56 protein-coding genes, 1 tRNA gene and 4 pseudogenes are annotated in these 55,287 nt (G+C 62.8%); 27 read left to right on the forward strand and 34 right to left on the reverse strand.

From position 1 onward, the window contains the following. Window positions 1-790: 790 nt before the first annotated feature. The 6 genes from AC3A4T_RS18695 to ubiA all read right to left on the reverse strand — a co-directional run bounded on the left by AC3A4T_RS18695 (window position 791) and on the right by ubiA (window position 9,281). Complete coding sequence (locus AC3A4T_RS18695) at window positions 791-2,524, reverse strand: M64 family metallopeptidase (RefSeq protein ID WP_487676737.1); 1,734 nt, start codon at window positions 2,522-2,524, stop codon at window positions 791-793. Between the two features lie 101 nt (window positions 2,525-2,625). Further along, on the reverse strand, window positions 2,626-2,946 hold the full coding sequence (locus AC3A4T_RS18700) for a hypothetical protein (protein WP_487676738.1): 321 nt from the start codon (window positions 2,944-2,946) through the stop codon (window positions 2,626-2,628). A gap of 604 nt (window positions 2,947-3,550) precedes the next feature. Next, complete coding sequence (locus AC3A4T_RS18705) at window positions 3,551-4,993, reverse strand: short-chain fatty acid transporter (protein ID WP_487676739.1); 1,443 nt, start codon at window positions 4,991-4,993, stop codon at window positions 3,551-3,553. A gap of 410 nt (window positions 4,994-5,403) precedes the next feature. After that, window positions 5,404-5,919, reverse strand: a complete 516-nt coding sequence (locus AC3A4T_RS18710; RefSeq protein WP_487676740.1) for a Rid family hydrolase — start codon at window positions 5,917-5,919, stop codon at window positions 5,404-5,406. A gap of 239 nt (window positions 5,920-6,158) precedes the next feature. Continuing rightward, window positions 6,159-8,210 (reverse strand): CshA/CshB family fibrillar adhesin-related protein, encoded by a 2,052-nt coding sequence (locus tag AC3A4T_RS18715; protein ID WP_487676741.1) that lies wholly within the window; start codon window positions 8,208-8,210, stop codon window positions 6,159-6,161. Window positions 8,211-8,369: 159 nt separating this feature from the next. Further along, the gene (ubiA, locus tag AC3A4T_RS18720; RefSeq protein WP_487676742.1) at window positions 8,370-9,281 is read right to left on the reverse strand and encodes a 4-hydroxybenzoate octaprenyltransferase; all 912 of its coding nucleotides are present in this window, start codon (window positions 9,279-9,281) and stop codon (window positions 8,370-8,372) included. 230 nt (window positions 9,282-9,511) lie between these two features. On the opposite strand from ubiA, the gene AC3A4T_RS18725 reads away from it, so the two are divergent. The 4 genes from AC3A4T_RS18725 (at window position 9,512) to AC3A4T_RS18740 (ending at window position 12,165) form a co-directional block, all read left to right on the forward strand. Then, a tRNA-Arg gene (locus AC3A4T_RS18725) sits at window positions 9,512-9,588 on the forward strand. Window positions 9,589-10,557: 969 nt separating this feature from the next. Next, the gene (locus AC3A4T_RS18730) at window positions 10,558-11,193 is read left to right on the forward strand and encodes a DUF2306 domain-containing protein (protein ID WP_487676743.1); all 636 of its coding nucleotides are present in this window, start codon (window positions 10,558-10,560) and stop codon (window positions 11,191-11,193) included. Window positions 11,194-11,214: 21 nt separating this feature from the next. Further along, complete coding sequence (locus AC3A4T_RS18735; RefSeq protein ID WP_487676744.1) at window positions 11,215-11,541, forward strand: nucleoside triphosphate pyrophosphohydrolase family protein; 327 nt, start codon at window positions 11,215-11,217, stop codon at window positions 11,539-11,541. Window positions 11,542-11,640: 99 nt separating this feature from the next. Further along, window positions 11,641-12,165 (forward strand): YybH family protein, encoded by a 525-nt coding sequence (locus AC3A4T_RS18740; RefSeq protein ID WP_487676745.1) that lies wholly within the window; start codon window positions 11,641-11,643, stop codon window positions 12,163-12,165. A 134-nt stretch (window positions 12,166-12,299) separates the two neighbouring features. Here AC3A4T_RS18740 and AC3A4T_RS18745 read toward each other — a convergent pair whose 3' ends face one another. Together AC3A4T_RS18745 and AC3A4T_RS18750 are read right to left on the reverse strand one after the other, a co-directional pair. Continuing rightward, window positions 12,300-12,986, reverse strand: coding sequence for a hypothetical protein (locus AC3A4T_RS18745; RefSeq protein WP_487676746.1), 687 nt, complete (start codon window positions 12,984-12,986; stop codon window positions 12,300-12,302). Window positions 12,987-13,299: 313 nt separating this feature from the next. After that, window positions 13,300-13,563 (reverse strand): annotated as a pseudogene (locus AC3A4T_RS18750) (NAD(P)H-dependent oxidoreductase); the annotation flags it as partial. Between the two features lie 158 nt (window positions 13,564-13,721). Between AC3A4T_RS18750 and AC3A4T_RS18755 the strand changes: the two are divergent. From AC3A4T_RS18755 to AC3A4T_RS18770, 4 genes are all read left to right on the forward strand, one after another. Next, window positions 13,722-14,489, forward strand: a complete 768-nt coding sequence (locus AC3A4T_RS18755; protein ID WP_487676747.1) for a hypothetical protein — start codon at window positions 13,722-13,724, stop codon at window positions 14,487-14,489. A gap of 129 nt (window positions 14,490-14,618) precedes the next feature. Then, window positions 14,619-14,924 (forward strand): hypothetical protein, encoded by a 306-nt coding sequence (locus AC3A4T_RS18760; protein ID WP_487676748.1) that lies wholly within the window; start codon window positions 14,619-14,621, stop codon window positions 14,922-14,924. Between the two features lie 98 nt (window positions 14,925-15,022). Then, window positions 15,023-15,520, forward strand: a complete 498-nt coding sequence (locus AC3A4T_RS18765; RefSeq protein ID WP_487676749.1) for a hypothetical protein — start codon at window positions 15,023-15,025, stop codon at window positions 15,518-15,520. A 56-nt stretch (window positions 15,521-15,576) separates the two neighbouring features. Beyond that, window positions 15,577-16,050, forward strand: coding sequence for a hypothetical protein (locus AC3A4T_RS18770; protein ID WP_487676750.1), 474 nt, complete (start codon window positions 15,577-15,579; stop codon window positions 16,048-16,050). Here AC3A4T_RS18770 and AC3A4T_RS18775 read toward each other — a convergent pair. Then, a complete protein-coding gene (locus AC3A4T_RS18775) occupies window positions 16,044-16,268 on the reverse strand; it encodes an H-NS family nucleoid-associated regulatory protein (RefSeq protein ID WP_487676751.1) in 225 nt (74 codons plus the stop codon). The two genes, AC3A4T_RS18770 and AC3A4T_RS18775, sit on opposite strands and share 7 nt — an antisense overlap. 135 nt (window positions 16,269-16,403) lie before the next feature. Here AC3A4T_RS18775 and AC3A4T_RS18780 point away from each other — a divergent pair, with 135 nt between their 5' ends. Both AC3A4T_RS18780 and AC3A4T_RS18785 read left to right on the forward strand, forming a co-directional pair. Beyond that, window positions 16,404-16,622, forward strand: a complete 219-nt coding sequence (locus tag AC3A4T_RS18780; RefSeq protein ID WP_487676752.1) for a hypothetical protein — start codon at window positions 16,404-16,406, stop codon at window positions 16,620-16,622. Between the two features lie 171 nt (window positions 16,623-16,793). Further along, a complete protein-coding gene (locus AC3A4T_RS18785; RefSeq protein ID WP_487676753.1) occupies window positions 16,794-17,003 on the forward strand; it encodes a hypothetical protein in 210 nt (69 codons plus the stop codon). A gap of 24 nt (window positions 17,004-17,027) precedes the next feature. Here the strand turns inward: AC3A4T_RS18785 and AC3A4T_RS18790 are convergent, their stop codons facing one another. The 4 genes from AC3A4T_RS18790 to AC3A4T_RS18805 form a co-directional block, all read right to left on the reverse strand. Beyond that, window positions 17,028-17,423 carry a hypothetical protein gene (locus AC3A4T_RS18790; protein ID WP_487676754.1) on the reverse strand — a complete coding sequence of 132 codons (396 nt, stop codon included), beginning with the start codon at window positions 17,421-17,423 and terminating at the stop codon, window positions 17,028-17,030. Window positions 17,424-17,902: 479 nt separating this feature from the next. After that, window positions 17,903-18,322 carry an arsenate reductase (glutaredoxin) gene (arsC, locus tag AC3A4T_RS18795; protein WP_487676755.1) on the reverse strand — a complete coding sequence of 140 codons (420 nt, stop codon included), beginning with the start codon at window positions 18,320-18,322 and terminating at the stop codon, window positions 17,903-17,905. A 28-nt stretch (window positions 18,323-18,350) separates the two neighbouring features. Beyond that, on the reverse strand, window positions 18,351-19,130 hold the full coding sequence (gene arsH / locus AC3A4T_RS18800) for an arsenical resistance protein ArsH (RefSeq protein ID WP_487676756.1): 780 nt from the start codon (window positions 19,128-19,130) through the stop codon (window positions 18,351-18,353). A gap of 28 nt (window positions 19,131-19,158) precedes the next feature. Beyond that, window positions 19,159-20,247, reverse strand: coding sequence for a methyltransferase domain-containing protein (locus AC3A4T_RS18805; RefSeq protein WP_487676757.1), 1,089 nt, complete (start codon window positions 20,245-20,247; stop codon window positions 19,159-19,161). Window positions 20,248-20,413: 166 nt separating this feature from the next. Here AC3A4T_RS18805 and AC3A4T_RS18810 point away from each other — a divergent pair, with 166 nt between their 5' ends. The 5 genes from AC3A4T_RS18810 to arsJ are packed head-to-tail and all read left to right on the forward strand — an operon-like array spanning window position 20,414 to window position 24,660. After that, the gene (locus AC3A4T_RS18810; protein WP_487676758.1) at window positions 20,414-20,782 is read left to right on the forward strand and encodes an ArsR/SmtB family transcription factor; all 369 of its coding nucleotides are present in this window, start codon (window positions 20,414-20,416) and stop codon (window positions 20,780-20,782) included. A 44-nt stretch (window positions 20,783-20,826) separates the two neighbouring features. Beyond that, complete coding sequence (gene arsB, locus AC3A4T_RS18815) at window positions 20,827-21,852, forward strand: ACR3 family arsenite efflux transporter (RefSeq protein ID WP_487676875.1); 1,026 nt, start codon at window positions 20,827-20,829, stop codon at window positions 21,850-21,852. A gap of 29 nt (window positions 21,853-21,881) precedes the next feature. Next, on the forward strand, window positions 21,882-22,376 hold the full coding sequence (locus tag AC3A4T_RS18820) for an arsenate reductase ArsC (protein WP_487676759.1): 495 nt from the start codon (window positions 21,882-21,884) through the stop codon (window positions 22,374-22,376). Between the two features lie 60 nt (window positions 22,377-22,436). After that, window positions 22,437-23,444, forward strand: coding sequence for an ArsJ-associated glyceraldehyde-3-phosphate dehydrogenase (locus AC3A4T_RS18825; RefSeq protein WP_487676760.1), 1,008 nt, complete (start codon window positions 22,437-22,439; stop codon window positions 23,442-23,444). Between the two features lie 4 nt (window positions 23,445-23,448). Continuing rightward, window positions 23,449-24,660: an organoarsenical effux MFS transporter ArsJ gene (gene arsJ / locus AC3A4T_RS18830; RefSeq protein ID WP_487676761.1), complete on the forward strand. Its 1,212-nt coding sequence runs from the start codon at window positions 23,449-23,451 to the stop codon at window positions 24,658-24,660. 74 nt (window positions 24,661-24,734) lie between these two features. On the opposite strand, the gene AC3A4T_RS18835 is transcribed toward arsJ, so the two are convergent. The 4 genes from AC3A4T_RS18835 to paoA all read right to left on the reverse strand — a co-directional run bounded on the left by AC3A4T_RS18835 (window position 24,735) and on the right by paoA (window position 28,935). Beyond that, the gene (locus AC3A4T_RS18835; RefSeq protein ID WP_487676876.1) at window positions 24,735-25,019 is read right to left on the reverse strand and encodes a helix-turn-helix domain-containing protein; all 285 of its coding nucleotides are present in this window, start codon (window positions 25,017-25,019) and stop codon (window positions 24,735-24,737) included. Between the two features lie 133 nt (window positions 25,020-25,152). Further along, window positions 25,153-27,351 carry an aldehyde oxidoreductase molybdenum-binding subunit PaoC gene (gene paoC / locus AC3A4T_RS18840; protein ID WP_487676762.1) on the reverse strand — a complete coding sequence of 733 codons (2,199 nt, stop codon included), beginning with the start codon at window positions 27,349-27,351 and terminating at the stop codon, window positions 25,153-25,155. 4 nt (window positions 27,352-27,355) lie between these two features. Continuing rightward, window positions 27,356-28,306, reverse strand: coding sequence for an FAD binding domain-containing protein (locus AC3A4T_RS18845; RefSeq protein ID WP_487676763.1), 951 nt, complete (start codon window positions 28,304-28,306; stop codon window positions 27,356-27,358). After that, window positions 28,303-28,935 (reverse strand): aldehyde dehydrogenase iron-sulfur subunit PaoA, encoded by a 633-nt coding sequence (gene paoA, locus AC3A4T_RS18850; protein WP_487676877.1) that lies wholly within the window; start codon window positions 28,933-28,935, stop codon window positions 28,303-28,305. Before paoA ends, AC3A4T_RS18845 begins: the two co-directional genes overlap by 4 nt. 315 nt (window positions 28,936-29,250) lie before the next feature. Between paoA and AC3A4T_RS18855 the strand changes: the two genes are divergently transcribed. Beyond that, on the forward strand, window positions 29,251-29,844 hold the full coding sequence (locus tag AC3A4T_RS18855) for a hypothetical protein (protein WP_487676764.1): 594 nt from the start codon (window positions 29,251-29,253) through the stop codon (window positions 29,842-29,844). A 283-nt stretch (window positions 29,845-30,127) separates the two neighbouring features. On the opposite strand, the gene AC3A4T_RS18860 is transcribed toward AC3A4T_RS18855, so the two are convergent. From AC3A4T_RS18860 to AC3A4T_RS18880, 5 genes and pseudogenes are all read right to left on the reverse strand, one after another. Continuing rightward, window positions 30,128-31,537 (reverse strand): UdgX family uracil-DNA binding protein, encoded by a 1,410-nt coding sequence (locus tag AC3A4T_RS18860; RefSeq protein ID WP_487676765.1) that lies wholly within the window; start codon window positions 31,535-31,537, stop codon window positions 30,128-30,130. Window positions 31,538-31,548: 11 nt separating this feature from the next. Then, window positions 31,549-32,793, reverse strand: a complete 1,245-nt coding sequence (locus tag AC3A4T_RS18865) for a putative DNA modification/repair radical SAM protein (RefSeq protein WP_487676766.1) — start codon at window positions 32,791-32,793, stop codon at window positions 31,549-31,551. Window positions 32,794-32,894: 101 nt separating this feature from the next. Then, window positions 32,895-33,116 (reverse strand): hypothetical protein, encoded by a 222-nt coding sequence (locus AC3A4T_RS18870; protein WP_487676767.1) that lies wholly within the window; start codon window positions 33,114-33,116, stop codon window positions 32,895-32,897. Between the two features lie 333 nt (window positions 33,117-33,449). Then, window positions 33,450-33,658 (reverse strand): annotated as a pseudogene (locus tag AC3A4T_RS18875) (TonB-dependent copper receptor); the annotation flags it as partial. 120 nt (window positions 33,659-33,778) lie between these two features. Then, window positions 33,779-34,795 carry a YrzE family protein gene (locus tag AC3A4T_RS18880; protein WP_487676768.1) on the reverse strand — a complete coding sequence of 339 codons (1,017 nt, stop codon included), beginning with the start codon at window positions 34,793-34,795 and terminating at the stop codon, window positions 33,779-33,781. Window positions 34,796-35,063: 268 nt separating this feature from the next. Here AC3A4T_RS18880 and AC3A4T_RS18885 point away from each other — a divergent pair, with 268 nt between their 5' ends. From AC3A4T_RS18885 to AC3A4T_RS18895, 3 genes are all read left to right on the forward strand, one after another. Continuing rightward, complete coding sequence (locus AC3A4T_RS18885) at window positions 35,064-36,578, forward strand: helix-turn-helix transcriptional regulator (protein WP_487676769.1); 1,515 nt, start codon at window positions 35,064-35,066, stop codon at window positions 36,576-36,578. A 129-nt stretch (window positions 36,579-36,707) separates the two neighbouring features. Then, window positions 36,708-36,890, forward strand: a complete 183-nt coding sequence (locus AC3A4T_RS18890) for a CsbD family protein (protein WP_487676770.1) — start codon at window positions 36,708-36,710, stop codon at window positions 36,888-36,890. 224 nt (window positions 36,891-37,114) lie between these two features. Beyond that, a complete protein-coding gene (locus tag AC3A4T_RS18895) occupies window positions 37,115-37,444 on the forward strand; it encodes a DUF3658 domain-containing protein (RefSeq protein ID WP_487676771.1) in 330 nt (109 codons plus the stop codon). Between the two features lie 111 nt (window positions 37,445-37,555). Here the strand turns inward: AC3A4T_RS18895 and AC3A4T_RS18900 are convergent, their stop codons facing one another. The 3 genes and pseudogenes from AC3A4T_RS18900 to AC3A4T_RS18910 all read right to left on the reverse strand — a co-directional run. Next, window positions 37,556-38,035, reverse strand: coding sequence for an SRPBCC family protein (locus AC3A4T_RS18900; protein WP_487676772.1), 480 nt, complete (start codon window positions 38,033-38,035; stop codon window positions 37,556-37,558). A gap of 610 nt (window positions 38,036-38,645) precedes the next feature. Next, window positions 38,646-38,957: a hypothetical protein gene (locus tag AC3A4T_RS18905; protein WP_487676773.1), complete on the reverse strand. Its 312-nt coding sequence runs from the start codon at window positions 38,955-38,957 to the stop codon at window positions 38,646-38,648. A 244-nt stretch (window positions 38,958-39,201) separates the two neighbouring features. Continuing rightward, a pseudogene (locus tag AC3A4T_RS18910) lies at window positions 39,202-39,432 on the reverse strand (transposase); the annotation flags it as partial. 412 nt (window positions 39,433-39,844) lie between these two features. Here AC3A4T_RS18910 and AC3A4T_RS18915 point away from each other — a divergent pair. The 4 genes from AC3A4T_RS18915 (at window position 39,845) to AC3A4T_RS18930 (ending at window position 44,463) form a co-directional block, all read left to right on the forward strand. Continuing rightward, entirely contained in the window at window positions 39,845-40,477 is a 633-nt protein-coding gene (locus AC3A4T_RS18915) for a hypothetical protein (protein WP_487676774.1), read from the forward strand. Between the two features lie 350 nt (window positions 40,478-40,827). Next, window positions 40,828-41,580, forward strand: a complete 753-nt coding sequence (locus tag AC3A4T_RS18920; RefSeq protein ID WP_487676775.1) for a hypothetical protein — start codon at window positions 40,828-40,830, stop codon at window positions 41,578-41,580. 87 nt (window positions 41,581-41,667) lie between these two features. Beyond that, window positions 41,668-41,910 (forward strand): DUF4262 domain-containing protein, encoded by a 243-nt coding sequence (locus AC3A4T_RS18925; RefSeq protein WP_487676878.1) that lies wholly within the window; start codon window positions 41,668-41,670, stop codon window positions 41,908-41,910. Between the two features lie 1,191 nt (window positions 41,911-43,101). Beyond that, window positions 43,102-44,463 carry a transposase gene (locus tag AC3A4T_RS18930; protein ID WP_487676776.1) on the forward strand — a complete coding sequence of 454 codons (1,362 nt, stop codon included), beginning with the start codon at window positions 43,102-43,104 and terminating at the stop codon, window positions 44,461-44,463. A gap of 216 nt (window positions 44,464-44,679) precedes the next feature. Here the strand turns inward: AC3A4T_RS18930 and AC3A4T_RS18935 are convergent, their stop codons facing one another. Next, complete coding sequence (locus tag AC3A4T_RS18935) at window positions 44,680-45,450, reverse strand: SDR family NAD(P)-dependent oxidoreductase (protein WP_487676777.1); 771 nt, start codon at window positions 45,448-45,450, stop codon at window positions 44,680-44,682. Between AC3A4T_RS18935 and AC3A4T_RS18940 the strand changes: the two genes are divergently transcribed. Continuing rightward, window positions 45,449-46,453 (forward strand): AraC family transcriptional regulator N-terminal domain-containing protein, encoded by a 1,005-nt coding sequence (locus AC3A4T_RS18940; RefSeq protein WP_487676778.1) that lies wholly within the window; start codon window positions 45,449-45,451, stop codon window positions 46,451-46,453. The two genes, AC3A4T_RS18935 and AC3A4T_RS18940, sit on opposite strands and share 2 nt — an antisense overlap. 3 nt (window positions 46,454-46,456) lie before the next feature. On the opposite strand, the gene AC3A4T_RS18945 is transcribed toward AC3A4T_RS18940, so the two are convergent. The 4 genes from AC3A4T_RS18945 to AC3A4T_RS18960 form a co-directional block, all read right to left on the reverse strand. Next, complete coding sequence (locus tag AC3A4T_RS18945) at window positions 46,457-47,443, reverse strand: NAD-dependent epimerase/dehydratase family protein (RefSeq protein WP_487676779.1); 987 nt, start codon at window positions 47,441-47,443, stop codon at window positions 46,457-46,459. Window positions 47,444-47,469: 26 nt separating this feature from the next. Beyond that, window positions 47,470-48,018 (reverse strand): TetR/AcrR family transcriptional regulator, encoded by a 549-nt coding sequence (locus AC3A4T_RS18950; RefSeq protein ID WP_487676780.1) that lies wholly within the window; start codon window positions 48,016-48,018, stop codon window positions 47,470-47,472. A gap of 71 nt (window positions 48,019-48,089) precedes the next feature. Beyond that, window positions 48,090-48,326, reverse strand: a complete 237-nt coding sequence (locus tag AC3A4T_RS18955; protein WP_487676781.1) for a hypothetical protein — start codon at window positions 48,324-48,326, stop codon at window positions 48,090-48,092. A 220-nt stretch (window positions 48,327-48,546) separates the two neighbouring features. Continuing rightward, on the reverse strand, window positions 48,547-49,302 hold the full coding sequence (locus AC3A4T_RS18960) for an SDR family NAD(P)-dependent oxidoreductase (protein WP_487676782.1): 756 nt from the start codon (window positions 49,300-49,302) through the stop codon (window positions 48,547-48,549). 243 nt (window positions 49,303-49,545) lie between these two features. Between AC3A4T_RS18960 and AC3A4T_RS18965 the strand changes: the two genes are divergently transcribed. Then, window positions 49,546-50,439, forward strand: coding sequence for an AraC family transcriptional regulator (locus AC3A4T_RS18965; RefSeq protein WP_487676783.1), 894 nt, complete (start codon window positions 49,546-49,548; stop codon window positions 50,437-50,439). A 662-nt stretch (window positions 50,440-51,101) separates the two neighbouring features. Here the strand turns inward: AC3A4T_RS18965 and AC3A4T_RS18970 are convergent. The 4 genes and pseudogenes from AC3A4T_RS18970 to AC3A4T_RS18985 form a co-directional block, all read right to left on the reverse strand. After that, window positions 51,102-51,485 carry a hypothetical protein gene (locus AC3A4T_RS18970; protein ID WP_487676784.1) on the reverse strand — a complete coding sequence of 128 codons (384 nt, stop codon included), beginning with the start codon at window positions 51,483-51,485 and terminating at the stop codon, window positions 51,102-51,104. Window positions 51,486-51,511: 26 nt separating this feature from the next. Next, complete coding sequence (locus AC3A4T_RS18975) at window positions 51,512-51,880, reverse strand: hypothetical protein (protein ID WP_487676880.1); 369 nt, start codon at window positions 51,878-51,880, stop codon at window positions 51,512-51,514. Window positions 51,881-51,975: 95 nt separating this feature from the next. After that, window positions 51,976-52,092 (reverse strand): annotated as a pseudogene (locus tag AC3A4T_RS18980) (hypothetical protein); the annotation flags it as partial. Window positions 52,093-52,188: 96 nt separating this feature from the next. Beyond that, window positions 52,189-52,632 (reverse strand): arsenate reductase ArsC, encoded by a 444-nt coding sequence (locus AC3A4T_RS18985; RefSeq protein ID WP_487676785.1) that lies wholly within the window; start codon window positions 52,630-52,632, stop codon window positions 52,189-52,191. Between the two features lie 373 nt (window positions 52,633-53,005). On the opposite strand from AC3A4T_RS18985, the gene AC3A4T_RS18990 reads away from it, so the two are divergent. After that, entirely contained in the window at window positions 53,006-54,067 is a 1,062-nt protein-coding gene (locus AC3A4T_RS18990; RefSeq protein ID WP_487676786.1) for an AraC family transcriptional regulator, read from the forward strand. Between the two features lie 48 nt (window positions 54,068-54,115). Beyond that, a complete protein-coding gene (locus AC3A4T_RS18995; protein WP_487676787.1) occupies window positions 54,116-55,270 on the forward strand; it encodes a nuclear transport factor 2 family protein in 1,155 nt (384 codons plus the stop codon). Window positions 55,271-55,287 lie beyond the last annotated feature (17 nt).

Consider the following 55,287-nt stretch of genomic DNA (forward strand, 5'->3'; position numbering starts at 1 on the left):
CAGCCACGAAAGGCCACGCAGCAAAGTTCTGCCGCACACCCGACCGTAGGAGCTGCGTAAGCTGCGACCGCGAACCAACCCGTCGCGGCGAACCTGTCAGAACGCGGTCGCGACTCACGTCGCTCCTACAGTCGCGGCCACGCAGCCACGAAAGGCCACGCAGCAAAGTTCTGCCGCACACCCGACCGTAGGAGCTGCGTAAGCTGCGACCGCGAACCAAGCCGTCACAGCGAACTTGTCAGAACGCGGTCGCGACTCACGTCGCTCCTACAGTCGTGGCCACGCGGCCATAAAAGTCCATGCGGCAAAGTTCCGCCGCACACCCGACTGTAGGAGCTGCGCAAGCTGCGACCGCGAACCAACCCATCACGGCGAACCTGTCAGAACGCAGTCGCGACTCACGTCGCTCCTACAGTCGCGGCCACGCGGCCATAAAAGTCCATGCGGCAAAGTTCCGCCGAACATCCGACCGTAGGAGCTGCGTAAGCTGCGACCGCGAACCAAGCCGTCACAGCGAACTTGTCAGAACGCGGTCGCGACTCACGTCGCTCCTACAGTCGTGGCCACGCGGCCACGGAAGACCATGCGGCAAAGTTCTGCCGCACACCCGACTGTAGGAGTTGCGTAAGCTGCGACCGCGAACTAACCCGTCGCCGCGAACCTGTCAGAACGCAGTCGCGACTCACGTCGCTCCTACAGTCGCGGCCACGCGATCACGAAGGCGCGTACGGCAAATAACCGGCGTGACGACGCACGAGTCATCCGACCCCGGGTCGAACTCCAACAGCCATCAATCGACCGCAGCCACATCCTTGCGCGCCGCCCCGACCCGAATCGTCCAACTGCGCGAATGCACCAGCAGAGCGCCGGCCATCGCCGGTTTCACGAACGCGGTCTGGTCGGTCGCGCGCAGTTCCAGCGTGCGCGTCGCGGGCGTGGCGGCGTCCTGGCGGAAGTCGTAACTCGCCGCGGTCGCGCCCGAAATCGCCACGCCGTCGAGGTACCACTGCAAGGCAACCGTGCCGATGCTCGGCCGCAACACGGTCGCGGCGAAGCGCTTGGTGCTGCCGCGCGCGTACGCGACCGCCGTCGCGGGCGACGGCGATTCGGTGCCCGGCTCGATCAGGTCGATGCCGGCCGCGGGCGAGCCGAAGCCGCCGCGGTACAGCATGCGCACATACTCCTGCCGACACACCGGGCAGAAAGTGCTGCCCAGCGCGCGCATCAGGCAGCTGTTGTCGACCGGCCGGTACATGCCGGTGCTCTTATAGCGCGCACCTTCGAACAGACCGGTGCCGGCGGTGCCGTCCGGGGTCGGGATCGGCAGGCCCGCGGTGAACCAGCTGCGCCACTTCACCAGGCTGGCGTTGCTCTGGTTGGTCACGTTGGCCTCGCACAGCGCGCTGCCGCTGATGTCGCTGCAGGCCGGGAAACCGGGATACGCGCTTTCGTATTCGTCGGCCAGGCCGTGGAAGCTGTGGCCGAATTCGTGGATCGCGATCAGGGCCGCGCTGCTGTGCGCGGAGATCACCGCGAACGATCCGCCGGCGCCGCCGTAGACCGGGTCGTTGACCGTCACCAGGATCTTGTCCCAGTCCGGAAACCCGGCCGCCGCCGCCATCACCTTGGACGAGCGCGCGGTCAGCAAACGATGGATCTGGCTGGTGCAGAAGGTCGCATCCAATGCGGTGCTCACGAACTGGCCGGCGCGCGGATCGGTGCGCGCGGCGGTGTCGGCGCAGCAACTGGTGCCGGTGCAACCGGCCTGGTACGGCGGATGGTCGGCGCCGGACTGCGGCGACGCGACGAAGCCCGCCTGCCAGTTCACGAAGCTCTGGTAGTCCTTGTACGGACTGACGTTGAACATCGCGGTCTTCAGCGCGGCGACGTTGTTGTTGAAGGTGGTCTGCTCGGCGCTGGTGTAGCCGTCGCCGAGCACCAGGATGTCGAGCCGGTTGGCCGAGTTCGCGGCTTTGACTGCTGCGGACTGCGCGTCGGTCCTGGCATCGAACGACCACGGCGTGCTCGCACGCGCGGTCGCCGCCAGCGGCAACTGCGAAGAACGAATCGCCAGCTCGCGCAGGTCGATGCGCTGCGTGGACTTGGCCGCGCCGTTGCCGATCAGTTCGATTTCATCGGCCTCGTCCAGCGGCACGCGCACCACGAAGGCGCGATGTGGATCGGGCACCATCGGATGCGCGTCGATCGTGCCGTCGCCGTGTTCGGGATCGTGGGCGAACTCGGCGCGGATGAAGTTCGGCACCTGGGTTTCGTACAGTGCCGCGCTCTTGGCGCCATTGCGCGAGGCGCGATAAGCGATGCGCTGCACGCCGCGTTCGGCCTGACGCGCGCCCTGACGGTCGCGTTGCGGGTCCGACAATTGCACCTGGGTGTAGAACACCGGTTCGGCGCGGCCTTGCGCGTCCATCTCGAACACGACGTAGTGAGCGGGCACGGCGGCGTAGGCGCATGAGCTGGCCAACAACCACACGGCGGCGGTGCGCAACAAGGTGGAAGGTTTCATGGGCGGTCCCTGGACGGCGCGGTATCGGAAGACCCGGGCGAGCCCGGGCCGGCAGCGTCGAACGCCGATGCCACGATCGACACTGCGACGGTGGCTGCACGCTAGCGCGCGCGGCGCGGACCGATCCACGCACGGGTCGCACTATTCGGGTTCGCGGCGCACGGCGATCTGTGATGGGCGCTCAGGAATTCGCACAAAGCGACGCCGGGGGTGTCCAGCGGCGATGCGGACGGTTGTTCCGTGGACTTTTCCGCGACCGCGTTGATCGCTGCGATCGGACGATGGCGCTTGCACGCGGCGACGATCCAGTGCGAGTCGCCACGTTCCAGTTTTTGGTTTTCCGGCGCGATGGCGATGCCCTGCCACGACCAGCCGGAACGGGACATCTTGTTGAGCGTATGAATTCGGCGGCGATCGGCCATTCGACGGCCGCGGCGAAGAAACAGGCACGGCCTGACGGAACCACCGGACGGCGTCGGGCGGCCCGGCCGCGGGGCATCGATCTCGCCTCACCGCGACGCCCCCAGCCCCCACCCGGTGGCGGAATCCTTTCCGCCACGCGCGCCATCCCGGGCGCATCCCCGATTCCGATCGTCCGCCATCCATGGCGGTCGTTTCCCTGCGCGTCGCCTCCTGGCGAGCCTGATCGAATCGGGCGGGGGTTCCTGACTGGCGATCCTTGCCGTGTCGGTACGGATCTCGATCGCAAACGCCTCCGCCGACGAGGACGCTTGTCGCTTGCGATGCTTCCCTGATCCGGTTCCGACCTTGGGAGTCCCTTCCCTTTGCTGTGAACCATTATCGCGTCCGCACGTCGCACCCATTAAGAAACCAGCGTGCGAAGCGCGATTTCCCGCGTTTCCGCGAGGCGTGGAAGCAAGCTCGACCTCCGTGTCGGGTTTGCCGCCGCGTCATCCCACGCGACGTTTCCACGCCCATAGAATCGCCCGCGACGCGGCCCGGGTCAGTCGGGCGTCGGCGCGCGGACGGGTAGGATTTTTCCGCGTTCGCGCGGGTGCCCCCGGCTCAGGGCATGACCGGCGGGTGGTAGCTCAGGGTCAGGCCGAGCAGCCACAGCAGGCCCAGCACCAGCGGGATATGCACCAGCAACTGGATGAAGGTGAAGCCGACGATGTCGCGCGCCTTCAATCCGAGCACGCCGAGCAGCGGCAGCATCCAGAACGGGTTGATCAGGTTCGGCAAGGCCTCGGCCGCGTTGTAGACCTGCACCGCCCAGCCCAGATGCACTTGCAGATCGTTCGCGGCCTGCATCACGTACGGCGCCTCGATGATCCACTTGCCGCCGCCGGACGGCACGAAGAAACCGAGCACCGCCGAGTACACGCCCATGACCAGGGTGAAGGTCTCGGTGCTGGCGATATGCACGAACACGGTCGACAGATGATGCGCCAGGCTCTGCCCGTCGCCGCCCTTGGCCGCGGTCAACAGGCTGGCGATGCCGCCGTACAGCGGGAACTGGATCAGCACGCCGGTGGTACTCGGCACCGCGCGCGCGACCGCGTTGAGGAAGCTGCGCGGGCGCCAGTGCAGCAGCAGGCCCACGGTCAGGAACACGAAGTTGTAGGTGTTGAGATTGGCGATCGCGCTGACCGCGGGCTTGGCGGAGAACTCGTACACCAGCCAGCCCAGGCTCAGCGCCGCCAGCAGGATCGTGATCAGCGGGCTGTATTCCAGCCATTCGCCCGGACGCTGACGCGGCGGCAGGGTGGCGGCGTTCTTTTCTTCCGAGGCGAAGCGCTCGGCGCCGTCGAAATCGCGCGCGCGCCGCACCGACTCGCCGCGCGGCGCGGTCACGAAGCACACCGCCAGCGACACCGCGATCAGCGCCGCGGTCAACACGATCGACTGCCATAGCAGGATGGTTTCGCTGAAGGGGATCACTCCGGTGATCGCCAACAAACCCGGCGGCATGCTGGCGGGGTTGGCCTGCAACTGCGCGGCCGATGAGCTCAGGCCCATCGCCCACACCGCGCCCAGGCCGAGATAGGCCGCCGCGCCGGCGGCACGGTAGTCCATGTCCAGATCGTCGCGACGCGCCAGCGCGCGCACCAGCAGGCCGCCGAACACCAGCGAGAACCCCCAGCTCAGCAGCGAGGTCAGCATGCTGATCAGGCCGACGTAACAGATCGCGCCGCGGCCGCTGCGCGGGACTCGCGCGAGCGCATCGATGACCCGCGCGACCGCCGGCGCGGTGGCGACCACATAGCCGCCGATGACCACGAAGGCCATCTGCATGGTGAACGGGATCAGGCTCCAGTAGCCGTCGCCGAACGCGGTCGCGGTGGCGGTCGGGGTCGCGCCGAACGCGAGCGCGGCGAGCGCGACGATCACCACGCCGAGCGCTGCGAACACATACGCGTCGGGAAACCAGCGTTCGGCCCAGGCCGCGCTGCGCAGGGCGAATCGCGCGAGCGGGCCGTCGGCGGGGACGGAGGCGGCTGAGGTCATGACGGACTTCCTTCGACGAATCGCAACGGGGCCAGGCGATTGTCGAGGGGCGCGGGGTCGGGACCACTTGGACTTTAGTCGCAGGGTGTGGCGTGGCGGGAATCGGGAATCGGGAATCGGGAATCGGGAATCGGGAATCGGGAATCGGGAATCGGGAATCGGGAATCGGGAAGAGCGTAGCTCGCTATGACTGTTGTTTGCGCAAGTTATCCGAAGCAACACTTCTCCCAGACCGACTAACCCTACCTACCGGAAAGATGGCGCTTAAGGCTCTGGATTCCCGCCTTCGCGGGAATGACGTTCTGGAAGGATGCCGCTGAAGGCTCTTGGTTCCCGGCTCCACCGAAATCATTTCCTGATGGACACCACCGAAAGCCCTGAACGTTCGGCGCTACCCAGTCCAAGCAACCCTACGGCCGCTTCGGCACCGCAATCTCCGCCTTCGCCGCACGCCCCGAACCAATAACCGCCTCCGCGCGCAACTCAAAACTCGCATCCTTCGAATACAAGCCCGGCGTCGCCACCGCCGTCCACGCCGGGTAGTGGTCCTTGAAGAACTCGCGATGCACTTTCAATACCGGCGCAAGCCGGCGGCGGAACTGCTCGTGATCGCGGGCGACGTGGAAGCTCTGCAACTCCACCACATCGTCCAGGCTCGCCCCGGCCGCGCGCAGATGCGCCTGCAACTGCTGGAACAGCCAGCGCGCCTTGGCCTCGTCGTCGGCGCCCTCCAGCGCGGGAATGCCCGACACGATCACCCGCTCGCCGATCTTCACCACCGGCGAATAATGCAGATCGTGGTACGAGCCTTCCCAATCCTTCGGTGCGAAATGCTCGCGCGTCGGCGCGCTCGCCGATTGGGCGGACGCGGCGCCCGCGCAACACAAGGCGATGGGCAGGACGAACAGACGCAGACAATCGCGCATGGCAAGACTCGGTGACCACGGGAGCCGCCATTGCACGCCACCGCGGCCGCGCCGTCATTGCCCGCGATCGCGGTTTCGCCCGCCCTCACCCGCCGTCGTAGCCTCACCGGCCCCCTGCAGGAGCGGCGTAAGCCGCGACCGCGCCCCATCGACTACGACGCCATCACGCCAACACTGCGCGCCGGCAAACCCTTAACCCAATCGCGACAAACCCCAAAGCCCGCCACCCAAACCGGCGATCAGTAATCCCCAGGATTGGCGCTATACACCACCGGCACCGTAATCGTCGCCGAACCGCCCGGCAGTAGATCCACGGTCAAACTCACGGCGTTGCCTCCCGCCGCGCCACCGGACACCGCCCCGCACGCCGAACCGACGCTGGCGCTGCAACTCCACGCCCCGGTCAACGTGACCCCGGCCGGCAGCGGATCGTTGACCTGCGCGCCGACCACCGGGTCGGGACCGATATTGCGCACGGTCACCACATAGTTGCGGGTGGAGCCGGGCGTGTAACTGGCCTGGCCGCCGTCGTCCTTGCTGATCTGCAACGCGATCAACGCGGCGCGGTTGGTGATGGTGCAGGTCAGGTCGTTGCCGGCGTTCGGGGTCAGGCTCCAGTCGACCGGGCCGCTGCCGCTCGGCGCGCCCGGCGTGGGCACGGCGCCGCTGCTGCCGGCATTGGCGACGCACGCGACCGACTTGTGATAACGCGCGAACGGCGTGGCGCCGGCACTGAGCGCATCGCGCAAGGTGTAGGCAGTACCCGCGTTGACCGCGATCGCCCCGGTGCTGGCGCTGTTGCCGCTGCCGGACGTCGCCGCGCTGCCGAGCACGCTCGTGCCCTGCAACAGACTGACCGTGAACTGGTCGGCCGCATTGGCGCGCGCTGCGACCTGCTTGACCAGAGTGACGCGCGCCGTGGCCAGGGTCAGCGGGTGATCCTCGACCTCGCCGTCGTTGGCGGTGCCGATCGGCGTGGCGATCTGCGCCGCGTTGCCGGCGATGCGCAGCCGCATATAGCTCGGGCCGGACTGGACCGTGGCCGGCACCGTCCAGTTGAGCGCGACCGTGCCGGTGCCGGTGCAGGTCGGGCTGTTGCTGGAGACTTCGCCCACATCGTTGAAATCGCCGTCGCGGTTGAAGTCGATCCAGCCGCGCACCGTGCCCGGGCCGGTGCAGGCCACCGCCGGCGAGGTGTAGGTCTGGCCGGGCAAGGTCGCGATCGTGCCCAGGGGCGCGGCGAATGCATCCTCGTCGTCCGGCGTGCCGACCAGATCGTCGCCGTCGGCATTGGCCGAGAACGGCGTGTTGGCTTCCGAGTCCAGGGCAGCGCCCAGGCGCGTGCTCGGCGGCACCAGACTGGCGAGGGTGAAGCCGCTGGCGTTGATGTCGGTGGTCGCGCCCGGCGTCAGCGTGCCGCCGCTCCAGGTGAACTGCGACAGATGCACCGGCTCGCCATAACTGGCCGGCGCGTCGCCGCGATCGCTGGCGTCGACGATGAACACGCCCAGCGCGACCGCCGAACCGCCGCCGCCGCGGAACTCGACCGCCGCGCTGGTGGCGTTCTCCATGAACGCCACGCCCATCGGACCGCTGGCGCAGTTGGTCGAAGCGCCGAAGCGCAAGGTGCTGGACCCGGCGTTGTTGGTCAGCGTGGTCGGCGTGCCGGTGGTGCAACCGGCGGTGCGGAAGCGATCGATGATGCGCCAGGTGGTCGGCTGGCCGGCGTTGGTGGTGGCGATGGTGGCCTGCAGGTACTCGCTGCCCGCCGATTGCTCGGCGTCGGCCACCACCAGCCCGTCGAGCGCGAACGCCGGCGGATTGGTCTGGCCGGGCGCGCCGATCGTCGCCGAACAGGCGAAGTTGAAGTTCACCGTGGTCGCGTCGATGCGATTGCGCAGGCCGATGTCCATGGTGTTCGCGCCGCCGATGCCGCCGACGTTGTACAGATCGTCCAGGCCGTCGCCGCTCCAGCCGCCGGGCCGGTAGATCCGCAACGAGGGCGCGGCGCCGCCGCTGATGTTGCTGAGCGCGCAGGTGACCCGCAGCTCCTGCCCGGACACGTTGAACACGTTGGTCACCGACGTGCCGGCCTGCGGGATATTGGCCGCGTTGGTGCCCCAGTCGAACCACAGGATATTGGGCCGGAACCGCCCCGCCCCGCCGGTCGCGAACTGCGCCTGGGCCGACTGCGGCAACGCGATGGTCAAGCCGGCCAGCGCGATCAGGGCGAACAACGATAACGAGCGCGCGCCACGGCGCGGCGTGGGCGATACGGCGACTGCTGACATCAGGTGACCCCGGGTCGTGGACGGAATGCCCGCGCAGGACCCAAGCCCTGCGCGAACCGCGACCCGGCCATTGCCGCCGGGCCATCTATGCACCGGAAGTGTGCCAAAACCGTTAGCGAATCTTGACTACGCCAGATTCACATGGCGCCTTGTTCAGCCTCAGCCGCCGGCCGCGTGGGCGCGCACCAGATAGTCGGTCACCAGGCCGGCGAAAATCGTCAGCCCGACCCAATGGTTGTGCAGGAACGCGCGGAACAGCGGCTCGCGCTCGCGATGGCGCGCGATCACGAACTCGTACACCACCAACGCCGCCGCCACCGCCAGCCCGGCGTAGTACCAGCCCCCGAGTTCGGCGCGCTGCCCGACCAGGTACAGGGTCCAGAACATCAGCGCGTACAACACCCCTATCGCGACCAGATCCATGTCGCCGAACAGAATCGCGGTCGACTTGGAGCCCATCTTCAGATCGTCCTCGCGATCGACCATGGCGTACCACGTGTCGTACGCGGTCGACCACAGGATGTTGGCCGCATACAGCAGCCAGCCCAGCGCCGGCACCTCGCCGCGCACCGCCGCGAACGCCATCGGGATGCCCCAGCCGAACGCCATGCCCAGATAGACCTGCGGCAGATAGGTATAGCGCTTGAGGTAGGGATAACTGGCCGCCAGCACCACGCCGACGACACTCATCGCGATGGTCAGCCGGTTCATCGTCAGCACCAGCGCGAACGCCACCAGCATCAGCGCCGCGAACACCGCCAGCGCCTCGCGCCCGCGCACCTCGCCGGTCGCCAGCGGCCGGTGCTTGGTGCGTTCGACATGCGGATCCAGCCAACGATCGGCGTAATCGTTGATCACGCAACCGGCCGCCCGGGTCAGCCAGACCCCGGCGCTGAACACGAACCAGGTCCACAGCGGCGGCACGCCCTCGGCGGCGATCCACAGCCCCCACCAGGTCGGCCACAGCAGCAACAGCCAGCCGATCGGCCGATCGCCGCGGGTCAGTTTCCAGTACAGCGACAAGCGACGGCGCCAGTCCGGCGCGGGGATGGGGGAATGAGCGTGTTCCATAGGCGCCTAGAATAACGTGCGGCCCGAACCCTCAGGCTTGGCGATGCTTGGTGATGCTTGGTCCGCCCCATCCGCCCAGGCCTGTCCGGCCCCCGCATCCCGGCGAGCGTGCCCCGGCGTTTGGCTCCGCGATCGCCCGATCGCCCGATCGCGCCGGACCATCACCCAAACCGCCGGATTCCGTTAGAATGCCCGGCCGCACGACGATCTGCTCCGTGCGCACCGACAACGCGCCTGTAGCTCAGCCGGATAGAGTAGTGGCTTCCGAAGCCATTGGTCGGGGGTTCGAATCCCTCCAGGCGCGCCAAACTTCCCGTTCCAACTTTTTCTACGCCTCGTCGCAACGACGAGTAGGCCTTATTTCCGAGGCTTTTGGCGTTTTCCATTGGCCGGCGGGTTATCCACAGAGTGCCTGTTTGGCGATTTTTTCGCCTCTCTCCAGGACGTTTTCTCCAGGCCTTTGGTCGGCCGACCATTGCTCACCTTTGAAAATCAGGCACTTACGAAGGTCGGTTTTTTCGATCTTTTGAGGCCGAGGCACCATCAAACCACTTGATCCGACCATTGCCGTCGCCCCAGATACGCATAGCGCTTCTCAAACGGTCGGAAGCGTCAGGCTGGTCGGGACCGAAGAATTCTGATTCGGTTGTCTCCGGTAGCTACGCCTCATGAGCGACACTTGGCAACGGCGTCCTCGAACCCTTAAGCACGTCGTAGTGGCAGCCGAGGCCTCGGTAGGTTCCAGGCTTCAATCGTGCTCGCTTTAAGCAGTGCTGCGCCGCTAGCATTTGGATTGAAAACGATAGGGCTGGCGTCTTGGCGCCCTAGGGGTCTTTGGGTTAGATACGAGCTTGTCACGCGCGCTTTTTTGCCATCAACACCTTCATGGACTGATTAGGTGCTTAACGCTTTCCACGTCTCTGCGTCTCTGCGGCTTAGTTGCGCCCTCGGTCTCGCTTGGCCAGTCGCGATGTATGCCCTATTCCTCGCGATAGCCTGGTTCCCCACCGATCCGAACTCGGCCGCTGGCGAACTATCGTGGATTGACCCGAGCATCGCTACGGTCGTAGCCGCCGTGGCGACGACTCATATGCTGCTGATAGCAGCTCCGCAGTTTGGGCGTATGAGTAGAAGGACGCGCATAGCAACCATGATGCCAATAGTTTCGGTACTTGCCTCAGCTGCAATCACCTAGGTTCGCGCCTGACGAATTACTGGCGCCTTCCTCCCGCCGACGCCGCTTCGCGGCCCGGCCTAATTCAGGCGCTATACGTCCATGAAACTATTCGGCACGATCTGGTTTTATATTCTCGCCCTCGGCGTCGCAGCCTACGCTGTCTTCGCCTATGGCTTGATGCCGTTGGGATCACTTGTTCATCCCGACATGAAGCTCAACTTCCTTGCTCATAGGGCAGGCATTTATACGCACGTGTTTGCGTCTGTCGTTGCTCTCTCGCTCAGCCCATTTCAGTTCTCCAGTCGGCTTCGGAGCAATCGTCCTCGGTTGCATCGCGTCATTGGCCGCACCTATCTCGGCATTGGCGTTGCTCTGGGCGGTCTGTCTGGCTTGTACATGTCGGCATTTGCCTTCGGCGGCCCAGTCGCAAAGCTTGGGTTTGCCTGCCTTGCGGTTTGCTGGTTACTAACGGGCTTGCGCGCTTTCCAGGCAATCCGGATGGGCAACGTACAAGAGCACCGCAAATGGGTCGTTCGCAATGTCTCGTTGACACTTGCCGCCGTTACCTTGCGTATCTACTTGCCATCCTCAATGATCGCCGGCATTCCATTCGAGCTTGCTTATCCTGTCGTTGCGTGGCTCTGCTGGGTGCCAAACTTGTTCGTCGCGGAGCTGGTTTTCATCGGGATGTACAACAATTCACTCAAGCCGAAGCCGCTTCGCGGGTCGGTTTAATTCAGGCGTTAGGCGGCGCACATGAACTTCAGCGATCTTGAGAAGACAGCACTAGAGCTAAACGAGCTTTACGAACGGCTAGAGACCAAGAGGTATGGCCGCATCTGGACCACGCAAGAACTTGCGCTTGGTTTCATGGGGGACGTGGGCGACTTGGCAAAACTGATCCAGGCACACGCCGGCGTCCGAACTATCGATGAATGTAAGGCGAAACTTGGCCATGAATTATCAGACTGTTTGTGGTCGATTCTAGTCCTGGCAAACAAGTGCGAAATTGATCTAGAGGCTGAATTTGTCAAGAACACCAGAGAGATATCCGAATATGTGTCTAGCGAACTCGGCAAGTAGGCGGGTGCCGCCTAACAATTCACTCAAGCCGAACCCATTTCGCGGGTCGGCTTAATTCAGGCGTTAGACCCCTCCGCCACTCCAATGAGACTGAAAGATATGAGCCGTACTATGCGCACCGTTGCCGTCCTCGGCCTCATGTTGGTAGCGGCGCCACTGCTTGCGCAGAACTCTACGGAACCAGCCGAGGTGACAGAGCTCCCCGATGCTGCGTTGCCGCCTGACTTGGATCGAGTGCTTCGGGACTATGAGCGCGCTTGGCGCGCGGGTGACGCGAAGGGCATCGCCTCGCTATTCACCGAGGATGGGACCTTGCTGCAAAACTACCGTCCTCCAATCCGTGGACGCCCGGCTATCCAGGCGGTCTATGAGGGCGAACGGGGCAGTCCATTACGGCTACGCGCGCTCGCTTATGCGACCGGAGACACGATTGGCTACATCGTCGGTGGATACCGTTACGGCGACGCAGCGCACGATATAGGAAAGTTCACTATCACTCTGCAGCGTGAACGCGGCAAGCCTTGGCTGATTTCCTCGGACATGGACAGTATGAACGCTTCGCCGAAACCACGGCGGACACCGGATACGCCGGCGCCAACCAATACCCCGCCCGCTCCTCGCTAAGGGCGGGGGTCTAACAATTCATTCAAGCCGAAGCCGCTTCGCGGCTCGGCCAGGAAATAGATTCTGCGTCGGCGCTGCTTGACGACTTTTTTTGGCTTATTGAACTGACTCGAAGGGCTGAAAATAAAAACGGTCTATTGGCCGACAGCTTGTTTTTCTCGCATTCCGCTCATGTCAGAACCGAGCGGAAGCTCAGCTTCAATCTTGTCTTGCGTGCGAACGTTTCGAGCCAATTCCGCTTGAATCCATCGCGCGATGTCGATGGACGAAATCGGAGTCTTGTAGACCGTGACTTCAGCCAACACGTTGCGGAATATCCAGTACACCAGATAGGGCGGCGTCTCCGGCGATCGTAACGACACTGTTCCCAGGTCGGCGGGACCCGGCACATCATTGATTGTCATCGTGTTCACGGCGTTGGCCTTATTTAAAAGATCCTCTGCCGCCAAATTTCTACGTGGGTCGTATACGCTCAAGACGATGCGCACCTGCTGTTCGCCTAGCTCAAACGTCGTGCTGATGTAATGCACGCCACTGGCTGTCATCGAGTCGCGAACGGTCTTGGACCATGATCGCAGTTGTGGAGGACTATCCATAGCCGCCGGATCGAGGACCACGTGCTCCGAGGTGTTTTCGTAACCGATTTTTCTATCGAAATCTATTCGTTCCTTGAACGAGGCGATCCTGGGGTGGGGCGGCGCTTGCCGCACTGGTTCGCCGGCACGGGAGGCCGACGAGATGCTCATTGCCGCGACGGCCAGGGCCAGCAAAAAAATGCGCACTTCATGTGTGTATCCCGATGCGGCCGAAGAACTGGTCATGACCAACAGATCCATGTGGCGACGATGAGGCTGATCATGCCGGTTGGGTCGGGGTCGGGGTCGGGGTCGGGGTCGGGGTCGGACAAGGATGGCACCGGCTGGGGATATGCAGCGTGCTCGTCGGCGGAACAGGGATCAGAGTGGAATTTCAAAAGCTCGCCCCCAGACCGCGTCATAGCGGTCGAGGCTTTCAAGCCGGAGCCGCTTCGCGGCTCGGCTTAACTCCGGCGTTAGCGCGCAAGGGCAGATATGTCATTGGTCACTGAAAATCTAAGTACTGGCGACAGTCTTTATCATTTCTCCAGTGATCTAGTATGCCGCCTTCCTCCAGCGGCAACCAGTCGATCTGGTTCTTGAACACTGCCGTGGGGCTGCCATGCCGCTCGGGGCTCACCCAGACATGACCTTCGGACCATTGCGACCACTCGCGAAGCTGCTGAACTTTCGGATGGTCTGCGCCCACGCTGTCCAGCAGCGGCAAATCATGCGGATCGAACATCCGCGTCTCTGCGCCGAATAATTGCAGAATCCGCTCGGCTTCCAGCGCCAGCTTGCGACTGAAGGATTGCTGACGCAGAAGTTATCCGTGCATGGTCAACATGCATAATCAAGATCAAGCAATGCACAAATACAAAGAGCGGGGCATGAGCGCAGACTTTCGGCTATATTCACGCCCGCTTGCCGCACTGTTACGGGGCGGCCTAATTCAAACGCCAGAACTTATCGGAAATCTTTATGACGCAAATAACCCAAGCGCGACAACCTGTATTTGCACCTGAAGTGGGTGCGCGAAACATGCAAATGTTAGCGACCCTCATTTTCACCGCACTCGCCCTTCCACTCACAGCAGAAGCTTGTCCGATAGGCATGGAGCCCAACGGGGTCATCTGCGTTGCGCCGCAAGGCTACAGCGCGGACGATTGGATCCGTGAACAGTATGAATATATAGATTCGCTAGGCCCTAAGAACCCCACGCCAACGCGCTCCCTGAGTCCAGAAGAAGTAGAAGATCTGAAAAAACTTGAAGCCGAAAAAGAAGAAAGAGATTTGAAAATGGCTAAAGAACTTGCTCAAGGTGTATGGTTTTCCGATCCGACACCTGCAGCTGAAGGCAAGCTCTGCGGTGCTACGTTTGCCAAAATGACACGCGAAGACAATGGGAAAAGCGGAGGCATGGTCAGCATTTTGGGTGTTCAAGACCCCAACAAAGAAGCGTGGCTGATTTTTTACGGCACAGGGCTGCCCAAGCCAAAGAAAGTTAAAAAAATACGAATCACCCTGCAGCAAGATGAAGGCCCTGCTCAAGATGTTCAGGCGGTCAACTACCGATACATAGGTGCGATGGGTGTGGTTGCGTTTGCGGGACCTGGGCTGGCGACAGCACTGAACGGCATGCATGACAAGCAAAGCTTTAGGTTGTCGCTTGATGGCAAATTGGTAATGGCGATACAGTGGGCAAACGCCGCGCCGATGATTGAGGAACTTAAACAGTGCGCAAAGTAGCGCGCCCACAAAACACGGCGAGAACTTTCGAAGGCGTGCCCTTGATGCGTCACAGCGGAGTATTTTCTCAAACCGAAGCCGCTTCGCGGCTCGACCCAAGCATAAGCGCTCATAACCGAGAACCTTCAGATGAATAACCTTGCTGATGTCGTGCTTGAGTACTACTGGTTTCTTAACTTCTGTTCTGACGATGAGTTGGAGCCGGATACAGCCGTAAAGATGATGGAAAACCTTGCTCACCTAATTGAGAACGACTTCTCGGCCCCCGAGAAGGTTGCTTTGCAAGAGGCGGCAAAAAGATCATTGGCGTTCATCCTTCGTGAGCCGGACGAGCATGGATACACCCCAAGAGGACTGGTTACGCCAGAGCAGAAAGAATTTCTTCAGGCCATTATTGATGGTCACTTTTCAGGCCCACCCATTGATGAGGATTGAATTGCCGAGAGGTAAGTGGCCAGCTCGGGGTAGTATTCTGGCGGGCTGAAGCCGCTTCGCGGCTCGGTTTGAGTCGATCGCCCACTCATGGAGGAGGTATGGTCCAGAACTTCACCAAGGACCAGAAGATCCAAGAGATCGCAGAGGCCTACTCGATGGATGCCATCGACTTCGCCCGCGATCACTTCAAAATTGAACTTGACTGGCGTGACGGGAGCGTCGCCCATATCGAGACCATGCTTAGCTTGTTTCATGATCAGCTCGCCAAAGCCAATCCGAGCGATGAACAAATCTTTGGTTTTTCAAAGATATTTGGCAGCTACGTCGGAGAAGTCTTTCGGCGCAACCATGGCGCGACATGGGGGCTCGTAGACCTCGGCGGAGAGTCCTTTCCGTGCCTCGAAACAGGCGGGGCCTCCTGGCTCTTCCGGCCATGGGACCGAACTCACCGTCGCATACTTAATGGTCCGCAAGACAATGTGTGGGATTACTATCAAGCTCTTGTCACAAGGGATGGCGGCAATGGCGCTGCTCCGACATCCATAACGCCCATGGTGCAGAAAAAGTCATGGTTGGGTCGTTTGCGTGGGGCCTAGTATTCATTCACGCCGAAGCCGCTTCGCGGCTCACCTGGCACAGGAGCTGACTGACATTGAAGACAATCGCTCAAACAATGATTGTACTGTCTCTGTTCGCAATGCTACCGACGGCTCATGCCGCCGCGCCGATGGAACTATGCAAACTGCTGCGTAACTTCGCCGAGTCTATATCGCCGAATTCGGAGCAGGAATTTACTTACCGCATCTGCTGGGGCGAGAACTTCAAAGACTCGGACGAACCAGTGCTTGGTGCTAAGCGCTGCGAGCACAATGGCTATGGGCCTGCCAGGAATATTTGTAGCTATCTGATGGAGCATGGGTCAATCGAGTCCGCTGGGGTTATCGTTATGCATGCGGTTTCTTGCCTGACGAGAAAGAGTCGTTTCGACCCGTCGCTGAGGATCCATAGTGCGAACTTATCTTTCAGTTACGGCGGCAGAAACCGCGGAGCGCTGATAGATTTAGTATACGAGGAAGATAAAAAGATCGGCGGCAAGGCCCTTCGGTTGGTAGCCACCGGTTACTGAACCTCTGTAAATCGAGCCGAAGCAGCTTCGCGGCTCGGCTTAAAGGACTCTGCGTCAACCCTGCTTGATGACTCTTTTTTTGTTCTTCTCCCAACTGAGCCAGTCTTGCGCGCAGTCGGCCTGGCTAATCCAGGTGTCAGGAAGTCAGTGACGCTCCGGCCGTACTTCGTCTTCTTGGCCAGCCATCGCGGCATCCGCCCACGACCCGACGACCTCAAGTTTTGGGTGGCGCTGATTTATGGGGATGTGACACCGCGGCTTTATGTAAAAGCCGCTTACACAGTCGGTAAGTCTCGCGGCTCAAGCCGGCAGGCCTCGAAGATGGCACCTCCTCATTCAATTGGAGATGCAAATTGGCTAGTTCATCCGAGAAGCATTGGTTCAACGCGAAGGGTTTGGACCGCAATGGCGGCGGCCATGACTTTGCGGTCTCAAAGAAAGGCCGATCGATCTACATCCAGGAGGTCGGCGGCAAGCGCCACCTCTGTCACCCATCGGTTGGCGGTATCGAATCGGTCCGACGCGAGATCGCGCTCGTCTTCCGCGTCGAGGTGAGCAAGATCGATAAGTAAGTCGTGCTGATGGTGACGTGCTCCGGGGTCATCCTTCACCCCTAGCCGAGCACATGTGCTCGGCGGAGAAGCTTTTGGAAACTGATTTCCAAGACATCTGAACTGCGCTCTGTCGGAAGTTGTGCCGGACAGCAGCTATTGGCCGGCACTTCATCAATCACAGGAGTCGGAGTGAAGAAGATCTATCAGCGCATCAAAAGTCGTTTTGCCGATTGGCACCGGGAGCGGCGCATCAAGGAGATAGCAGAGGAGATCATTGCGCTACGAGACAGAGGGGCGACCGATCAAGCCAGGGTGGCACTGGAGAAGCTGGGAGCAGAGATCGAAGCACGCTCCGCACTGCAGCTGGTTCGAGTAGAGCGGCGGCGGAATCTGAGGTGACAGTCAATGTCGATAACTAGAAGGTCAATCTTTTAGTTCAATGTACTTGACGCCCTCGGTCCGATTCGGCGCGCCGAATGGGATGGTCGAGCTGCAGATGCCATTGCCGTAGACGAGAATTTGCTTGCCAGTGCTTTTCGCTGCGAGTGCCAGGGAAATCATGTCCTGCTCGGCGAACGTCGGATTGTCGCCACGAAACAGCGCGTAGACCATCGAAGATCCGTTGTACGGACATCCGCTGATTTGACCCGGCACGAAGGCTCCGCCCTCAAGGACGATGAATACGACGGCCTTGTTCGTAGACACTCCTGCGATCAAGCTTTTTACGTATCCCTGGTAAACGCCCGACACACCTGCATGGGTCGGGGCATTCCAAAGCAACAGAACAGTTGAAAGTACGGCGATCGCAATGGCTTTCATGTGACAGTCCTTTGATCTGATGTGGAGTGCAAGGTGGCGTATTCAGCCCTGCCCAGTTGTGCTTTCAATTTTCTACGAAAAAAGTAGCTCTAAGCGGTCACGGCAGTGGCGTGCTTTGAGCATGGTCGTCCGCAATGCCGCGCGGCAAGGCCGCCACAACCGCGCCCCGCCAGGTCGTGCCCCACGTTGGCGCACACCATCCGGCCAGAAATCGCGGGCCCTTCCTTGACAAAACCTGAAGCTGCGGGCCATGCCGCAAAATCCCGCTAGCGTCACGGGTGCGAACTAGGTTTGCATTATTTTGGTTCGCACTCGTGATGCGTGGTTCGCATCAAATGCTGGAAGAGGTCGCGCTCGCCAGGTTGGAGGCGGCGGGGAAGAGCGAGCTTTCGCATTGATTTCTCCGGAAACCCTGGTCCAACAAAGCCTCCAGTGGCTGCTCATGGCGAACTCCTCAGTCGATGACTGAACGGAGCAGATCAACGCACTCTACGGCCAGATTCATCGATCACGACTTCGCCGTCTTCCTTGATGAAAGGCTGAGTGATTAACGGCAACAGATCGAGAACAACCTCGGAGGGTCGGCACAGGCGCACACCCATCGGGGTTTCGACCAAGGGCCGGTTGATCAAGAGCGGCTCGCGCATCATCGCGTCAAGCAACGTCTCATCAGACAGTTCCGGGTTGTCGAGACCCAGCTCTTGATAAGGCGTGCCTTTCTCTCGCAATACTTCGCGAACCGTGAGCCCCGCATCCCGAATGAGCCCGATCAGGCGCTCGCGCGACGGCGGGTGTTGCAGGTACTCGATCACCTGTGGTTCGACACCGGCGTGGCGAATCAGCGCGAGCGTATTGCGCGAGGTGCCGCAGGCGGGGTTGTGATAGATGGTCACGTCCATGCTTCATTCCTAGAGTGGTGAGTGCGCTTCAGGCAGTCGCCTTGGCACTGGATTCTTCCGTCACAGGTACCGCTCCAGTGATGGCGGTCAGTGGGGGCGCGGCGCCGGATGCGGCGGCGAGCGCCGCCGCTTCCTGGCTGCCTTTGCGTTCGCTGTAGCGACTGGTCAGGTAGTCGCTGCGGTCGCGGATCATGAGCGTGAATTTGACCAGCTCTTCCATGACATCGACGACCCGCTCGTAATAGGCCGAAGGCTTCATACGCCCGTGCTCATCGAACTCCTGCCAAGCTTTGGCCACCGACGATTGGTTGGGGATGGTGACCATGCGCATCCAGCGACCCAGCAGGCGCAGCGCATTGACCACGTTGAACGACTGCGAACCACCACAGACCTGCATAACCGCCAATGTCCGCCCCTGGGTCGGCCGCATGCCGCCTTCCTCCAGCGGCAGCCAGTCGATCTGGTTCTTGAACACTGCCGTGGGGCTGCCATGCCGCTCGGGACTCACCCAGACATGACCTTCGGACCATTGCGACCATTCGCGAAGCTGCTGAACCTTCGGATGGTCTGCGCCCACGCTGTCCAGCAGCGGCAAATCATGCGGATCGAACACCCGCGTCTGTGCACCGAACAATTGCAGGATGCGTTCGGCTTCCAATGCCAACTTGCGACTAAAGGACTGCGGACGCAGCGAACCGTACAAGATCAAGATGCGCGGCGGGTGCGCCGATCCCTCCAAAGAGAGCTTTTCCAGGGTGGGGTAATCGATCGCATCGACGGACAGGTTGGGAAGGTCAGGCAGGCTCATCGTGTTCGCAGTCTCTTGGAGGCAGTGGTCAGCAGCCGCAACCGATGGCGTTGGTCGCCGCAGATTGCGGTCCCGAGCCCGTGGTTGAGGTAGCAGCGGTGGGCGAGCAAGCGAAAAGACCGTAATGGGTCCGTCCGTTGCCCAGCACGTCAAAGAATTCGGCGTAGCGGCTGAGCGTCAGCATCTCGGCCGTGTTGCGGCAGACCGGAACGATCCGCCCGGTCTCGAAACGGTGCCCCGTATCCAGCTCAAAGCGATGGGCATGGTCGGGCAGCGTGCCGCGATAGACGGCCGCCTGACCGTAGTCCTCGCAGCGATCTTCGAGTTCGAGCTTGAAGATCCGCAACGTCATCGAGTACAGCGTGGCGCCGGCGAGCCGCGCCTCGATCTGCGGATTGGCGATATTTTTGATGGCACTGGAGATAACGCGAACATCGTTGCAACCGATTTGACGCATCAAGCGAACGAAGTCCTCGTAGTACTGCACGTCTCCGATGCACTCGCCGACCAATTGACTGTCGTACTTAAGTTCCTCCGGCAAGCGGCGGTCGGAGAAGATATCGGCGAAGTAGAGTTCGCCGCCAGGTTTCAGCAGGCGCATCATCCCTTCCAGCACCTTCGTCTTGGCCTCGGACAGGTTGATGACGCAGTTGGAGACGATGATGTCGAAGCTTTCGTCGGCGAGTCCGATTTCTTCCAACGACTCGATGCGGCCCTGGTGGAATTCGACATTAGCCTGGGCATAGCCGAAAGCATCGCGGTGGAAGTCGATATGGCGATTGGCGGTTTCGATTTGTTCCGCGGTCGCATCCACGCCGACCACATAGCCCGACGGTCCCACTAGCCGCGATAGCACGAAGCAGTCGCGTCCCGAGCCGCAGCCGATGTCGAGTACGCGAGCACCGGTGACGTGAGCGGGGAACGGCGAGCCGCAGCCGTAAAAGCGGGCCAGGACTTCCGGGTGGATCATTTTCAGCACGTCCTGTACGTGCTGGGGCGGCGCCGCATCGACCGTGCAGACGTTCGTCACCAGATCGTCTTTGCTCGATAGCGTCTTGCCGTAGTAGTCCTGTACTTGCTCCAGGCGTGCGTCATGCGTCGTGCTCAGATTGCTCATCGCAGTCTCCTTGAAGGGGCGTCCATGAAAATTTCCACATTTCTGCAAATGTGGATCTTTAAGCTAGGACGGGCACATGACATCGACATAACCGCGATCTTTCCGTCTCCGAGACTGGGCCCAGGAGCCCAGTTGACATCAAGTTCCTTTCGTCTATTCTAGAAACATGGAAATACAAAACGCAACTACCGCGCTTTCGGCCCTGGGACACACGACCCGCCTGGCGATCTTTCGTTTACTGGTCGAGGCCGGCCGGGAGGGACGCATGGCCGGCGACATCGCCGAGGCGCTGTCACTCCCCGGCGCGACCGCCTCGTTCCATTTCAAGGAACTCAGTGCCGCAGGCCTGATTCATGGGCAATCCAGGGGGCGCTTCATTTGTTACACGGCGAACTTCGACGCCATGACCGGGTTGATCGAGTTCCTGACCCGTAACTGCTGCGGTGGCGATGCGTCGCAATGCGCGCCGGCGGTGTGTGCCCCGACGCCTGTTCCGGCGAAGGTCGTCAAGCGCAGGGGGGCGATCGCGCAATGAATGCGGTGGCCGAAACGCCCGCCGATCAGCCCCTGTCCCGCCGGATGGGCTCGTTCGAGCGCAATCTCACCTGGTGGGTGCTCGCTTGCATCGTCGTCGGCACCGGTCTGGGCTATCTCTTTCCGGGACTGTTCGCCACGCTGGGCGCGGCCGAGATCGCCAAGGTCAATCTGCCGGTGGCGGTGCTGATCTGGCTGATGATCATCCCGATGCTGCTGAAGATCGACTACGCCGCGATGGGACAGGTGAAACGGCATTGGCGCGGTATCGGCGTCACCTTGTTCGTCAACTGGGCGGTCAAGCCGTTTTCGATGGCGCTGCTTGCCTGGATATTCATCCGCCACGTGTTCGCCGACTATTTACCGGCCGAGCAACTTGATTCTTATGTCGCAGGGCTAATCCTGCTGGCGGCAGCTCCGTGCACGGCAATGGTCTTCGTGTGGAGCAACCTGTGCGATGGCGACCCGGAATTCACCCTCAGTCAGGTCGCGCTCAACGATTTGATCATGGTGATTGCGTTCGCACCGATCGTGGGACTGCTGCTGGGGATTTCCTCGATCACGGTGCCTTGGTCGACGTTGATGCTCTCGGTGGGCCTGTACATCGTGGTCCCCGTGCTGATCGCAGCGATCCTGCGCAAGGCGGTGCTGGCACGAGGCGGTGAAGCGGCATTGCAGGCATTGCTTGGCCGCCTCGGACCGATTTCGCTCGCCTCGTTGCTGCTGATGCTGGTGCTGCTGTTCGGTTTCCAGGGCAAACAGATCGTCGCGCAGCCGGCGATCATCGCGATGCTCGCGGTGCCGATCCTGATCCAGGTCTATTTCAACTCCGGGGTCTCTTATTGGCTCAACCGCAAGCTCGGGGTCGCCCATCGCGTGGCAGGCCCGTCAGCGCTGATCGGCGCCAGCAACTTCTTCGAACTCGCCGTCGCCGCGGCCGTAGGCATCTTCGGTGTGCATTCCGGTGCCGCGCTGGCGACGGTGGTGGGTGTCCTGGTCGAAGTGCCGGTGATGCTGTCGGTGGTGCGTATCGTCAACTCATCCAAGGGCTGGTACGGCGCGCGCGCCTGATCCGCAAGGCCCCTCTCCCGGAGTAGTGAATGAACGGCCAGTACAACGTCTTGTTTCTATGCACGGGCAACTCCGCCCGCAGCATTCTCGCCGAAGCCTTGGCAAATCAACTCGGCAACGGCCGCCTGCATGCATTCAGCGCGGGAAGCCACCCGCGAGGTGAGGTCCATCGCGTTGCGCTGGAGGTAATGAACAAGGCGGGGTTGCCGACGGCCCAATTGCGCAGCAAGCCGTGGGATGAGTTCTCCGCCCCCGGCGCGCCGCAGATGGACTTGATAATCACCGTATGCGATCGGGCCGCGGGCGAGAGCTGTCCGGTTTGGCCGGGACAGCCGGTCACCGCGCATTGGGGAATCGAAGATCCAGCCGATGCCACCGGAACGCCTGAGCAGATCCAGAAGGCGTTTACGAATGCGATGTTGCTCCTGCAACACCGTATCTCCCTTCTGCTGGCGTTGAAGACCGAAGCGTTGGATCGCCTGGTGCTTCAAGCGAAAATCCGCGAGATCGGGCAGCAATCCTGAGTTCCTGTCGTCGTGCGCATGCACGGCGATCTACCCACGTATCGAGCGGCATCTCACACCATGACCATCCGTGTTGGCATCAATGGCTTCGGCCGTATGGGCCGCCTGACGCTGCGCGCAGCGTGGGGCAGCACCGATCTTTCTTTCGTCCGGATCAATGACCCCGCCGGTGATCCCACCACGTTGGCGCATCTGATGATGTTCGATTCCGTGCATGGCCGCTGGGATCGCGAGGTGGTCACCGATGGCGATGCATTGGTCATCGACGGCGTGCGGATTCCTGTGACTCGCAACAAAGACCTCTCCGCGACGGATTGGTCAGGCTGCGATGTGGTGATCGAGGCCTCGGGCAAGTTTCGTAAGCCTGACGTGCTCCAGCCCTACTTGGATCAGGGGGTGAAACGTGTCGTGGTCACCGCGCCGATCAAAGCTGCCGGCACGTTGGACATCGTCATGGGGGTCAACCACGGCCGTTTTGATCCCACGCAGCACCGCATCGTCTCGGCGGCATCCTGCACGACGAACTGCTTTGCTCCGGTGGTGAAGGTCATTCACGAGAACATCGGAATCCGGCACGGCAGTCTCACCACGATCCACAGTCTGACTAATACCCAGGTCATCGTGGATGCACCGCACAAAGACTTGCGGCGTGCGCGATCCTGCGGCAGCAGTTTGATTCCAACCTCGACGGGCTCGGCTACGGCCATCGCTGAAATATTTCCGGAGCTGCGCGGCCGGCTGGACGGTCATGCGGTGCGCGTTCCTCTGACCAATGCCTCGTTGACCGACTGCGTGTTCGAGGTCGAGCGCCCGACCACGGTGGAAGAAGTAGACCAATTGCTCAAGACGGCGGCCGAAGGCAGTCTGAAGGACATCCTGGGCTACGAGGAACGGCCCTTGGTCTCCATCGACTACCAGACCGATCCGCGCTCAAGCATCGTTGATGCCCTGTCTACGCGGGTCATCAACGGCACGCAGGTCAAGATCTATGCCTGGTACGACAACGAATGGGGCTACGTGAACCGTACAGCCGAACTGGTGCGATTTGTCGGTCGGGCGGGCCGTTGATTCCATGCTTCAGCGGCTCTCGCCCCAGGTGCGCCAATACCTGCTGATCACCGGCAACTACTGGGCATTCACGCTGACCGATGGCGCCTTGCGCATGTTGGTCGTGCTGCACTTTCATCAACTGGGTTACAGCCCGCTGCAAGTAGCGATGCTGTTTGTGTTCTACGAGATCTTTGGTGTCGTCACCAACTTGGTCGGTGGCTGGCTGGGCGCGCGCATCGGCCTGAACAGGACGATGAACATCGGGTTGGCTCTGCAGGTCATAGCGTTATCGATGCTGCTTGTGCCCGCCGCGTGGCTGACCGTTGTGTGGGTGATGGCGGCGCAGGCGATGTCGGGCATTGCGAAAGACCTCAATAAGATGAGCGCCAAGAGCAGTATCAAGCTGCTCGTCCCCGGCGATCAGCAGGGAGCGCTTTACCGGTGGGTGGCCGCGTTAACCGGCTCCAAGAACGCCCTGAAGGGCGTGGGCTTCTTCCTGGGCGGCGCGCTGCTGACGGTGCTCGGATTCGCGCCTGCCGTCGCCATTCTGTCGTCGCTGCTGTTGATTGTCTGGTTGTCGAGCCTGGCTCTATTGAAGCGCGACCTGGGCAAGGCGAAAGCCAAGCCAAAGTTTCGGGACATATTCTCCAAAAGCCGAGCCATCAATCTGCTGTCCGCGGCACGGCTGTTCTTGTTCGGCGCCCGCGACGTATGGTTCGTAGTCGCTTTGCCTGTGTTCCTCTCGGACGTATTGGGCTGGGATTTTTGGCAGGTGGGCGGATTTCTTGCCGCGTGGGTGATCGGATACGGCGTAGTCCAGTCGATTGCACCGTACTTCACTGGAAAGCGTGGCGGGCGTGTTCCCGACGGCCGAGCGGCATTGATCTGGGCGTGCGCGTTGGCGGTGATCCCTGCCGTCATGGCTTGGCTGCTGCACATGGGCCATTGCGCGCAAGTGGTGGTGATTGCCGGGCTGACCGTCTTTGGTGTTTTGTTTGCTATCAACTCGTCGCTGCACAGCTACCTGATAGTCAGTTACGCCGCGGAGGACGGCGTGTCGTTGGATGTAGGGTTCTATTACATGGCTAACGCACTGGGCCGACTGCTAGGAACACTGTTGTCGGGCTGGGTATATCAGGTCGCGGGCATTGGCGTTTGTCTGGCGATCTCATCGTTGCTGGTCGTGTTAGCCGCTGTCGTCTCGGTTCAGTTACCCAGACACATTACGAGCTAGTGACTCGGCACGCTTCTCTTGTATTAGAAGCGGGCCCCCGATGTTGCCGTTAGTACCAATGCGGCGAGTGGGACCTATTCTTGACCTGATCCAGCTCGTGACACAGCCCTGGAACTGGCGGACTTTCTGTTTGTGGGATTCTTGACTGCCCTTTTGGCTGTCTTCGGCACATTGTGCTGCTCCACCAACTCGTGAACCTTGGCCTTGCTCAGACCACGAATCAACGCAATCTTGTCGAGGAATTCCTGGCGAGGACGGGTCTGGGTTTGTTCCCAGTCATATAGTGCTTGCGAACTGGCGCCGAGCAACGGTGCGAATGCATCGCGCGACAATCCTAGTCGCTCCCGCAATTTTCGCAGAAGTGCGCCGGAGTACCGTGACGTCCTGCCGGACTCACCGCGTAACTGGCTACAATTTTTGTACGCAGGTCACATGCACTGGCCGACCGCTCCAAACTTGCGGATGCGCGGCTGGGCGCTATCGCATTCGCGACTACGCCATCGTAGGAAGGTGCGGCAACAGCTTGTCCAAGGTGATCGGATACTCACGCACGCGGATGCCCGTGGCGTTGTGGATGGCATTGGCGATGGCGGCACTTACGCCGCAAAGACCGAGCTCACCGACCCCTTTTGCCTTCATCGGCGATGACTTGTCGTCGGCCTCGTCGAGGAAAATAACCTCCTGATGCGGCACATCGGCATGCACGGCCACTTCGTAACCGGCAAGATCATGGTTGACGAAGAAGCCAAGGCGCTTGTCCACCGCCAGTTCTTCCGACAGCGCGCCACCGATGCCCATGGTCATGGCGCCGATCACCTGGCTGCGGGCCTGCTTGGGGTTGAGGATGCGGCCGGCCGCGCACACCGCCAGCATGCGGCGGATGCGCGACTCGCCGGTGGCGATGTCCACGCCGACCTCGACGAAATGAGCGGCGAAGGTCGATTGCTGGAACTTCTTGGCCAGGTCGCCGAACTCGATGCTGTCTTCGGCCACCACGTCGCCGGACTCGGCGGCTTTTGCGAGCGCGATACTGCGCCCGTCCACGCTGACCTTGCCGTCGGCGAAGCTCGCCTTGTCCGCATCGAGTCCGAGCTTCGCCGCGACGATCCCGCGCAGCTTCATGCAGGCGGCATAGACACCTGCGGTGGAGCTATTGGCGCCCCACTGGCCGCCTGAGCCAGCCGATACCGGGAAATCCGAATCGCCCAACCGCACTACGACCTTGTCCAGCGGTACGCCCATCACCTCGGCCGCGGTCTGGCCGATGATGGTGTAGCTGCCCGTGCCGATGTCGGTCATGTCGGTTTCCACCACGACCTTGCCATCGCCTGCCAGGCGCACGCGAGCGCCCGATTTCATCACCAGGTTGTTGCGGAACCCCGCCGCCATGCCCATGCCCACCAGCCAGCGCCCGTCGCGCACCGCGCCGTGCTTGGGATTGCGCTTGCTCCAGCCGAAGCGTTCCGCGCCTGTGCGCAGGCATTGCACCAGCTCGCGCTGCGAAAATGGGCGCTCCGGCTTCTCCGGATCGACCTGGGTGTCGTTGAGGATGCGGAACTCGACCGGATCCATGCCCAGCTTTTCCGCCATTTCGTCCATGGCGATTTCCAGCGCCATCAATCCGGGCGCTTCACCGGGCGCGCGCATCGCATTGGCTTCGGGCAGGTCCAGTGTGGCCAGGCGCGCCTTGATCATGCGATTGGCGCCGGCGTACAGCAGCCGGGTCTGCTGCACCGCATTCTCGATCCCACCGCCGGGCAAGTCGCCGGACCAGCTTTCGTGGCCGATGGCGCTGATCTTGCCGTCCTTGGTCGCACCGATGCGGATGCGCTGAATCGTCGCGGGACGATGGGTGGTGTTGTTCGCGATCAAGGGCCGGGGCAGCGCGACCTTGACCGGCCGCCCCGCCGCGCGCGCGCCGAGCGCCGCGAGCACCGCATCGGCGCGGACGAACAATTTTCCGCCGAAGCCGCCGCCGATAAAGGGCGAGACCAGGCGAACGTTTTCCTTCGGTATGCCCAAGGTCTTGGCCACATCGCCGCGGCCCCACGCGATCATCTGGTTGGACGTCCACAGCGTGAGCTTGTCGCCGTCCCAGGCGGCGATCGACGCGTGCGGCTCCATCATCGCGTGCGACTGGTCGGGCGTGTGGTAGGTGGCATCGAGTTGCACCGGCGCCGCGGCGAACGCGCCGGCGAAATCGCCGACGGCGATATCGGGCTGATCGCGCTCGGACACCACCGCCGATGGCTTGGCCGCGGCCAGATCGAATGCGCCGGCGCCGCGGTCGTAGCGAATGCGCACCAGGCCGGCCGCGGCGCGCGCCTGTTCGAAGGTCTCGGCCACCACCAGCGCGACCGCCTGGTGATAGTGCTGAATCGCCGGACCGCCGAGCAGCTTGGCGGTGTTGAAGTCGCCCTTCGCCAGCTTGCCGGCGTTGGCGGCGGTCACGATGGCCAACACGCCCGGCGCCCGGCGCGCGGCGTCGAGTTCCATCGACATGATCCGGCCCTTGGCGATGCCGGCGCCGATCACATGGCCGTACACCGAATTGCGGACAGCCTCGTGCTGCTCGTAGGCATAGGGCGCGGTGCCGGTGACCTTCAACGGGCCATCGATGCGATCGAGCGGTTTGCCGACCACCTTGAGCTGGTCGATGGGATTGGTCGTGGCGGGGGTATCGAATTTCATGGCATCACTCCTTCGCCTCGGCCAGCACCGCGGCGAGCGTGCGCTCGGCCAGCAGCAGCTTGAAGCGGTTTTGCTCGGTAGGCCGGGCGCCGTCGAACAACGCGCCGGTCACGGCCTTGGCGCCGTTGACGAGTTGCGCGTCGGCCGCGTCGCTGCGCCATGGCGCATACGCGACACCGCCGACCGCGACGCGCCCGCTGCCGTCGTTGTGGACCACCGCGGCGATCGACACCAGCGCGAACGCATACGACGCGCGGTCGCGCACCTTGCGGTAGATGTGGGTTCCGCCGATCGGCTTGGGCAGGGTCACCGAGGTGATCAGCTCGCCCTGGCCCAACACGGTGTCCAGATGCGGCGTACTCGCCGGGGCGCGATAGAACTGCGCCAGCGGGATGCTGCGCTCGCTGCCGTCGGCCTGCACTGTCTGCACGGTCGCGTCCAGCACGCGCATGGCGACGGCCATGTCGCCGGGATAAGTTGCGATGCAGTCCTTGCTGCCGCCGATCACCGCCAGTTGCCGGCTGACGCCTTCCAACGCGGCGCAGCCGCTGCCGGGAGTGCGCTTATTGCAACGCTGATTCGTGTCGTAGAAGTACGGGCAGCGCGTGCGCTGCAGCAGATTGCCGCCGGTCGTGGCCTTGTTGCGCAACTGCCCGGACGCGCCGGCCACCACCGCGCGCGACACCAGCGCATAGTCGCGACGAATGCGCGGATGGGCGGCCAGGTCGGTATTGCGCACCAGCGCGCCGATCTTGAGCCCGCCTTCGGGGGTCGACTCGATCGCATCGAGCTTGAGCGCATTGACGTCGATCAGATGGCCGGGCGTCTCGACTTCCAGCTTCATCAGATCCAGCAGGTTGGTCCCGCCGGCGATGAACCGCGCGCCCGGCGTGCGCGCCGCCGCCGCGGCCGCTTCGGCGGGCGAGGACGCGCGCTCATAGGTGAAGGCCTTCATGCGGACCTCCCGGCGACTTCGGTAATCGCGTCGACGATGTTGGAGTACGCGCCACAGCGACAGATGTTGCCGCTCATGCGCTCGCGGATCTCCTCGGCGCTCGGCTTCGGACGCGCGGTCAGTTTTTCGCTGACCAGGCTCGGCACCCCGCTCTTGATTTCGCCCAGCATCGCCACCGCCGAGCAGATCTGGCCGGGCGTGCAGTAGCCGCACTGGTAGCCATCGTGCTTGATGAAGGCCGCCTGCATCGGATGCAGTTTGTCCGGGGTGCCGAGGCCTTCGATGGTGGTGATGCGGTCGCCCTCGTGCATCACCGCGAGGGTCAGGCATGCATTGATGCGCCGGCCATCGACCATCACCGTGCATGCGCCGCACTGGCCGTGATCGCAGCCCTTCTTGGTGCCGGTCAGATGCAAGTGCTCGCGAAGCGCATCCAGCAGGCTGGTGCGCGTGTCGAGTTCGAGCGTCTCGGGTTTGCCATTGACCTGGAATGCGACCTTCGTCATCACCGGTGGCCGACCCGGCTCATCCGGCGCCTCCGCAAACGCCACCGAGGGCGCCGCGGCGGCGGCGGCCGATGCCGCGCCGGCCTTGAGCAGTTGCCGTCGGGTGAGGTTGAGTTTAAGCAGGCTGTCCACGTGCAGGGCTCCTTCTCGGCTGGCGATGGCTGGCACGACCGACGTAAGGTAAATCAGTGAATGCAATCCACGCGTGATGTGGTTGGCGCTGCGACCAATGGCTTACGGCGCGACGACACCGGCGCAAGGCCGCCCGTGGTGCGATGCAGCAACGACGCGCGGCCGGCGTGACCCTGTCCCTTGTCTGACCATATCGCCCGGTTTGTGGCCGGGTCACGCCCACCTCGCCGCCGCGCGCCGACTCAGTTCACGCAACCGCGTTGGCGGCGTTGTTCAAGGCAGACTCGAAGCCGCTAGGAAACGCGCATGTGGATCATGGTGGGACTGGACGAATGGATCGTCATCGACGGCCGGCAACCGTGGCAGTGGCCGGTTACGCCACCGCTGGTGGTGCCGGAAACAGGCAGTTTGGCGACTCACGGCCTGAGCGGCTGCGTCGGCGTGGCGCTGGGCTGGAGCAGCGGCCACATCGGCTTGGCCCACGTCTTTTCCGGCTGCACCGACGGACAGGGCCTTCCACCGGGACCGAATACCTGGAATGGCCCCGGCGGTTACCTGGCGCGGCTGGATCACGCACTGAATGCGAGTCAGGCGGCGATCCCGGGCGCGCTGCAAGACCCATACCGTAACGCGGTGCTGGTGTTCTCGGAGAATGCGCCCACGCGCACCGTGCAATTGCTGGACCAGTGGTTGCGCAGCAAGGGCTTCTCGGTTTCGCTCGATGCCGGCAAGGGCGGCCTCAATCTGGTGGCCCCGCGTGACGATGAGGAGGAAATGGACGTCGGCGGCACGGGCCTGCACGCGCAGCACCTCATATCGAGCGACTTGCACTACGGCCCAGGCGGGGAGATGACGGTGTGCGAGGCCTTGTCGAATCAGGCGGCACCCGCGGATCGGTGAGCCGAGCGGAAACGGTTCGCCAGCAGTCGGCATCGACTCACTCTCACCACAGTCGCCTCGCCGCTTGCTTGATTTTCTGCCTGTATCCGCCGACCGCTTGGCGGATATGCAGGACGCGACCGGAAACCGGCCGGTCGACGGCCTCCTTCCGGCCCCTGGCGTGCAGCTGGTGTCCTGTGGACGATTTCACAGCACACGTCGTGGGACTGGTCGGGTGTGGTCGTACAGATTGTCATGTCCGCGGCGATCAAGATCAGGCCGGGCGCGCAGGCGCCCAGGCCGGTTACGACGGTATGTCGTTCAACAGCGCCAGGTCGCGTTCGAACCCGCGCAGCAAGGCCTCGCGCGTGGCCTCCGGCTGGCGCAGGACGGCGGCGGGATGCACCGTGGCAAACGCACGTTGTCCACCGGACAGGACTCGCCACTGACCGCGCTCGTCGGTCAATCGAAATTGCGTTCCCAATACCGCGCGCGCGGCGGTCGCGCCCAGGCAAACCACGACGTCGGGACGCACGATGGCCAATTCATGTTTCAGCCACGGACGGCAGGCATTGACGTGCCGAGCCAAGGGATTGACGTGCATCCGCAGCTTGCCGCGCTGCTGGAAATGAAAGTGCTTGACCACGTTGGTGATGTAGAGCGTTTCGCGATTGATCCCCAACGCGTGCAGCACGCGGTTGAACAGCTTGCCGGCGGGGCCGACGAAGGGACGGCCGGTCAGGTCTTCTTCGTCGCCCGGCTGCTCGCCCACCACCATGATCCTGGCGCGATCGGGGCCTTCGCCCATCACCGCTTGCGTAGCGGGCTCCCACAGCGGGCAGCGGCGGCATTGGCCGACGGCGAGTTTCAACCCCTGCATGCCCTCGTGTTCGATGGCCGGCTGCTGGGCCGGCTGAGCCGGAATTCGTCGCCGCGGCGCCTGCGGCATGCGTTCGGCCATCGCCTGCACGCGCGGCCCGGCGTTGCGGATCAGCTCAGGCAGCAAGTGCGCTTCGGGCAGATGCTTCCAGTACTTTTGCGCCATCTCCTGACGCATCATGCGCGGGTTGAGCCGGGCCGGATTGAAGATGTTGGCGTAGTAGACGCGCCACAGCCCCTCGTTGGCATCGTCGGCCGGCGCGTCGTCGCGGTTCGCGCCCGCGCCGAGACCCAAGCGGGTTCCGTCCCACCACGCACTGCGGTACGGCGTGAGGATCGCCCAGCGCATGCCGGCGAAACGGCGGGCGAAAAACGGGGCGACCCAGTCGACGATGTAATGCTGGGGTTCGAACCAGGCGACGAAGGCTTCGTCCTCGCCGGGCACTTCACGAAAGCGCACGAACGCCTTCATCTTGTGCTTGTCGCGACGCACCGATTTTTCCAGCTCGCGGGCGCGATGCACATCGGGGTCGGTCGCGCGCTCGAGCAGGCCGGCTTCGCCTTCGGCCATGCGCCACAGCAGTCTGTACAGCAGACCGTGACGATGCGGATCGCGGTGGCACAGCACGGCCTCGATCAGCGACAGGAACTCGCGCGAGACCCGCGGCGCGGCGCGCACCGGCGTCAGCGGGTTCGGCACGCCCGAAAACAGGCCGCTTTGCGCCTCGCCGGCCCACGAGATCGCCTCCGGCGCCACGCCCGCGCACAAGGCGTCGCGCGCGTGCTTGCGCCACTCGTCCGCGTCCCAGGGCAGCACCAGTTGTACCGTGTGCATCCCGGCGTGGCTCAGTCGAACAGACCGATCTGCCGGGGGCGCGGCGCGAGTTGCGCGCGCAACCGCGCCGGATCGTCGAGCCGCGAGCGCGGATGATGATCGAGCAGACTGACGAACGGCAGCACCTTCTTCATCGGCACCCGCAACCGCTGCAGATCGGCGACGCGCAAGCGGGCGTGCCGGCGCGATTGCACGATGCGCGCCACGTTGCGCGTGCCCATGCCCGGCACGCGCAGCAGCATCTCCATCGGCGCGGTGTTCACGTCGATCGGAAACTGCCCCGGATTGCGCAAGGCCCAGGCGAGCTTGGGATCGATATCCAGGTCGAGCATGCCGCCGTTGTCCGCCGGCGCGATCTCGTCCACGCCGAATCCATAGAAACGCAGCAGCCAATCGGCCTGGTACAGCCGGTTCTCTCGCTGCAGCGGCGGCGACTGCAGCGGCAGTTTCGAGGAGGCGTCGGGAATCGGGCTGAAGGCGGAGTAGTAGACGCGACGCAAGCGGAAATTGCCGTACAGGTTGTCGGTGGTGGTCAGGATCGCGCGGTCGTCGGCATCGTCCGCGCCGACGATCATCTGGGTGCTCTGCCCGGCCGGCGCGAACCGGGGTGGCTTGGCTCGCTTGGTCGGCGCGGCCTTGCGCGCCTCCTTGCCCTCCTCGATGCGCCAGCGCAGATCGCCCATCGCGGCGCGAATGCGCGGCTGGCTTTTTTCCGGCGCCAACTGGGCCAGGCCGCCTTCGGTGGGCAGCTCGACGTTGATGCTGAGACGATCGGCGTAGCGGCCCGCGGCCGCCATCAACTCCGGCGTCGCATCCGGAATGGTCTTGAGGTGAATGTAGCCTGCAAACTTATGATCTTCGCGCAACGAACGCGCGACCTCGACCAACTGCTCCATCGTGTAATCGCTGTCGCGGATGATGCCGCTGGACAGGAACAAACCCTCGATGTAGTTGCGCTTGTAAAAGTCCAGGGTCAAGCGAACCACTTCTTTCGGCAGGAAGCGCGCGCGGCGCACGTTGCTGGAAACGCGGTTGACGCAGTACGAGCAGTCGAACGTGCAGAAATTGGTCAACAGTATCTTGAGCAGCGAAACGCAGCGTCCGTCCGGCGTATACGAATGGCAGATGCCCATGCCCTCGGTGCTGCCGACGCCGCCCGTGCCGACGGAATTGCGTTTATCGGCGCCGCTGGAAGCGCAGGACGCATCGTATTTGGCTGCGTCGGCAAGAATGGCGAGCTTGTCCAGGATATTCACGTGCTTAGCCTATGATCGATGAGTCTCAAATGCTGAGACGGGAGTTTGCTAAGCCCCGAGTCATCGTTGCCGTCGAAACAGTGAGGGCATGGTCAAGTGGCTTATTCGCTTTCATCCTCGCCGCTGGGCGCAGATGATGACGGAGTGGATGGAACGAAGCGCGCGGCCCATACATTATCCACCAGGTTCGGATATCGCCGCCCGGCCGCCTCCGCGCGTGCCTTGGCCGCTTGCCGCTGCATCTCGGTCAGGGGCTTGGCTTTGCGCTTTTTTCCTGTTTTGGGGCGATCCCAGAACGGCATGTGTTTATCTTTCCACAGCATCTTATTTCTCGCACTCCATCCGCGGCAATGCGATCGGATTGTGTTCGACGACAGACAACATCGGCGAAGGCATTCAATATGACCCGCCAGAAATGCTATCGCAAGGAAGACGCGTGGATCGGCGCCGACCTGAAGGCGGAAGGACCTGCCGCCACCGAAGATCATTCAGCGCTTTGGCCTTAGAGGGCACGGGCCCGGCCGGTAACGTAAGCGATTTTCCGACTATGTCCGTCGCGCAAATTTACCGACCTTTTGCATGGCTGTTTCGGTCATTGCCGTTAAGAACTGAGGCAACCAGCAGCAAGGTCTGACAATTTCTCGAGCCGAAGCCGCCTCGTTGATCCGCACCGGATCGGCGGGGCAGCCGAAATCGGCGCTGCCGGCGAGGTTGAGGTGCTCGTTGCAGGTGCGGTCCAGCAGGTTGTCGATGCCGGCGCTGATGCGGGTCTTGTTGCTGAAGCGGTGGCCGCGTTGAGCGAGAACACCGTGAAGCCACTGCTGCGGCCGATGTCCTGTCCGACCACGTTGCCCTGGCCGACGGCAGTCAGGGCGTACTTTGTAAAAGTATTGCTGTTGCGCCGGCGATCGATGAGCCCACGCCGGTTGAATCAAGCCGGCGCGGAGGCGAGACCTCCACGCCGGCCTGCATCACACCGTGGTGCTTAGTCCAGCTTACGGGCCTGGTCGTAACGCGTATGCACCACGTCGGTCTGCGCAACCGCGTACACCGGCTGGCGACGATAACCGAGACGGCCGGCGAAGAACGCGATCAAGCCGCCCAGCAACAACACGATCAAGCTGCTCCATGCGGCCTTGGACACACCGCTCGCCGCGGTCTGCGCCGCTTCGCGCGCTTTCTGCTCGGCCTGGACCTTGAGCTGCTCGTACTTGGCCATCGCCTCGGCGTAGGTGCGTGCATAACGATCGGCGGTCGCGCGCGCCTGCTCCGGCGACTGGCCGGTGCGTGCGGCGATCAGATTCGCGAGCGCGTCCTTGTCGGCGGCGGCCAGGGCCGGTTCGCCGCGTTCGCGAACCTTGGCGAACCAGTCGCTCAGTTCGACACTGGCCGCCTGCGGGTCGACCGCGGCGTCGCGCGCGCCGGCCTGAGCGTCGTTTACGCTTTTCTGCGCATTCTCGCGCAGGCGCTGAGGGTCGAGGTCGGCCTTGCCGGTCTGACGCAGCGCGGTGTCGAGTTCGCCCTTGAGGTCATCCCAATCCAGATCGATGCCGTTCTCGCGCAGCTGCGCCTTGACGCCCGAGGCCACCTGCGGCGCGGCCGCGGCGACACCCTGGCCGGCCAGGCTCAAGCCCTTGCCGACGGTGTTGGCCGCCGCGCCGGCCAGGCCGGTCGCCAGCGAGGCGAGCAGCCAAACCGTCGCCAGCGTGGTCAACGACCACGCCAGCAGGCCATGCAGGGCGCCTTGTACTGGCGCCGAGCGACCTGCGATGTATGCGCCGGCGAAGATCGAGAGCAGCGTGGTGACGGTCAGCCACACACCGGTGCCGGTGCCGAAGCCGGCCAATGGGTGTGCATCGCTTAGTGGATCGAGCGCGGACGCGCCGATCGCCGTGCCGAGCACGCTCAGAATCAGATAGACGATCAAGGAAATCAGGCCGCCGGCGAAAACGGCACCCCAGGAAATGCGCGCAACGCGCGGTCGAACGACGTGGGTGTTCATGGATGACCTCTGACAAACGGTGGGGGCACGCGCGGCGCCGGGTCGATACAGGCGCAGTAGCCGGCATCAGGCGTCGCGGGTGGTGGTATCGAACTCGAGCGGACCGACCACAGGACCAGTCCATCGATCGGCGCTCAGTCTGGGGATCACGCCACGGTGCGTCGCCGCGCAAATGCACCATCGGCGTTGGTGCATTCGCGTCATCCTCTAATCACGCCACCGACACGATGCTGGTCGCCCTATCGCACATCTCTACACACGGTCACCCATGAACGACGCCGTCCTGCACCGCCAGACCGATCGCCACCAGCTGCAGCAGATCATCCGCGGCCTCAGCGACGGGGTGATCCTGGTCGAGCCCGACCAGCGCATCGTCTGGGCCAATGATGCCGCGCTGAAAATGCACGGCGTCGACACGATCGACCGGCTGGGCGCGACCGTGAGCGAGTACCGCGAACGCTTCGAGCTGCGTTACCGCAATCACCATCGCCTGGTGGAGGGCAATTACCCGATCGACCGGGTGGTCGCGGGCGAGGCCTTCAGCGACGTCGTGGTCGAGGTGGTGTCGGTCACCGAGGAAGACAGCCGCTGGGTCCATCGCGTGCGCAGCCTGGTGCTGACCGATGCCGACGGCGCACCCGATTGCCTGGTGCTGATTCTCGCCGACGCCACCGATTGGGCCAGCGCCGAACAACGTTTCGAGAAAACCTTCAACGCCAATCCCTCGCCCGCGGTGATCTGCAGGCTCAGCGATCTGCGCTACATCAAGGTCAATCTCGGATTTCAGGAAATGACCGGCTACGAGCGCGATCAGGTCATCGGCCGCTCGGTCTACGAACTGGACGTGCTCGAACGCGCACAGGGCAAGGACCTGGCGATCGAGCGCTTGGGCACCGGCACCACGATTCCGCAGATGGAAGCCGAACTGAGCCTGCCCGACGGGGGAACCAAGCTGGTGATCGTCGCCGGCCAGCCGATCGAGGTCGGCGAAGAGGCCTGCATGTTGTTCACCTTCATGGACCTGGAGCCGCGGCGCAAGGCCGAACTGGCGCTGCGCCAGAGCGAGGAGCGATTCGCCAAGGCCTTCAAGCTGACCCCGGTGCCGACCCTGGTGTGCAGCGCCGATCGCCTGTCGATCCTGGAAACCAACGAAGCGTTTTCCACCGTGACCGGCCATGGCGCCGAGGAGGTGATCGGCAAGACCATCGCCGCATCGGGGGTGTTCGAACAGACCGCCGACGCCTTGCAACTGGGCGCCGCGCTGGCCGGGCAAGGCGCCTTGCACAACCTGGAATTGCGCGTCTCGCGCAAGGGCGGTGACGCGCTCGACTGCCTGGTCTCGGCCGAAACCGTAAGCATTCACGGCGCGGACTGCTATTTGCTGGTGCTGCTGGATATCAGCGACCGCAAACGCAGCGAGATGGAATTGGTGACCGCGATCGAGACGGTGATGCAGGACGCGTCGTGGTTCAGTCAGACCCTGATCGAAAAGCTGGCCAACGTGCGTCGCTCCAACGCGCCAGGCATCAGTCAGGCCGAGTTGAGCGAACTGACCGCGCGCGAACGCGACGTGCTGGGATTGATCTGCGAAGGCCTCGCCGACAAGGAAGTCGCCGCGCGTCTGGGACTGGCACCCAATACGGTTCGCAATCACGTGGCCGCGCTGTATTCCAAGCTGAGCGTCCACAGCCGCAGCGAAGCGATCGTGTGGGCGCGCGAACGCGGTTTCTTCGGAAGGACTGGCGCGACGCCCGTGAAAGCGAAAAAGCGGCCGGCGCGCTGATCAGGCGCAAATGCACTAGTCACTCTGGGTCATTTTTCGCTGTCGCCGCGGTGGCGCGATGCGCATAGTGGTTTCGGACCCGGCGTAGCTCACGACCGGCAACCAACTCCCCCGACTATGAGGTGCAGCATGGACAAGAATCGTATCGAAGGCGTGGCGAAGCAGGTCAAGGGCTCGGTCAAGGAAGCGATCGGCAAGATGACCGGCGACACCAAGACCGAGCTTGAGGGCACGGCCGAGAAGAATATCGGCAAAGCCCAGGCCAAGGCCGGTGAGTTGGCCGACAAGGTGCGTGACAAACTCGACAAGTGAGGTGAGATACCGATCCGGCAGCCGGATCGGAGCATCACGCCGCCTGCAGCGGCCATGGCCGACCACGCATCGAAATGCGCGGCCGGCCATTTTTTTAATCGGCGCCGCGGCCCCTTCGCATACCGTCGCCGCCAAGCGGTAAATCTCCGATAGACAAGACGGCGACTTTATTCGAGACCCGGCGATCCTTCTAACGATCGAACCCGAGTCAGCCCCACAAGCTTATGGAAATTTCCGATGAGTACGAGCCCAAAGATGGCCTGCCGGATCCCGCAGCCTCGGCGCTGATCGCGGCGCTGAGCTTCGATCAAATTCAGGCCATTGATGCTGCCTTGCTAGCGGCAGCCGACACTGGATGGCGCAAAGTCGCCTATGTGGTCGCCACTGCGCTTACAGCCAACTCGGCTCATGTTCCAGGCCTTCCGGATGTCTACTATGCGCAGCGTGTCCGGGACATGGTCGCGAATGGCTCGCTTGCGGCGCGAGGAGACCTGTCCCGTATGCGATACAGCGAAGTTCGCATTGCCGGCGGTGCCGTCGGCAGCCCTGCCTAACAACTTTTTACGGCCGAAGCCGCTTCGCGGCTCGGCGCCGAAAGGGACGGAGCGTCGCGTCGGTACGTCCAGCCCCTGAATCGGCGCGCGCACTGCTGGGGCAGTTGGTGCCTATGTACCTTCCAGGTAGTGTGCTTTCTGGGCCGGATAGTAGTCGTCGAATGATGGGAACGGCTTGCCTTCGCGAGCAGCAACCAGCATGTCCAGGTAGTACTCCCAGCCCGGGCCTACATCTCCAGCCAATTTCCGATCGCTCAGGGGCTGCACGAAGCGCAGTTCCGTTGTGCTTCCAATCAGTGTCAACGTCAGCTCGATCCGCCAATCGCCGTAATCATCCTTCATCGTGACCACCAAGCGACGCGGCGCTTCGCATGCTTCGATCTTCACGTCGGACCACGGCTGGCCTTTTTCATGGATCAGTTGCAGCCGTATGACATTGCCAACGCCAGCTTCGCCTTCCCAACCGCCGAACCACAGCGCGGTCTTATCGGGCTTGGTTACGCTTTCCCATACGTCATCGACGGTCGCTTGAAACAAGCGCGTGATAATCAAATCGTTGCCATGAAGGTGGCCGGTGGGCTTGGGGCTCATCTTGTCTCCTCGTTGCCATAGCGTTGAAAGACCGATTGGAGTGCTGCTGACTGGTAATGGGGGGCTTCTCGCGGAGAGATCCCCTTTTGCTAGCTGATCTTGCGCAAGCCGCTTCGCGGCTCGACTTGCGGTTCGTTGCAGTTCTTCGAGACGAGGCTTGAGCCACTCGGATACTCTACGAAAGATCGTTCAGTACACGGTCGAACCGCACGAGCTACTGCAAGCACCCTTCCCCAGCCACTGCCTGGAGACTCAAGCACTCGCGCATGTCGCTGCCGATCGGCTTGGTTCTTGCACCAGGAATAAAACATGAACTGCGAGGTACTGAATGTGGGGCCTCGCTCTTCCGCTCGTCTGGTTCACGGCGAATGCGATGTTCGGTCTTCGGCGCTCATCAGGCAACTGGCAATCCATCGGGCGCCTGGCCGATTCGCCAGGGATATCATTCGCCAGGGATCTCATTGGCGACGAGCGTCGTTTCATCGCGGTTCTACGGCCCATTTCGCAAAAAGGCCGCGAGGCCGCGGATGCGCCCTGCGCTAGACTGAATGCCATCGTCCCCTTGAGTGCGCCATGATCGCAACCGACGCCTCGCGCGACCACGGCATCGTCACCGTCGACACCGGTTTTCGACGGCCTGGCTTCGATGCCGCGCACCTCGTGATCGAACGCGGCCGTGCGGCCTGACATCGGCTTGCTTCGCTCCTTGGTAGACGTAGTCGGCGATGCTGAAAAAGCGATACGGGGTCAGCCGGTCGATGTTCGGAATGCCCCGGGGATGGATGCTGCCGTACACCTCGTCGCGTGGCGCGAATCCGGCCAGGCACATCGCCAGCATGTACTCGTCGAACGGCATCATGAATTGGCGCGAGACGAAGTGCATGCCCCAGTTGAGCGAATGCGGCAGCTTCTCCTTGCGCATCCATGCGGCTTCGTCGACCGGGATGTCTTCGATCAGGTTGCGTGACTTGGGGCTATGGCCTTCGACGGCCGCTGGCTCATCGCATACCCCTGGCTGCGCGCCGTGCGACCGTCCACCGCACTGCATCGCCGCGACGTGTGGCGGGCGATGTGCGGTGCAATTCCACGCGCCAACAAAGCATTGACGAACTCACCGGAGTCATAGCCCTTGTCCGCGCCCAGACTCGCTTCGGCGTCACGAATCAACGCAACAGCAGGTTGTAGTTCAACTGCTCCATCAGCAGGCGCTCGCTACGCGCGCTATAGACCACTTGCAACAGGCCGGCACGCAACGGATGTTCCGGCGGAATCGACGGGTGCCCACGTTCGAATAGCGACGTGGCCAGTTCGTCGTTCAGTTCGAGCAACAACGTATCCACCAGCACGCGCAGGGTTCGAATCGGATGAGTCGTGGGCACCGGGTCTTCCACTGACACGCACGGCAACAGGGCGGGTTGCTGGTCGTGGGGTTGTGCATAGGAAGTCGGGCGATTGAAGAGGGCTATTACTTTCGTGGGTTTTTCGGATTTCCCAACGGCCTGTTAGAGCCTCAGACAGAGGGGCGATCGGTGCGCGGGTGGGTGGTCGATGGACATTTGGCCAGGCGCGGAACGGCCCCGCCGATCAGAAGTTGAGCGTGGCTTGGCGGCGGACCGAGCCCAATGCCCCAGGCACGGCGCGCGACAGTATTCGTCGGCGCGACCGCACTTGCACCGCGCGCCCGACCGGCTATCGGAAATGGCTGCGACGGGCATCCCAGTCTTCAACCGTGGAGTTACAGCGCTGGCCGCAACCGCTTGGAAGGGTGACTAAGATTTCCGCTGTATTGGGGACCATCAAGGAGGATTTATGAAATATCGCACTATCGTAGGGGCGGCGGCGATTTGCCTGGGGCTGACGGGCTGTCCTTGTCAGACGGTCACTCCGTCCATCAAAGTCACCGGGAAACAATCCACCACGCCCATGGGTGAGCAGCAAGATCTGACGATCGAGGCAGGGGTGACCGCGTCATGCAGTACGGGCCGCAGCATGCTGAGGATGATGAATGCAATGAGCGCCCTGGATGCGGCTGACATCGCGGTCGACATCACCACTCAGAACACCATTATCTTGGACGGCTCGGGGACCGGCACGCTGGCGGTCAAGCAGGGCGAAACAGTGCTCGGATCGACGTCCTTCGGTTTCGTTGTGGCCGACTCGATGGCGGTGGCCGCGAATCCGGCCGCGCTCAACACGTGGTTGGCCAACTATCCGTCGGCCGATGGATTCAACGTTGAGCTGGACGGGGTGCAAAAGTTCGACATCGCGCCGGGCGCGGCAACCGTGACCGTGGAAGCCGTGTATGGATCGACGGTGATTGCTGCGGACAGTTCCTCTTGGACGACGAGCGGCAGCGGCTGCGTCGGCAACCCGGGCGGCGGCGGCGGGGAGACCCTTCCTGAGATGCCCATCATCGATGACCCGGGCACCGGTTGCCCATAAGCTCGTGAACCGGTGGGCCACGACTCGCACAGCATCAAGGGCGCATCGATGCCCTTGATGCATCAGCGCGCAAGCGGTTCAACTCAAGCTCGCACGCCGAACTCGGTCCTGTAGAAGCGATTCGGTGGCGCCACTTCACCCGGGTAAAAATTGGTACTGGGCTTTTTCGACCCTTCGTCCGGCAATAGTCTGGCGGCCAAGCCCTCGCCTCCCTCGACCTTCGTGTTCTAAAAAAATCGACCGTCAACGGCACAGGAGGAAGCACATTGATCAGACATTCGTCTCTGACTCCAGCGACAGCGATTCTCGGCCTGTCTATCTTCTCCGCACACGCCCAGTCCCCATCTGCCATGCAATCGATACAGACGTCTGTATCCGGATGCACAACGTCGACGGAATGGGTCCAGGAAGGCAGCAGTTACTACTATGGCCGCGGCAAAGTTCAGTGCAGCACGGGCCGCTATACGATCAAACTTCAGTGTCGCAATCTGCAATCCGGTGAGGGATATGTCGTCTATGGCGCTGCGCCGGTAGATGCTCCCAATACCGCCACTACCACCTGCAACACCGGTAACCGGGCCGAAGGTGTCTTCCCCGTCGAAGACCCGCCCTCGTTGGGCCTGACCGGTTGCACCCCGTGGACGGAGTGGGTCCATGAAGGCAGCAGCAGCTATTACGGCCGCGGTCGCGTCGCCTGTGACACCGGCCACTACAAAGTGAAAATTCAGTGCCGCAATCTACAGACGGGGGAAGGCTACATCGTCACCGGAGACGTGGCGGTAGCGGCTCCGAATACAGCCACCACCACCTGTTACTCGGGTAACAGAGCAGACGGGGTCTTCGCCGTCGAGGATCCGAGACCTCCCGGCGTCAGCGGTTGCGCGACGTGGCGGGAATGGATCCATGAGGGCAACTCTCACTACTACGGTCGCGGCAGTGTTCAGTGTGAAAGCGGCGCCTACAAAGCTCAGCTGAACTGCAGCAATCTCCAGACGGGTCAAACCTATGTGAAACAGAGCACCACAGCGTATGCCCCCTACATCGCCACCACCACCTGCAATACCGGCAACAGGGCGAATACGGTAGAGGTAGTGCCCCAGTGATTTCTGGACTGGGCTACTCCGGGCTCAATGAGTATCTCCAGTCGGTGCTTCAATGCCCCTGAGCTGCACTAATCTTCATCTGACGTCCTGCCAGTCAAGCAAAGCCAGAACTACTTCGGCTATTCGATAGGATTCGCACAGTTCTACGGAAACCCCAAGGTCATGGTCTTCGGGTTGGAACGCGAAAAGGCGCACACGCTACCCAGCGAGTGCGCCGATCTACTCAGAGCAAGTCACGTCATCCGAACCGAAATCGAAGATGGCACGGTCCAGGCCCAAGGCTACAAAGTCGATTTGAACGCCTTAGACCAGAAAAATTTTGGCGACTAACTGAGAATCGCGCGGCATCCGCTTGATTAATACGGCGCTCGATAATGTGGAATTCCCCGATATCAATGAAGGCATCGTAGAGACTGCGCCTTGGACCCACGGTTACATTGAGGAAAACGTATGGAAGGGCGCCGAGGTAGTCTTGAGCGACTTTTGGAGCTACTTCTTTCCCGGGAATCCAGGTACGAGAAGCGCATCGAATGACTGTGCCTCGGTCCGGCTTAGAGTCGTGGTGGGCAGGCGAGCTCCAAACTGTCGCAAGCGATTATGCGGACATACCCATCACATCCAAGCCGAAGCCGCTTCGCGGCACGCCGCAATTTATCGTTAGGAGACTCGGAAAATGTCTAGAGCATTTCTGCTTTCGTTCCTTCTCCTAACTGCGTGCTCGACGGTTGGCCAGGACAAAGCCCACGGACCATTAGCAAAACAGGTCGGGCATCATGTTGAGCTTAAGGGAGGCTACACCATTGGCAAGCTGGCTAATGCTGTCAGTTCCCAGCGCTGGTACGTCTATTTGTTCGAACCGTTTCAAGTCCCCAGCAAAATAAATCCAGGCACCCAGATCATCGCCCGCGGCAGGCTTGAGTTCGCTCAGGGCGTTCGCGGGTCAGACTGTAGCGCTTATGACTGCGCGGTTCCCGGCATACCAGCGCATTACTTCATTCGAGGCGCCTCTGTCGTAGTCGCGCCCTGACAAGTCACTCAACCGAAGCCGCTTCGTGGACCGACTTGGGCACCGCGGTTGACGGCGGAATTTGGCGCGCCCACGACCATGGCGTTCGAACCATTCTGTTCACACCGGGCCACATCAAGGAACAATAGGCAACCTCTACGACGATCCCCCGGCGGGCAGCGTCGACTAGCCGCTTGATGGAATAGACGCGGCGAGTGCAGGCGCAGGTCAACTGCCCCCGCGCCCTGCGCACCTAATCCGCAGCCGAGTGGAATGAGGTCACCCGTCGCGTTCGACAGTCCCGTTCTCGTCAGCTGTCCCGATGCGCTCGGGGCCTACGCCTCAGCCGGAATTGAAGTTAGAGCAGTATCGATTCTGGAGAAAAGGGGATACGCGGCCGACTCGTTCCGTCGCTCGAATGTCCGCTATCGGCCTATTCCGTTGAAAAACCCGGTTGAATCGGTCATCTGATGCTGATTCACTGACGTCCCATCGATCGAGCGGAAGTCGACGCGATGATGGGACGTCAGGAAGCCGGGCAAGCGCCGCTGTTCTACGCCTTCAACCTGGAAGATCACGTTCCAGCGAACCATCTGCTCCGTGGCATTGACCAGTTCCTGGACCTAAGCGAGCTGCACCGGCATCTCGCGCCGCACTACAGCCACACCGGCCGTCCTTCTGTCGATCCGGCCTTGCTGATTCGCATGCTGATCGTCGGCTACTGCTTCGGCATCCGCTCCGAGCGCCGGCTGTGCGAGGAAGTGCATTTGAACCTGGCCTACCGCTGGTTCTGTCGGCTGGGCCTGGAAGACGCGGTGCCGGACCATTCGACGTTCTCGAAGAACCGGCACGGCCGGTTCCGCGACAACGACACGCTGCGCTTCGTGTTCGAGAAAGTGTTGGAGCGCTGCTTGGCCGAAGGGCTTGTCGGCGGCGAAGGCTTCGCCATCGATGCCAGCGTCATTAAGGCCGATGCCAACCGCCAGCGTGGCGTCTCCGGTGCCGAAGCAAGCTGGGATCGGGAGTCGTCGCTGACGCGGCCGGTACGCGAGTACATGGAGGCGCTGGACGCAGCCGAGGAACCCCGCAAGCCGCCGAAGAACGTGTCGCTTACCGATCCGGCGGCGCAGTGGACGGCGGCGCCGGGAGGACCAGCGTTTTATGCCTACTCGACCAACTACCTGATCGACACGAAGGCCGGCGTCATCATCGACGTTGAGGCAACGCCCGCGTACCGCACGGACGAGGTCAATGCCACGCGGACCATGGTGGATCGCGTCGAAGAGCGGTTCGATATCAAGCCGACGCATCTGATCGGCGACACCGCCTACGGCACCGCCGAGATGCTGGGCTGGATGGTGGACGAGAAGGCGATCGAGCCGCACGTGCCGGTGTGGGACAAAGCCGAGCGCAAGGATGGCTCGCTGGGACGTTCCGACTTCCGCTGGGAAGCTGAAGCCGGCGAGTACCGCTGCCCGCAGGACAAACCGCTGCGTTCAACCGGTAAGCCCACTGCGGACGACACGCTGATCTATCGCAGCAGCGTCTACGACTGCGCAGGCTGTGAGTTCAAGTCCCGGTGCTGCCCCAACACCACACACAGGAAGATCGCCCGGCAGGCCAATGAATCCGCACGCGACGTGGCTCGGCAGCTGGCAAATACACCTCGATACGCGCGATCGCGCAGACATCGAAAGAAGGTCGAGATGTTGTTCGCTCACCTCAAACGAATCCTGCGTCTGGATCGCTTGCGGCTCCGCGGCCTGAAAGGCGCCCGCGACGAGTTCCTATTGGCGGCCACCGCGCAGAATCTGCGAAGGATGGCAGCGTGGTTGATGCCGAAAGGCTCGGAGGCGGGAATTGCGGTCCCCATCTAAGGCGTGGGGCGCTTACGGGCCCCTCATTTGCTTCATTCCTAGTCGAACAAATCCGGTCCGGCGGCATGGTCACGTGGCGCTCCCGTTCCAGGACCGAGTTTTTCAACGGAATAGGCCGGAAGCAGACATTGCCACTACTCCGGCAGGGGCGCCGGCCCCAATGTCGACTATCGATCAAAGCAGACACGACCCCGAGCCGCTTGCTTTGCCGCAGCCTTAGATCAGCATTCCGCCTGAGGCCTCGATACGCTGGCCGGTGATCCAGTGGCTGGCCGGCGACAGCAGGTTGGCGACGGCAGCGCCGATGTCGTCGACCTGGCCGGTGCGGCCCATGGCGGTGTGCTGCGCCACATACTTGTTCACTGCCGCATCGTCGCGTACCGCGCCTCCGAAGAAGTCAGTCTCAGTGGCTCCCGGGGCCACGGCATTCACCGCGATACCGCGTTGCCCCAGTTCCTGCGCCAGATAGCGTGTGGCGGTTTCCATCGCGCTTTTCATAGCGGCATAGGCCAGGCTGCCGACGGCAACGTGGCGGGTCAGGCTGGTGGATATATTGACGATGGCTCCTCCATCGGCGAGCTGCGGTGCCAGCGCCTGCACCAGCAGCAACGGCGCTTTGAAATGCACGCGGTACAGCAGGTCGATGTCATCGCCACGGATCTCGCCAAATGCCGACGGTGCGTGCAAGCCAGCATTGTTCACCAGTTGCTGGAAGCGCGACGCCCCCCAACGTTGCAGTTGGGTCTGCACCGCGGGCACGAAGTTTTCCAGCGTACCGGTGGCCGCGAGGTCCAGCGGCAGCATAGCCGCACGTACGCCATAGGCTTCGATCTGGCGCAGGGTTTCGGCGGCTTGTGCCTGCTGGTGCTGGTAGGTGATCAGCACATCGCTGCCCTGCCTCGCCAGGTGCAGGGCAATGCTGCGGCCGATGCCACGGCTGCCGCCAGTAACCAAGGCGATCGTTTGCGGGTTGTGTTGGCTGTGCATGGTGCTTTTGTCTCGCGAACCGGATCGTGACATCCTGCCGCCGCGGCACCGCCCGCATTTGCCCGATTGCACACGATCTTTGCCCGATTCCCTTGCCACCGACCACCGCCCGCCCGCGCTGCAGGCATTGGCGCTGCAGGCGCAGAGCGTGCTGCGTGCGCGCGGCGCCGATACACAGTCGCTGCTGGAATTGCTGCCCAGTGCTTGGCTGGCACGTGCAGGTTCGCCACGCGTTCCCTCGCCCGCGCTGTATCGCCCTGCACTGGGCGCGGTATTGCAGGGTGCCAAGCAGGTGCTGGTGGGAGATGCGGTGCTGGACTACCGTGCCGGTGATGCGCTGCTGACCCGCCTGCCGGTCCCTGCCCGCGGCGTGGTGACCGGTGGCAATCACCGCATGCCGTTTTTGGGCCTGGTCTTGGAACTGGAACCGTCCATGCTGCGGCAACTGCTGGACGACATGCGGACACTGCCGGCGGGCGAAGCGCCCATACCTTCGCCGTTCAGTGTGGTGGCGCTGGATGCGCCGGTACTCGGCTGCCTGCAGCGGTTGCTGGAACTGGCCGTCGACAGTCTCCAGGCCCAACAACTGCTGTGGCCCGCCCTGCAGCGCGAACTGCTGTTCCGCCTGATGCAGGGCGCGGCCGGACCCGCATTGTGGGCAATGGCCCAGCCATCGCCATTGGCGCGGCGCATGGCCACCGCGATCGCCAGCCTGCAGCGCAGCTTCCGCCAACCACTGGACGCGGCTGCGTTGGCCAGCCGCGCGGGCATGGGCAACACGCTGTTCTACCGCCATTTCCGCGCGGCAACGGGGCTATCACCGCTGCAGTACCAGAAGCAGCTGCGCCTGCTGGAGGCGCGCCGTCTGCTGCAGCGTGGCGGCACTGGCATTGCAAGCGCCGCCTTCGCGGTGGGCTATGAGAGCCCCTCCCAGTTCAGCCGCGAGTTCAGCCGATTGTTCGGCCAGGCACCACGCAACAGTCTGCCGCCCACAACCCGCTGAGGGTCATGCCTGCACGTCAGCCAGGGCTTTCAACGCCGTGATGCCAGCTTCCAGCGTAACCACCGGGCGGTAGCCCAGCTCGCTGCGCGCACGGCTGTCATCCAGCGTGACTTCCACCGCGGAGGTGGCAAATTCCTGGCGGGTCATCGGCGCGCGCAGTGGCAGCCGCAACCTGCGGAACAGGTCATCCAACCCGATGAACACACGCAGCAGTGCACGCGGCACCTGCTTGTCCGGCGGTTGCACCCCATAAGCCTGCAGCTGTGCGCCGATCAGGCGGCGGAACGGCACGGGCGCACCATCGCAGATGTGGTAGATGCGGCCACCGGCGCCATGCACCAAAGCGCAGCAGACCGCTTCAGCCAGGTTGTCCACGTGGGTGGCGGAGGTCAGGTAGTTTCCCCCGTCGATCCAGGCGAATCGACCGCTACGCACCGCTTGCAGCAGGTAAGGCATGGCGGTGGTGTTGTCGCGCCCCCACACGAAGCGCGGGCGTAATACTTTGACTGCGAAGCCGGGCCTGGAAAGCGCAAGCGCCACCCGTTCTGCTTCCGCCTTGCTCGCCCCGTAGGTGCCCGCCGCCCTTTCCGGATAGGGCTGGTCCTCGCGCGCCATCTGCAACGCGGCGCCGGAGGTCAGCGCAGATTCGCTGCTGAGCAAGATGGCCACGGGCACGCCCGCACTGCGCGCGGCGGTCAGCATGTTGCGGGTGCCCTCTACATTGGTCTGCCACTGGCTGGCCGAAGCATTGCGGTGGTCGGTGTCGGCGGCCGCGTGGATCAACGCTGCACAGCCCGCCATCGCTACGCAGACGCCTGGATCCAGCAGGTCGCCATGCACGGGCTGCGCGCCCAAGGCCTGTACGACCGTTGCCGCCTGCGGGCTGCGCACCAGCGCCCGCACATTGTGTCCATCGGCGCACAGGCGGCGGATCAGATTGCGGCCCACGTAGCCGCTTCCTCCGGTAAGGAAGAGGGTGGAAGAACTCATCGGGATACCTCGGGGGGAGAGCGGGATCAGCGTGACGGTGTATCGATCAATGCACCGATGTCATGCAGCAGCTGCTGGCGCTGTGCGGCCGGCCACTGCACGTAGTCCAGCGACTCCAGCAGCTTCATGCCTTCAAGCGCCAGGTATGCCAGCAACGCGCTGCGCGGGTGTCTTGCCTGCTGCTGGATTTCGGCCAGGATCTGCGCCTGGTTGCGCTGGATGGGCGCGCGCAGCTGGGGATCCTGGGCCATGGCCGCGCACAGCGCCAAGGCCACCGGCTGGAATGCCTCGGGAAAGGGCTGAGCCGCGGCGGCGATGCGCCCGCGCAACAACGCATCCTGATCGAACCCCTGCGCCGCCTCGCGGTTGAAGGCGTTGTCGCGGGCTACGGCGCGTTCCACCACCGCCTGGATGAGACCGGCCTTGGACTGGAAGTCGTACACCACCGAGGCCTTACTGACCCCGGCCTCGGCGGCCACCGCATCGAGCGTCAGGCGCGCCGCACCCACCTGTGCAACCACGCGCTCGGCGGCATCAAGCACCTGCTGCGGATCAATGCTTTTGCGGCGTCCCATCAGCGGATTCCATATTTAACCATCCGGTCGATTATAAATAAAGAGACGCCCTCGTCAAGCATGCCGTCGGCTCAAAGCGCGTCGTAGAGTGCGCCCAGTTGAAGCAGGATCTGGGTGGCGGTGGCCAGTTCGGCATCGGGGTACTTCGCCAGCGCCTGCTGCATCCACTGCCGGATGCGTGCCTCGCGCTGTTGGTGCCGGGCGCGCCACTCGCCGTCAGTTTTCACCCGCGCCTTGCGCCGGTCGTCCGCGGCATCCTGTTTGTCCACGTAGCCTGCCGCCACCAGCCCCTTCAGGAGTTGGGTCACGGCCGCGCTTGGGCAGAAACAGGGGTCAAAGTGGACTTCTAAAGGCCCGCTCCTGGGCCGCGCCTCAGCGGACGAAGCATTCAAGCCCAAGCCGCTTCGCGGCTCGGGTCAAGAAGCGACTTCTGCAAGACGGTGTCTTAGCTCAAGGATCCTGCGTCAGCGCCATCGCTTGCGCCACACCCTTAACCGAACAACGCAGGGCTGCCTGCATGCGGCGAGATCAGATGACTTGACCGCCGGAGACCTCGATGCGCTGAGCGGTGATCCAGCGGTTGTCTGGTCCCAGCAGGCTGGCGATCATCGGGCCGATGTCATCGGGTACGCCGACCCGACCCAGAGCGGTCATGCCGGCAAACTGCTGGTTGAGCTCAGGCATGTCGCGTACCGCGCCCCCCAGGAAGTCGGTCTCGATCGCGCCCGGCGCTACGGTGTTGACGGTAATGCCGCGGCTGGCCAGTTCCTTGGCCATGCAGACGCTGAGAGTCTCGACCGCGCCCTTGGCGGTGGAGTAGGCGCAGAAGCCGGGACTGGTCACCCGAGTAAGGCCCGAAGACAAGTTGATGATGCGCCCTGCATCGGCCAGTAACGGCAGCAGCGCCTGGGTCAGGAAGAACACGCCTTTGACGTGGACATTGAACAAGGCGTCGAACTGCGCTTCGGTCGTCTCGGCGAAAGCCGCCATGTGGCCATGGCCCGCGTTGTTGACCAAGTGGTCGAAGGTATCGCGGCCCCAGACATCCTTGAGCATCGCGCCGACGCTCGCAGTGAAGCCAGCGAATGTCGAGACGTCACTGACATTCAATGGCAGGGCGACCGCCTTGCGGCCCAGAATCTGGATCTCGTTGACGACCTCGCGCGCTTCGGCTTCTGCGCTGCGGTAGGTCAGGATTACATCGCCGCCGCGACGCGCAATGCTGAGTGCGGTGTTGCGGCCCAGGCCGCGGCTGGCACCGGTGACGATCGAAATGGTGGACATGTGAGCTCCCGTGAAGTGGTGTCGATCCGACGACGTCAGTGTCTGGCCAGGGCCCGGGAGCCGGTTGCCGGTTCCTGTGATGTTTTTGCCTATTCCTCCGGCCAAGGTCGCGGCCGTCGAAGGCTGAAGCTGGATTCCGGTGCGACATAGAGGCCAATAGCCGCGAGCAATTGCGTCCGGCGGCTCTTGCCTGATCCTCCGTTCACGGTTGCGTCCCAGGCCGGCCCGGACTACCGTCCGCGCATGGACGAAACTCTGCTCACCGCCGTGCGTCGCCATGCTGAGTTTCACTCCGACGCGCACGGCGTCGCGGACACACCAATCCCTGGACTGGCGACGATTCGCGCCACCCAGGCCAGCGAACTCCAATACGCCATCTCACGTCCGTTGATCGCGCTTGTCGTACAAGGCAGCAAGCGCGTGATGATGGGCAATCGCACGTTTGATTTCGGCGCCGGTGACTCGCTGCTCATCACTGCCGATGTGCCCACGGTGAGCCAGATCACCCGAGCCAACGTCCGCACACCGTACTACTCGCTGGTGTTTGAACTGGACCCGGCGGTCATCGAAGCGCTCGCGCTCGAGATGGATATCGCACGGGAAGCGATCGGCGCTCCGGTACGGGTAGAGCCAACCGAAAGCGAAGTCGCCAATGCCGCGCTGCGCCTGATGCGCCTGCTCGATCGCCCCGCGGCCGTTCCCGTTCTGAAAGCGCAGTTGGTGCGGGAGATGCACTTCTGGCTCATGACCGGCCGCCACGGTCCGGCGATCCGCAACTTGGGAATGACCGATGGCAGCGCTCATCGCGTGGCCCGGGCGGTGGCGATCATCCGATCCGATTATGCGCGCCCTCTGCGGATCGAACACCTTGCCGAGGCCGCGGGCATGAGCCCATCCACGTTCCATCAGCACTTTCGCTCTGTTACTACCTTGTCTCCCCTGCAGTTCCAAAAACAACTGCGCTTGATCGAAGCGCGGCGGATGATGCTGTCGGAGGGCGCTTCGGCCAGCAATGCCGCTTACGCCGTGGGTTACGAAAGCGTTCCGCAATTCACTCGCGAATACGGCCGCATGTTCGGAGCTTCGCCGGTGCGCGATATCAAGATCGCTCAAGCCAAGGTCTACGCTTGCGCATGAACGAAAATCCGCGGGCGTACCGCTGGGGTTCTATAAACAGGTTCGACTCATGCGAAAGCCGAAGCCGCTTCGCGGCCCCGCGTCGGCACTGGTGACGTTATCCAGTTAGCTACAGCCGCACCCCAGACGATCGAAGTGTTACGCACTGCAGATCCACGACCGGGCAAACGGCGGCATGGAATGCGTAACCAATACGGCCCACCGTTCCTTATCGGCCTGCCTCATCGCGCTTTATTGCGCGCTCCCCACCGGGCCAGGAGATAGGCATAACCGCTGGCAACGCCAAGCCATACGATGAATACGGGAAGCACCATCAGTTCGCTCCACAATAAGCCGACTCCGATCAAGACGACTGCGAATGGCACCAGGTGCGCAACCGGCGATTTCGACAGTTTCCCTCTTCTGCGAAGAAGCACGAATAGAGCCAGGCAAAATGCGTAAACCGGTATGACGTAGATTGAAGCGACCAGGAAGAAGACGCCGGACCATTCCAAGCCAGACAGGGTGTCCGACGCCACGCAGGGCAATGGAACGGCCGCACCAATCAGCACTGTCACAGCCCTACGGTGAGTCATGGTGTCTAATTCCCTGATTGATGGACCTTGGCCCGGCTCTACCACTGGCTCGCGCCCTCACCATTCCCCATCCGCGGATAGCGACGTTCAGCCCACGCCCGAACGCGATGTCGCCAGACACAGGACCGGAATCGGAGCCATCGACTCCAGGCTCACCTTGAGATCGGAAAACCCGTCTTCGCTGATCCCGACAATTACATAGAAGTCCAGATCCTGGCGGAATGCGCTAAAGCGCAGAAGGGCTCCTTGTACCGCAGTTGCATCGATTACAGCAAAATTGACGACCGAGGAAGAATCAGGCTCAACAACCTCCGCCTCCAGCGTGACCACGGCATCCGAATTCAGCTCATAAGCTCCGTACAAGTACATACCATTCCGGTCGCGAAATCGACGCGCCAGCTGCTTACCCTGCAGCGTCACGTGCCGCCACCCCTCATAGTGCGCGGTAGTTTGCGCTTCAAAGATTCGCACGCTATCTCCTTGGTTTCCGATCACTTTCAGTCCGGCGCGCCATCCCGCCGCTTGCGTTGAAGCCAGGCATGGATTTTACCGAGAAGCTTGTTGATCGTTACACCTGGCGTCGCCCCAAGAGCTTGCGCTGCGATGAAGGCCGGCACGTCACTCGGAGTGATGCCGGCGAAGCTGTCGCAGAACATGCGCCCGAAGGCAGCCGCAGGGTTGGCGAACGACGTGGATGAGGTGAACCAGTAGGCAGCGCCGATGTAAGCGGCCAGCATCGCGGCAACTCGGGATGGGGGTACTCGCAGCACGACCAGTAGCGGCCCCGCGGTCGCGACGATCTCGCCAAGCCACTGGCCCAAGCCGGTCCGTGCCTTCGCGGAGAACTCGAGCGGAAGATCGAACATGGCGTTCGCCAGCCAAGCGCCGCGCGCGGCGCCGACAACTCGCCCACGATGTAAGCGGGCAGCTGTGTCCACGAGAGCTCACCACGGATCGCCATGACGGCACTGACCGCCGGGTTCATGTGGGCACCACTTACGGGACCGAACAGCTCGATGAGAATGTAGAGCCCACCGACGGTAGCCAATGTATTCGCCATCGGGGGCGACGGCCTCATTTCCGCCGGCCAGGCGCTCCGCCATGATGCCCGAGCCCACCACCGTGGTCAGCAGCAGGCTCGTCGCGAGAAACTCAGCAAGAAGGCGCTGGCGGATCATTCGGCACCGACGCGGCCAATTTCGCCCAGCTTTGCCTGCGAGGCCAGACGATCGAGGCTTTGAAGCGGGAGCGATGGCAACCGCTTAATACGGCGGCGCAAGCTTGCAAAAGCGGCGGTGCAGGCGCGGCGGCGGGTATCTTCATCGCCGCTGACGGCTACCGGGTCAGGCACGCCCCAATGGGCCAATGCAGGATGGCCCAACCAGACCGGGCACGCTTCGCCAGCGGCGTTGTCGCAGACCGTAATGACGATGTCCATCTCAGGCGCATCCTTCACGGCGAATTCGTCCCAGCTCTTGCTGCGGACTTGGCTGGCGTCATAGCCGATGGCCTGGGCGAGCTCCCGCGCCATCGGCTGGACCTGTCCACTGGGATGACCGCCAGCGCTGCAGGCCTTGAACCGACCCTGCCCCAACACGTTGAGGATCGCCTCGGCCATAGCGAGTCCATAAGGAAACGAAGAGGCGCCTGATCCGCCCCCGGCCAGGTCCGACCAGCGCCTCCGGACGACCGCGGGTCCACGACCCACTCGCATGCACCGACACGAGCGGTCCACTTGAAAGCTCAGGGCCTGCGGCGGCGCGGCATGGAAAACCGACTGTGCGAAAGCTGATCGCCCACGATGCCTCGCCAGAACAGCGCTGCCCGGAGGAGGATGGCAAGTGTGTACCATTGCCTGCCCTCGTCGAAGCGCACACCGCCGTGCATCGGCCGGGGCGATGTGAGTGTTCTCCAGCCCGTTCGCCGCAAGCGTGCGCGCCGGCTCGCCACGCGGTCGCAACCCGATAAACCGACCTTTCGATGCATCGATCATGCTGAGCCAGCACTTCCTGTTTTTCTTCGCGATGCTCGGCGCCTTCAATGGTATCGGCGCGGCATCGTTTCTGTGGTGGCGGGCCAAGGGCAAGCCCACGCAGCGTTGGCTGTCGCTGCTGATCCTGGCGGTCAGTGTGCGAACGGGAAAATCCGTGGCCTTCTATTTTTGGCCCGACATTCCCAAGATCGTTCTCCAGCTCGGCCTGACCGCCTGTTTCATGATCGGGCCCTGCCTGTTCTTTCTGGTGCGCTCAAGCCAGAGCGATAGCCCCGGCCCCGGCCGGGCCGACCGTCGGCATATCGCCGGTCTACTGGCCATCGCCGCCGCCGTGAACGTGTTCGCGCCCTACGCCGATCACATCGACCTGTGGCGGCAGGTAGTCGCACCGGGTATCACCTACTCGTGGCTGGGCTACCTCCTGCTTGCCACCGCGCAGGTGTACCGCCACCGCGCACGGCTTTCGGGGACGCCATCGGGCCCGCTGTTGCTGGGAGCGGTGGGCGGCATCTGGTTGATCTGGATCGCCTACTTCACCGCCGGCTACACCTCCTACATCGTCGGCGCGCTGTCGTTTACCTTCGTCCTGGCTTCGAGCGTCCTGGTCTATCTGCGCCTGCGGTCTGGCCAGACCCCGATCGAGCCCTATCAGGATCGCCGCATTCCCCAAACCGAGGCCGCCGCGCAATTGCAGGCGCTGGCCGAGTTGATGGCGCGTGAGCGCTTGCATCTGGACCCCGGATTGACCCTGCCCCGCCTCGCTCGCCGGCTCGGCGTGCCCCAGGCCCGGCTGACGCAGTTGCTCAACGACAACAACCAGACCTCGTTCAAGCAGTACCTGGCGCAACTGCGCGTCGGCGAGGCCAAGACGCTCCTGTCCCGCGAGCCTTCGAAGCCTCTCGAAGCGATCGCGGAAGCAGCCGGCTTCCAGTCCATGTCGACCTTCTACAGCGCCTTCAAAAAAGTGGAAGGGGTCACGCCGACTGCGTTCCGGCAGCGTTCCGCGGCTCCGGGAATCGACTCCCGGAGTCCTGAAAATGATTCCAACGCATTGATCTGAAACGACATCTGTACCGTACACGGCATCCCTCGATCGCGAGCAGGTGCCATGTACCCATTTCAGTTTTTCCGATGCCTCGTCCTGCTGCTTGTCTGCCTGACGAGCGTCACCAACGCGCGCGCGGCGGATGATGATGACCTCGAGCGGGTCGCCATCACCCGTGCAATGACCGACTACATCGACGGCAGTGCCCACGCGCGGCCGGAGCAGTTGCGGCGTGCGTTCCACCCGGACGCCCGTCTGCTGCTCAGCCGGCCGGGCACCGCCTACTGGCCGGTCAGCGTCGATGAGTACGTCGGCTGGTTCTCGGGCGCCAAGGCCGGCCAACCGACCGGGCGGATTGGCAATGTCCTGTCGATCGACGTCGAGGCGGACACCGCGACCGTCAAGGCCGAGATCCTGATCCCCAGCCAGGGCGCGCGGTTCATCGATCTGTTTCTGCTGCGCAAACTCGATGCCGAATGGAAAATCGTAGCCAAGACCGCCACCCGGCAGGCGAGTCAGCGCAACGGGGATCGCGTGCTGTTCGTGCTGTCCAGCGCCAAGTTCCACGGTGCTTCCAAGCTGCCGGCGGGCGTGAGTTTCGGAGAGGTCGTGGAGGCATGGGATGCGTTCCTGGCCGCCGGTCTTACGGTGGATTTCGTCTCGCCCGAGGGCAACGCAGCGCCCATCAACGTCACCGAAGCCGGGGAGTTCCGGAGCCGGCTCTACGACGCGGATCTGATGTACGCGCTCGAGCATACCTACACGCCTGCGCAGATCGATCCGGCGCGCTACCGCGCGGTGTATTTCGTCGGCGGCAGCAACGCCATCTACGGCGTCCCGGAAAATACCCGGCTGCAAGACATCGCCATGCATGTCTATGAGCGCAATGGCGGAGTGGTGTCAGCCGTGTGCCACGGCACCGCAGGCTTGGTCAACCTCAAATTGTCCGACGGCAGCTACCTGATCGGGGGCAAGCGCGTCAGCGGCTATCCCGAGGAATTCGAACGACAAGACGCCGCGTATTTCAAGGAGTTCCCCTTCCTCATCCGGCGAACGGTCGAGTCGCGAGGCGGCACGTTCCTCACTTCAGCGCGCGACAAGGGGTATGTCGTGGTCGACGGCAGACTGGTGACCGGCCAAAACTACCTCTCCGCGAAACAAGTGGCGCAAGCCGTCGTCGACATCCTTCGCAAACCATCCGCTCAACAGCCGAGGTGACACACGGCGACAGGTTC

The organism is Lysobacter sp. Soil_N_51 (genome assembly GCF_057655755.1).

Bases quoted from the DNA above. Each gene is read 5' to 3' on its own strand.
- AC3A4T_RS18930 (WP_487676776.1), top strand. From the start codon at position 43,102: ATGATGGGACGTCAGGAAGCCGGGCAAGCGCCGCTGTTCTACGCCTTC.
- AC3A4T_RS18895 (WP_487676771.1), top strand. From the start codon at position 37,115: ATGGAAATTTCCGATGAGTACGAGCCCAAAGATGGCCTGCCGGATCCC.
- AC3A4T_RS18960 (WP_487676782.1), bottom strand. From the start codon at position 49,302: ATGTCCACCATTTCGATCGTCACCGGTGCCAGCCGCGGCCTGGGCCGC.
- AC3A4T_RS18945 (WP_487676779.1), bottom strand. From the start codon at position 47,443: ATGAGTTCTTCCACCCTCTTCCTTACCGGAGGAAGCGGCTACGTGGGC.
- AC3A4T_RS18920 (WP_487676775.1), top strand. From the start codon at position 40,828: ATGCAATCGATACAGACGTCTGTATCCGGATGCACAACGTCGACGGAA.
- arsJ (WP_487676761.1), top strand. From the start codon at position 23,449: ATGCTTCAGCGGCTCTCGCCCCAGGTGCGCCAATACCTGCTGATCACC.
- AC3A4T_RS18710 (WP_487676740.1), bottom strand. From the start codon at position 5,919: ATGCGCGATTGTCTGCGTCTGTTCGTCCTGCCCATCGCCTTGTGTTGC.
- AC3A4T_RS18880 (WP_487676768.1), bottom strand. From the start codon at position 34,795: ATGAACACCCACGTCGTTCGACCGCGCGTTGCGCGCATTTCCTGGGGT.
- AC3A4T_RS18810 (WP_487676758.1), top strand. From the start codon at position 20,414: ATGGAAATACAAAACGCAACTACCGCGCTTTCGGCCCTGGGACACACG.
- AC3A4T_RS18760 (WP_487676748.1), top strand. From the start codon at position 14,619: ATGAATAACCTTGCTGATGTCGTGCTTGAGTACTACTGGTTTCTTAAC.
- AC3A4T_RS18890 (WP_487676770.1), top strand. From the start codon at position 36,708: ATGGACAAGAATCGTATCGAAGGCGTGGCGAAGCAGGTCAAGGGCTCG.
- arsC (WP_487676755.1), bottom strand. From the start codon at position 18,322: ATGGACGTGACCATCTATCACAACCCCGCCTGCGGCACCTCGCGCAAT.
- AC3A4T_RS18735 (WP_487676744.1), top strand. From the start codon at position 11,215: ATGAACTTCAGCGATCTTGAGAAGACAGCACTAGAGCTAAACGAGCTT.
- AC3A4T_RS18790 (WP_487676754.1), bottom strand. From the start codon at position 17,423: ATGAAAGCCATTGCGATCGCCGTACTTTCAACTGTTCTGTTGCTTTGG.
- AC3A4T_RS18860 (WP_487676765.1), bottom strand. From the start codon at position 31,537: ATGCACACGGTACAACTGGTGCTGCCCTGGGACGCGGACGAGTGGCGC.
- AC3A4T_RS18855 (WP_487676764.1), top strand. From the start codon at position 29,251: ATGTGGATCATGGTGGGACTGGACGAATGGATCGTCATCGACGGCCGG.
- AC3A4T_RS18755 (WP_487676747.1), top strand. From the start codon at position 13,722: ATGACGCAAATAACCCAAGCGCGACAACCTGTATTTGCACCTGAAGTG.
- AC3A4T_RS18915 (WP_487676774.1), top strand. From the start codon at position 39,845: ATGAAATATCGCACTATCGTAGGGGCGGCGGCGATTTGCCTGGGGCTG.
- AC3A4T_RS18995 (WP_487676787.1), top strand. From the start codon at position 54,116: ATGTACCCATTTCAGTTTTTCCGATGCCTCGTCCTGCTGCTTGTCTGC.
- AC3A4T_RS18805 (WP_487676757.1), bottom strand. From the start codon at position 20,247: ATGAGCAATCTGAGCACGACGCATGACGCACGCCTGGAGCAAGTACAG.
- AC3A4T_RS18745 (WP_487676746.1), bottom strand. From the start codon at position 12,986: ATGACCAGTTCTTCGGCCGCATCGGGATACACACATGAAGTGCGCATT.
- AC3A4T_RS18935 (WP_487676777.1), bottom strand. From the start codon at position 45,450: ATGCACAGCCAACACAACCCGCAAACGATCGCCTTGGTTACTGGCGGC.
- AC3A4T_RS18975 (WP_487676880.1), bottom strand. From the start codon at position 51,880: ATGTTCGATCTTCCGCTCGAGTTCTCCGCGAAGGCACGGACCGGCTTG.
- AC3A4T_RS18885 (WP_487676769.1), top strand. From the start codon at position 35,064: ATGAACGACGCCGTCCTGCACCGCCAGACCGATCGCCACCAGCTGCAG.
- AC3A4T_RS18900 (WP_487676772.1), bottom strand. From the start codon at position 38,035: ATGAGCCCCAAGCCCACCGGCCACCTTCATGGCAACGATTTGATTATC.
- AC3A4T_RS18820 (WP_487676759.1), top strand. From the start codon at position 21,882: ATGAACGGCCAGTACAACGTCTTGTTTCTATGCACGGGCAACTCCGCC.
- AC3A4T_RS18940 (WP_487676778.1), top strand. From the start codon at position 45,449: ATGGTGCTTTTGTCTCGCGAACCGGATCGTGACATCCTGCCGCCGCGG.
- AC3A4T_RS18990 (WP_487676786.1), top strand. From the start codon at position 53,006: ATGCTGAGCCAGCACTTCCTGTTTTTCTTCGCGATGCTCGGCGCCTTC.
- AC3A4T_RS18950 (WP_487676780.1), bottom strand. From the start codon at position 48,018: ATGGGACGCCGCAAAAGCATTGATCCGCAGCAGGTGCTTGATGCCGCC.
- arsB (WP_487676875.1), top strand. From the start codon at position 20,827: ATGGGCTCGTTCGAGCGCAATCTCACCTGGTGGGTGCTCGCTTGCATC.
- AC3A4T_RS18985 (WP_487676785.1), bottom strand. From the start codon at position 52,632: ATGGCCGAGGCGATCCTCAACGTGTTGGGGCAGGGTCGGTTCAAGGCC.
- AC3A4T_RS18765 (WP_487676749.1), top strand. From the start codon at position 15,023: ATGGTCCAGAACTTCACCAAGGACCAGAAGATCCAAGAGATCGCAGAG.
- AC3A4T_RS18870 (WP_487676767.1), bottom strand. From the start codon at position 33,116: ATGCTGTGGAAAGATAAACACATGCCGTTCTGGGATCGCCCCAAAACA.
- AC3A4T_RS18845 (WP_487676763.1), bottom strand. From the start codon at position 28,306: ATGAAGGCCTTCACCTATGAGCGCGCGTCCTCGCCCGCCGAAGCGGCC.
- AC3A4T_RS18740 (WP_487676745.1), top strand. From the start codon at position 11,641: ATGAGCCGTACTATGCGCACCGTTGCCGTCCTCGGCCTCATGTTGGTA.
- AC3A4T_RS18825 (WP_487676760.1), top strand. From the start codon at position 22,437: ATGACCATCCGTGTTGGCATCAATGGCTTCGGCCGTATGGGCCGCCTG.
- AC3A4T_RS18905 (WP_487676773.1), bottom strand. From the start codon at position 38,957: ATGCGCAAGGAGAAGCTGCCGCATTCGCTCAACTGGGGCATGCACTTC.
- AC3A4T_RS18695 (WP_487676737.1), bottom strand. From the start codon at position 2,524: ATGAAACCTTCCACCTTGTTGCGCACCGCCGCCGTGTGGTTGTTGGCC.
- AC3A4T_RS18700 (WP_487676738.1), bottom strand. From the start codon at position 2,946: ATGGCCGATCGCCGCCGAATTCATACGCTCAACAAGATGTCCCGTTCC.
- AC3A4T_RS18715 (WP_487676741.1), bottom strand. From the start codon at position 8,210: ATGTCAGCAGTCGCCGTATCGCCCACGCCGCGCCGTGGCGCGCGCTCG.
- arsH (WP_487676756.1), bottom strand. From the start codon at position 19,130: ATGAGCCTGCCTGACCTTCCCAACCTGTCCGTCGATGCGATCGATTAC.
- paoC (WP_487676762.1), bottom strand. From the start codon at position 27,351: ATGAAATTCGATACCCCCGCCACGACCAATCCCATCGACCAGCTCAAG.
- AC3A4T_RS18730 (WP_487676743.1), top strand. From the start codon at position 10,558: ATGAAACTATTCGGCACGATCTGGTTTTATATTCTCGCCCTCGGCGTC.
- AC3A4T_RS18965 (WP_487676783.1), top strand. From the start codon at position 49,546: ATGGACGAAACTCTGCTCACCGCCGTGCGTCGCCATGCTGAGTTTCAC.
- AC3A4T_RS18705 (WP_487676739.1), bottom strand. From the start codon at position 4,993: ATGACCTCAGCCGCCTCCGTCCCCGCCGACGGCCCGCTCGCGCGATTC.
- ubiA (WP_487676742.1), bottom strand. From the start codon at position 9,281: ATGGAACACGCTCATTCCCCCATCCCCGCGCCGGACTGGCGCCGTCGC.